This is a genomic window from Amycolatopsis acididurans (assembly GCF_012328925.1).
Classification (GTDB): Bacteria; Actinomycetota; Actinomycetes; order Mycobacteriales; family Pseudonocardiaceae; genus Amycolatopsis_E; species Amycolatopsis_E acididurans.
Window position 1 is genome coordinate 446412 of the sequence record NZ_JAAXLS010000001.1, and the last position, 57671, is coordinate 504082.

51 protein-coding genes (1 of these 51 only partly in view) are annotated in these 57671 nt (G+C 70.8%); 42 read left to right on the forward strand and 9 right to left on the reverse strand.

Annotated elements, in window-relative coordinates; translation table 11 throughout:
• Positions 1-298: 298 nt before the first annotated feature.
• The 7 genes from HFP15_RS02280 (at position 299) to HFP15_RS02310 (ending at position 10647) form a co-directional block, all read left to right on the forward strand.
• Positions 299-1606, forward strand: coding sequence for an MFS transporter (locus tag HFP15_RS02280; RefSeq protein ID WP_168510804.1), 1308 nt, complete (start codon positions 299-301; stop codon positions 1604-1606).
• On the forward strand, positions 1603-2583 hold the full coding sequence (locus HFP15_RS02285; RefSeq protein WP_168510806.1) for an LLM class flavin-dependent oxidoreductase: 981 nt from the start codon (positions 1603-1605) through the stop codon (positions 2581-2583). Before HFP15_RS02280 ends, HFP15_RS02285 begins: the two co-directional genes overlap by 4 nt.
• Positions 2576-3019, forward strand: a complete 444-nt coding sequence (locus tag HFP15_RS02290; protein ID WP_168510808.1) for a (2Fe-2S)-binding protein — start codon at positions 2576-2578, stop codon at positions 3017-3019. The genes HFP15_RS02285 and HFP15_RS02290 overlap by 8 nt, the downstream gene beginning before the upstream one ends.
• Positions 3016-6444, forward strand: coding sequence for a molybdopterin cofactor-binding domain-containing protein (locus HFP15_RS02295; RefSeq protein ID WP_168510810.1), 3429 nt, complete (start codon positions 3016-3018; stop codon positions 6442-6444). The genes HFP15_RS02290 and HFP15_RS02295 overlap by 4 nt, the downstream gene beginning before the upstream one ends.
• A gap of 281 nt (positions 6445-6725) precedes the next feature.
• Positions 6726-7541 carry an IclR family transcriptional regulator gene (locus HFP15_RS02300; RefSeq protein ID WP_168510812.1) on the forward strand — a complete coding sequence of 272 codons (816 nt, stop codon included), beginning with the start codon at positions 6726-6728 and terminating at the stop codon, positions 7539-7541.
• 89 nt (positions 7542-7630) lie between these two features.
• Positions 7631-9865, forward strand: a complete 2235-nt coding sequence (locus tag HFP15_RS02305; RefSeq protein WP_168510813.1) for a CaiB/BaiF CoA-transferase family protein — start codon at positions 7631-7633, stop codon at positions 9863-9865.
• Positions 9862-10647 carry an enoyl-CoA hydratase/isomerase family protein gene (locus tag HFP15_RS02310; RefSeq protein ID WP_168510815.1) on the forward strand — a complete coding sequence of 262 codons (786 nt, stop codon included), beginning with the start codon at positions 9862-9864 and terminating at the stop codon, positions 10645-10647. The genes HFP15_RS02305 and HFP15_RS02310 overlap by 4 nt, the downstream gene beginning before the upstream one ends.
• Positions 10648-10693: 46 nt before the next feature.
• Here the strand turns inward: HFP15_RS02310 and HFP15_RS02315 are convergent, their stop codons facing one another.
• Complete coding sequence (locus HFP15_RS02315; RefSeq protein WP_312871438.1) at positions 10694-11026, reverse strand: ferredoxin family protein; 333 nt, start codon at positions 11024-11026, stop codon at positions 10694-10696.
• Positions 11027-11045: 19 nt separating this feature from the next.
• The gene (locus HFP15_RS02320; protein WP_168510819.1) at positions 11046-12020 is read right to left on the reverse strand and encodes an NAD(P)/FAD-dependent oxidoreductase; all 975 of its coding nucleotides are present in this window, start codon (positions 12018-12020) and stop codon (positions 11046-11048) included.
• Between the two features lie 213 nt (positions 12021-12233).
• Here HFP15_RS02320 and HFP15_RS02325 point away from each other — a divergent pair, with 213 nt between their 5' ends.
• The 14 genes from HFP15_RS02325 to HFP15_RS02390 all read left to right on the forward strand — a co-directional run bounded on the left by HFP15_RS02325 (position 12234) and on the right by HFP15_RS02390 (position 28367).
• On the forward strand, positions 12234-13475 hold the full coding sequence (locus HFP15_RS02325) for a Rieske 2Fe-2S domain-containing protein (RefSeq protein WP_168510821.1): 1242 nt from the start codon (positions 12234-12236) through the stop codon (positions 13473-13475).
• 4 nt (positions 13476-13479) lie between these two features.
• Entirely contained in the window at positions 13480-14424 is a 945-nt protein-coding gene (locus HFP15_RS02330) for a DODA-type extradiol aromatic ring-opening family dioxygenase (protein WP_168510823.1), read from the forward strand.
• Positions 14421-15704, forward strand: coding sequence for a M20 family metallopeptidase (locus HFP15_RS02335; protein WP_168510825.1), 1284 nt, complete (start codon positions 14421-14423; stop codon positions 15702-15704). The genes HFP15_RS02330 and HFP15_RS02335 overlap by 4 nt, the downstream gene beginning before the upstream one ends.
• Positions 15701-16549 (forward strand): alpha/beta fold hydrolase, encoded by an 849-nt coding sequence (locus tag HFP15_RS02340; RefSeq protein WP_168510827.1) that lies wholly within the window; start codon positions 15701-15703, stop codon positions 16547-16549. Before HFP15_RS02335 ends, HFP15_RS02340 begins: the two co-directional genes overlap by 4 nt.
• A 128-nt stretch (positions 16550-16677) precedes the next feature.
• The gene (locus tag HFP15_RS02345) at positions 16678-17532 is read left to right on the forward strand and encodes an alpha/beta fold hydrolase (RefSeq protein WP_168510829.1); all 855 of its coding nucleotides are present in this window, start codon (positions 16678-16680) and stop codon (positions 17530-17532) included.
• The gene (locus HFP15_RS02350; protein WP_168510831.1) at positions 17532-18461 is read left to right on the forward strand and encodes an alcohol dehydrogenase catalytic domain-containing protein; all 930 of its coding nucleotides are present in this window, start codon (positions 17532-17534) and stop codon (positions 18459-18461) included. Before HFP15_RS02345 ends, HFP15_RS02350 begins: the two co-directional genes overlap by 1 nt.
• Positions 18458-19234 carry an IclR family transcriptional regulator gene (locus HFP15_RS02355; protein ID WP_168510833.1) on the forward strand — a complete coding sequence of 259 codons (777 nt, stop codon included), beginning with the start codon at positions 18458-18460 and terminating at the stop codon, positions 19232-19234. The genes HFP15_RS02350 and HFP15_RS02355 overlap by 4 nt, the downstream gene beginning before the upstream one ends.
• 212 nt (positions 19235-19446) lie before the next feature.
• Positions 19447-21330, forward strand: a complete 1884-nt coding sequence (locus tag HFP15_RS02360) for an FAD-dependent oxidoreductase (protein WP_210716619.1) — start codon at positions 19447-19449, stop codon at positions 21328-21330.
• A 17-nt stretch (positions 21331-21347) separates the two neighbouring features.
• Positions 21348-22769, forward strand: a complete 1422-nt coding sequence (locus HFP15_RS02365; protein WP_168510837.1) for a purine-cytosine permease family protein — start codon at positions 21348-21350, stop codon at positions 22767-22769.
• Complete coding sequence (locus tag HFP15_RS02370; protein WP_168510839.1) at positions 22762-23565, forward strand: alpha/beta fold hydrolase; 804 nt, start codon at positions 22762-22764, stop codon at positions 23563-23565. Before HFP15_RS02365 ends, HFP15_RS02370 begins: the two co-directional genes overlap by 8 nt.
• 13 nt (positions 23566-23578) lie before the next feature.
• A complete protein-coding gene (locus HFP15_RS02375) occupies positions 23579-24694 on the forward strand; it encodes an acyl-CoA dehydrogenase family protein (protein ID WP_168510841.1) in 1116 nt (371 codons plus the stop codon).
• Between the two features lie 7 nt (positions 24695-24701).
• Positions 24702-26174, forward strand: a complete 1473-nt coding sequence (locus tag HFP15_RS02380) for an aldehyde dehydrogenase family protein (RefSeq protein ID WP_168510843.1) — start codon at positions 24702-24704, stop codon at positions 26172-26174.
• 67 nt (positions 26175-26241) lie between these two features.
• The gene (locus tag HFP15_RS02385) at positions 26242-27711 is read left to right on the forward strand and encodes an AMP-binding protein (protein WP_168510845.1); all 1470 of its coding nucleotides are present in this window, start codon (positions 26242-26244) and stop codon (positions 27709-27711) included.
• A complete protein-coding gene (locus HFP15_RS02390) occupies positions 27708-28367 on the forward strand; it encodes an isochorismatase family protein (RefSeq protein ID WP_168510847.1) in 660 nt (219 codons plus the stop codon). Before HFP15_RS02385 ends, HFP15_RS02390 begins: the two co-directional genes overlap by 4 nt.
• A gap of 41 nt (positions 28368-28408) precedes the next feature.
• Here the strand turns inward: HFP15_RS02390 and HFP15_RS02395 are convergent, their stop codons facing one another.
• Positions 28409-29365 carry a cyclase family protein gene (locus HFP15_RS02395; protein ID WP_246271253.1) on the reverse strand — a complete coding sequence of 319 codons (957 nt, stop codon included), beginning with the start codon at positions 29363-29365 and terminating at the stop codon, positions 28409-28411.
• Between the two features lie 200 nt (positions 29366-29565).
• Here HFP15_RS02395 and HFP15_RS02400 point away from each other — a divergent pair, with 200 nt between their 5' ends.
• From HFP15_RS02400 to HFP15_RS02430, 7 genes are all read left to right on the forward strand, one after another.
• On the forward strand, positions 29566-30264 hold the full coding sequence (locus HFP15_RS02400; RefSeq protein ID WP_168510849.1) for a FadR/GntR family transcriptional regulator: 699 nt from the start codon (positions 29566-29568) through the stop codon (positions 30262-30264).
• A 66-nt stretch (positions 30265-30330) separates the two neighbouring features.
• Positions 30331-31179: an NAD(P)-dependent oxidoreductase gene (locus HFP15_RS02405; RefSeq protein WP_168510851.1), complete on the forward strand. Its 849-nt coding sequence runs from the start codon at positions 30331-30333 to the stop codon at positions 31177-31179.
• 18 nt (positions 31180-31197) lie between these two features.
• The gene (locus HFP15_RS02410) at positions 31198-32505 is read left to right on the forward strand and encodes an MFS transporter (protein ID WP_168510852.1); all 1308 of its coding nucleotides are present in this window, start codon (positions 31198-31200) and stop codon (positions 32503-32505) included.
• Between the two features lie 17 nt (positions 32506-32522).
• Positions 32523-33389 carry a transketolase gene (locus tag HFP15_RS02415; protein WP_168510854.1) on the forward strand — a complete coding sequence of 289 codons (867 nt, stop codon included), beginning with the start codon at positions 32523-32525 and terminating at the stop codon, positions 33387-33389.
• Positions 33386-34375 carry a transketolase family protein gene (locus HFP15_RS02420; RefSeq protein WP_168510856.1) on the forward strand — a complete coding sequence of 330 codons (990 nt, stop codon included), beginning with the start codon at positions 33386-33388 and terminating at the stop codon, positions 34373-34375. Before HFP15_RS02415 ends, HFP15_RS02420 begins: the two co-directional genes overlap by 4 nt.
• Positions 34376-34498: 123 nt before the next feature.
• Positions 34499-35446 (forward strand): zinc-binding dehydrogenase, encoded by a 948-nt coding sequence (locus tag HFP15_RS02425; protein ID WP_168510858.1) that lies wholly within the window; start codon positions 34499-34501, stop codon positions 35444-35446.
• Positions 35447-35463: 17 nt separating this feature from the next.
• Entirely contained in the window at positions 35464-35877 is a 414-nt protein-coding gene (locus HFP15_RS02430; protein WP_168510860.1) for a CBS domain-containing protein, read from the forward strand.
• 45 nt (positions 35878-35922) lie between these two features.
• Here HFP15_RS02430 and HFP15_RS02435 read toward each other — a convergent pair whose 3' ends face one another.
• Positions 35923-37059 (reverse strand): glutathione-independent formaldehyde dehydrogenase, encoded by a 1137-nt coding sequence (locus tag HFP15_RS02435; protein WP_168510862.1) that lies wholly within the window; start codon positions 37057-37059, stop codon positions 35923-35925.
• Positions 37060-37195: 136 nt separating this feature from the next.
• Between HFP15_RS02435 and denD the strand changes: the two genes are divergently transcribed.
• Together denD and HFP15_RS02445 are read left to right on the forward strand one after the other, a co-directional pair.
• A complete protein-coding gene (gene denD, locus HFP15_RS02440; RefSeq protein WP_168510864.1) occupies positions 37196-38185 on the forward strand; it encodes a D-erythronate dehydrogenase in 990 nt (329 codons plus the stop codon).
• A 32-nt stretch (positions 38186-38217) separates the two neighbouring features.
• On the forward strand, positions 38218-39393 hold the full coding sequence (locus HFP15_RS02445; protein ID WP_168510866.1) for a 4-hydroxybenzoate 3-monooxygenase: 1176 nt from the start codon (positions 38218-38220) through the stop codon (positions 39391-39393).
• A gap of 5 nt (positions 39394-39398) precedes the next feature.
• Here HFP15_RS02445 and HFP15_RS02450 read toward each other — a convergent pair whose 3' ends face one another.
• Together HFP15_RS02450 and HFP15_RS02455 are read right to left on the reverse strand one after the other, a co-directional pair.
• Entirely contained in the window at positions 39399-40742 is a 1344-nt protein-coding gene (locus HFP15_RS02450) for a GntP family permease (RefSeq protein WP_168510868.1), read from the reverse strand.
• Complete coding sequence (locus HFP15_RS02455) at positions 40739-42028, reverse strand: homoserine dehydrogenase (RefSeq protein WP_210716620.1); 1290 nt, start codon at positions 42026-42028, stop codon at positions 40739-40741. Before HFP15_RS02455 ends, HFP15_RS02450 begins: the two co-directional genes overlap by 4 nt.
• A gap of 105 nt (positions 42029-42133) precedes the next feature.
• Between HFP15_RS02455 and otnK the strand changes: the two genes are divergently transcribed.
• The 5 genes from otnK (at position 42134) to msrA (ending at position 45944) form a co-directional block, all read left to right on the forward strand.
• A complete protein-coding gene (gene otnK / locus HFP15_RS02460; protein WP_168510872.1) occupies positions 42134-43348 on the forward strand; it encodes a 3-oxo-tetronate kinase in 1215 nt (404 codons plus the stop codon).
• Positions 43345-43983, forward strand: a complete 639-nt coding sequence (locus HFP15_RS02465; RefSeq protein WP_168510874.1) for a class II aldolase/adducin family protein — start codon at positions 43345-43347, stop codon at positions 43981-43983. The genes otnK and HFP15_RS02465 overlap by 4 nt, the downstream gene beginning before the upstream one ends.
• 24 nt (positions 43984-44007) lie before the next feature.
• A complete protein-coding gene (locus tag HFP15_RS02470) occupies positions 44008-44817 on the forward strand; it encodes a DeoR/GlpR family DNA-binding transcription regulator (protein WP_168510876.1) in 810 nt (269 codons plus the stop codon).
• Positions 44818-44826: 9 nt separating this feature from the next.
• Positions 44827-45351 (forward strand): 2'-5' RNA ligase family protein, encoded by a 525-nt coding sequence (locus HFP15_RS02475; RefSeq protein ID WP_168510878.1) that lies wholly within the window; start codon positions 44827-44829, stop codon positions 45349-45351.
• A 65-nt stretch (positions 45352-45416) separates the two neighbouring features.
• Positions 45417-45944, forward strand: a complete 528-nt coding sequence (gene msrA / locus HFP15_RS02480) for a peptide-methionine (S)-S-oxide reductase MsrA (protein WP_168510880.1) — start codon at positions 45417-45419, stop codon at positions 45942-45944.
• Here msrA and HFP15_RS02485 read toward each other — a convergent pair whose 3' ends face one another.
• Positions 45945-46592, reverse strand: coding sequence for a LysE family translocator (locus HFP15_RS02485; protein WP_168510881.1), 648 nt, complete (start codon positions 46590-46592; stop codon positions 45945-45947). It lies immediately after the preceding gene.
• A 110-nt stretch (positions 46593-46702) separates the two neighbouring features.
• On the opposite strand from HFP15_RS02485, the gene HFP15_RS02490 reads away from it, so the two are divergent.
• A complete protein-coding gene (locus HFP15_RS02490; RefSeq protein WP_168510883.1) occupies positions 46703-48340 on the forward strand; it encodes an ABC-F family ATP-binding cassette domain-containing protein in 1638 nt (545 codons plus the stop codon).
• Between the two features lie 49 nt (positions 48341-48389).
• On the opposite strand, the gene HFP15_RS02495 is transcribed toward HFP15_RS02490, so the two are convergent.
• Entirely contained in the window at positions 48390-49370 is a 981-nt protein-coding gene (locus HFP15_RS02495) for an Asp23/Gls24 family envelope stress response protein (protein ID WP_168510885.1), read from the reverse strand.
• 298 nt (positions 49371-49668) lie between these two features.
• Between HFP15_RS02495 and HFP15_RS02500 the strand changes: the two genes are divergently transcribed.
• Positions 49669-51870, forward strand: coding sequence for an FUSC family protein (locus HFP15_RS02500; RefSeq protein WP_168510887.1), 2202 nt, complete (start codon positions 49669-49671; stop codon positions 51868-51870).
• Between the two features lie 126 nt (positions 51871-51996).
• On the opposite strand, the gene HFP15_RS02505 is transcribed toward HFP15_RS02500, so the two are convergent.
• Complete coding sequence (locus HFP15_RS02505) at positions 51997-52653, reverse strand: DUF4232 domain-containing protein (RefSeq protein WP_168510889.1); 657 nt, start codon at positions 52651-52653, stop codon at positions 51997-51999.
• A 342-nt stretch (positions 52654-52995) separates the two neighbouring features.
• Here HFP15_RS02505 and HFP15_RS02510 point away from each other — a divergent pair, with 342 nt between their 5' ends.
• The 5 genes in view from HFP15_RS02510 to HFP15_RS02530 are tightly spaced (at most 41 nt apart) and all read left to right on the forward strand, a layout consistent with a single transcriptional unit that may run on beyond the window.
• Entirely contained in the window at positions 52996-53370 is a 375-nt protein-coding gene (locus HFP15_RS02510; protein ID WP_168510891.1) for a cupin domain-containing protein, read from the forward strand.
• Positions 53367-54230: an MBL fold metallo-hydrolase gene (locus HFP15_RS02515; protein ID WP_168510893.1), complete on the forward strand. Its 864-nt coding sequence runs from the start codon at positions 53367-53369 to the stop codon at positions 54228-54230. The genes HFP15_RS02510 and HFP15_RS02515 overlap by 4 nt, the downstream gene beginning before the upstream one ends.
• Positions 54231-54259: 29 nt before the next feature.
• Positions 54260-55399, forward strand: a complete 1140-nt coding sequence (locus HFP15_RS02520) for a sugar ABC transporter substrate-binding protein (protein WP_168510895.1) — start codon at positions 54260-54262, stop codon at positions 55397-55399.
• Positions 55399-56934, forward strand: coding sequence for a sugar ABC transporter ATP-binding protein (locus HFP15_RS02525; RefSeq protein ID WP_168510897.1), 1536 nt, complete (start codon positions 55399-55401; stop codon positions 56932-56934). The genes HFP15_RS02520 and HFP15_RS02525 overlap by 1 nt, the downstream gene beginning before the upstream one ends.
• 41 nt (positions 56935-56975) lie before the next feature.
• A protein-coding gene (locus tag HFP15_RS02530) for an ABC transporter permease (RefSeq protein ID WP_168510899.1) crosses the window boundary here: on the forward strand, positions 56976-57671 show its 5' portion. It continues 324 nt past the right edge of the window; the window shows 696 of its 1020 coding nt (coding positions 1-696); the start codon lies at positions 56976-56978; its stop codon lies off the right edge, out of view.

Below are 57671 nucleotides of genomic sequence, written 5' to 3' on the forward strand. Positions count from 1 at the left end.
GCCCCGGGAAGCGCCGATGCCCAGTGCGCGACCCCCGGGAGAGCGCCGATGCCCGGTGCGGTCGTGGCATCGCCGACGTGGCCCGCGCGCGGGCGCCGGTCTGCTCGGCGGTGGCCGCCGGATCGCGCCCACATGCTCGGCACACGCCCCCGGAAGCCATACGTCGCCGGCAGGGTCCGCTGACCGAACCGGGCGTTTGGCGGCCGACCTCCGGCCGCCGATAGTCGGCGGACGCGACGACCGCCGGGCTTCTCCCGTACCCGGCGGAGCGCGCCCCGCCCGAGTTCAGGAGGCTCCCATGACGGCCCCCGCACGACCACACAGCCAGCCCGCCCGCGCGACGTTCGCCGGCTGGCTCGGCACGGCCATCGAGTACTACGACTTCGCGATCTACGGGTCCGCGGCGTCGGTATTGTTCACCAAGATCTTCTTCCCGGCGACCGATCCGGTCGTCGGCACGCTCGTCTCCCTGTCGAGTTTCGGCGTCGGCTACGTCGCCCGCCCGCTCGGCGGCCTGCTCTTCGGCCACCTCGGCGACCGGATCGGCCGCAAGTCGATCCTGGTCACCACGTTGACGATGATGGGTATCTCGACCGTGCTGATCGGCCTGCTGCCGACCTACGCCACGATCGGCATCGCCGCCCCCATCCTGCTCGTGATCCTGCGCATCGTGCAGGGTGTGTCGCTCGGCGGTGAGTACAGCGGCGCCGCGCTGATGACCGTCGAACACGCCGGGCGGCAACGGCGCGGGTTGTTCAGCGGTCTGATGAACACCGGCACCGCGGCGGGCATGATTCTCGCCAACGCGATCTTCCTGCTGATCACCCGGCTGCCCGAGGACCAGCTGCTGTCCTGGGGCTGGCGCATCCCGTTCCTGTTCAGCGCCCTGCTCGTCGGGGTCGGCATGCTCATCCGGCTCACCCTGCAGGAGAGCCCGGAGTTCGCCGACGTCAAGGACGAGGGCGAGGTCCGCAGGCTCCCGCTGGTCGAGGTGCTGCGCGCCTGCGGCGGCCGGGTGCTGCTGGTGACGCTCGGGACCGTCGGCGCCGGGATCGTGTTCACCATGGCCACGGTCTTCTCGCTCACCTACGGCAAGACCGAACTGCACATGAGCACCTCCGCGATGCTCGGCGTGCTGCTGCCCGCCGCGGTGGCGATCATCGTGACCATCCCGTTGTACGGGCGGCTCTCCGACCGCATCGGCGAGCGGCCGCTGTTCCTCGCCGGCGCCGCGTCGATGATCGTCACCCCGTTCGTCTGGTTCGCGTTGCTGAGCACCGGAAACTACGGCCTGATGGTGCTCGGCTTCGTGCTCCTGTTCGTCGGATACGCCGCGAACTACGCGGTGTTCCCGGTGTTCTTCTCCCAGGTCTTCCCGATTTCGCTGCGCTTCAGCGGAATGTCGATCGGCTTCACCGTCGGCACGATCGCCGGCAACGCGTTCGCACCGACGATCGGCGCGGCGCTGCTCGACGCCACCGGCGGCTGGACCATGATCGCGGTCTACATGGCGGGCGCCGCGCTGATCAGCCTGATCGCCGGGTTCTTCCTGCGGGAGAACGCGCCGGTGCGCGGCGGGGTCGTGGCCTCGGAGGTCGCGGCATGAGAATCGGTCTGCGGGTGCCGCCGTGCGCACCGCTGCCCGAACTCGCCGAGTTCGTCCGGGAGGTGGAGGCCGCGGGTTTCGACGAAGCGTGGTTTCCCGACTCCCAGCTGTTGTGGCGGGACGTGTTCGCGGTCGCGGCGACCGCGGGCATGGCCACTTCGCACCTCACCATCGGCACCGCGGTCACGAACGTCGTGACCCGGCATCCCGCCGTCGTCGCCTCGGCCGCCCGTACGGTGGCCGAGGCGGCACCCGGCCGGTTCGTGCTCGGGGTCGGGGTGGGCAACAGCTCGGTCGGGCCGGTGGGGCTGGCGCCATCGAAGCAGGCCGGGCTGCGCTCCGGGATCGCAGTCGTCCGGGAGCTTCTCGACGGGCACAAGGTCGATTTCGCCGGGGTGAAGGCGAAACTGCGGGACCCGGTGGCGGTTCCGGTGCACATCGCGGCGAGCGGGCCGCGCAATCTCCGCCTCGCCGGGGAGATCGCCGACGGGGTCATCCTGCTGTCCGGGATTTCCCCCGGACCACTCGCCGCGGCCCTGGCCGCAGTGCAGTCCGGTGTGGACAGCGCGGGCCGGGCGCCCGTTCCGGCCACCGTATCGGCGTTCTGCCGGGTGACCGACGACATCGAGCGTGATGCCAGGGACCTCAAGCCGATCTGCCTCACCATCGCGGGCAACGGTGGCGCGGCGTTCTTCGCGAAGGCCGGCATCCACGTCGAGGTGCCGGACCGGTTGCCCGAGGTGTACCCGGATCTGGTGCACGCCGAGTCCTGGCCCGCCGCCGTCGAGGCCTGCGATCCCTACGTCGGCGACGAAGCGGTCGTCGCCTTCGCGCGGCAGTTCTGCCTGTTCGGCACCCTCGGGGAAATCTCGGCGCGGCTCAAGGAAGTGGCCGACGCCGGTGTGGCGTCGGTACTGCTGCAGCACGTCGGCTCCTACGACCTCCCACGCGATCTCCTGGAAGTCGCCCATGGGTGAGCACCGTCTGGTGGTGAACGGCGAGACGGTCTCCGTCGACGTGCGAGGCTTGCGGTCGCTGGCTGACGTGCTGCGGAACGACCTGGGCCTGACCGCGAACAAGATCGCGTGCGGGCGCGGGGAATGCGGCGCGTGCACCGTGCTGATCGGCGGCGAGCCGAGGATGGCATGCACGACCCCGGCCGTCCTGGTGCGCGAGGAAGTGGAGACCAGCGAGGGGCTGGCGCAGGAGAGCGCGGACCTGCGCCGGTCCTTCGCCGACCACGGCGCGTTCCAATGTGGATTCTGCACGCCCGGGCAGGTCGTGCACGCCGTCGCGCTGCTGCGCGGGGGGATCCGGGACGCCGGGCAGGTGCGGCACGCGTTGTCCGGCAACATCTGCCGCTGCACCGGATATCAGGCCATTGTGGACTGTGTACTGGAGCAACAGTCATGAGCGTTGGCCGTCGTACTCGCCCGATCGACTGGGAGCCCCGCAGTCTCGGTCTTGTCCGCTACACCGCCGACCTTCCCGGCGAGCACCTGCACGGCGTGATCCTGCGCTCGCCGCACCCGTATGCCGAGCTCCGCGCGCTGGACACCGGCGCCGCCGAGGCGATGCCCGGCGTCCACGCCGTGATCACCGCGGCGGATTTCGCGCCGGGTATCCGCTACCTGCATCGTGGCGGCCCACTGTCGGACCGGCCACCGCTCGCGGACGGCGTCGTCCGTCACGCCGGCCAGGAAGTCGCCGCGGTGGCCGCGGAAACACCCGACGAGGCGCTGGCCGCGATCCGTGCGATCAAGGTGCGCTACCGCCCGCTGCGGGCGCCGCTGACCGTGTCGGAGTCCCGGCGGGCCGGCGCGCGGGAGCTGCATCGCAGGACATCGGGTGAACGCAACGTGTCGATGCTGCTGCGCACGAGTTGGGGCGATCCCGGCCGCGGCCGGTCGGCGGCGGCGCACGCCGTCGAAGGACGGTTCGTGTACCCGAGCGTCTCGCACGCGTGCATGGAACCGAACACGACACTCGCGGCGTGGCACGAGGACGCCGGGCTGATGGAGCTGTGGACCTCGACGCAGGCGCCCTGGTTCATCGTCAAGGAGGTTTCGCATCTGCTCGGCCTGCGGCACGACCAGGTCGTCTGCCGTGAGGTCGGGGTCGGTGGCGGATTCGGCAGCAAGTCCAAGGCCTCCGAACACGAGGTGCTCGCCGCCGCGCTCGCGCGCAAGGCCGGGCGTCCGGTGCTGGTCGCGTTGAGCCGCGAGGAGGAGTTCGGCTCCAACAAACCACGCCACCGCTTCGAAACCTGGCTCCGCAGCTCCGCGGACTCCGATGGGGTGCTGCGTGCGCTCGAAGCCGATATCGCGGTGGACAACGGCTCCTACAACCACATGGGCACCTCGGTGATGCGGGTCGGCGTGATCACCCTCGGCTCGATGTACCGGCCCGACGGCGTGGATTTCACCGCGCGGCTGGTGGACACCGCGACGCAGCCGGGTGGCCAGTTCCGCGGCTACGGCACGCCGCAGGTGTCGCTGGCGATGGAGTCCCAGATGGACGAACTGGCCGAGCGGCTCGGCGTCGATCCGATCGAACTGCGGATGCGGAACCTCGCGCTGCCCGACACGACGGCACTCTGCGGCTACGAGGTCGGGTCGAACCGGCTCGGTGACTGTCTGGTGGCTGTGCGCGAGGGGCTGGACTGGGACCGGGCGCGGACCGCGCGGCCGGCCGGCGACGTCGCACGTGGCTGGGGTGTCGCGGCGGGTACGCACGGCAGCGGCGCTTACGCCTACGAGCACGCGAACCGCAGTGACGCCGCGCTGGACCTGTTCGCCGACGGGCACGTACGGGTCCGGCACGGCAGCGGCGACGCGGGAACGGGGCAGAACACCATCCTCGCGCAGATCGCCGCGCACGAACTCGGCGTCGAGGACGCCGACGTCGAGGTGCTGTCGATGGACAGTGAGAAAACCCCGTTCGAGCTGGGCGCCTGGTCCTCGCGCGGCACGCACATGACCGGTTCGTCGGTCGGCAAGGCGGCGCGGGAACTCGCGGACCGGCTGCGCGCGCTCGCGGCGGAGAAACTCGGTGTCGCGGCCGGGCAGGTCACCCTCGCCGGCGGGCAGGCGGTGAGCGGGGACGACGCGATCGATCTCGGCGATCTGGTGGCGTTCGCCGACGAGGCCGTCGACGGGGTGCTCGGCCACGAGACGAGCTACGTGCTGGAAGGCACCGAACCGCTCAGTCCCGACAAGGACACCGCGAACCTGTCGCCGAGCTACGCCTTCGCCGCGCACGGAGCGGTGGTCGACGTGGACCGGCGGACCGGGACGGTGCGCGTGGCCGACTACGTGGCCGCGCACGACGTCGGCACCGCCATCAACCCCACCGCCGTCGAAGGGCAGATCATCGGGGGCGCCGCGATGGGGCTCGGCGCCGCGCTCGGCGAGGAGCTGATCCGCGAGGGTGGGCGGGTCGTCAACAACACCTACCTGCACTACGCGGTGCCGCGCAACGCCGATCTGCCCTCGATCCGCGCGGTGATCGTGAACGGGCACGACGAGGCCGGACCGTACGGGGCGAAAAGCGTCGGCGAGATGTCGATCATCCCGCCGGGAGCCGCTGTCGCCAACGCCGTGTACGACGCGATCGGCGTGCGGATCCGGGAACTGCCGATCACCCCGGACAAGGTGCTGACGGCGCTGGCCGAACGCGACGGCCGCGTCCGGCGGCACCGGTTGTGGCGGCGGCCCGGCCGGTGGTGGATCGCCGCGATCCGCCGGGCCTATCCGCTGGGCCTGCATTGGCTGTTGGACAGGTTCGGCACGCGGCTCGGCGCGGCCTACCGGGCGCGGCGCCGCCCGCCGGCACCGGATCCGGACGTGCGCGTGCCCGAGACGGTGCCCGAGGCGACGCGGTTGCTGGCGGCTCCGGGGACCGCGGTGCTGGCCGGGGCCACGGACCTGCCCGTCGAGCGGAAGCGCCAGGCGCGGCCCGCGCGGACCCTCGTGGCCGTTTCCGAGGTGCCGGGGCTGCGTGGAATCGAGCGGATGGCGGGCGGGCTGCGCATCGGGGCCGCGACGACGTTGAGTGAACTCGCGGCACATCCGGGCGTACCCGCGGTGATCGCGAGCGCGGTCGAGACGATCGCGTCGCCGCCGATCCGCAATGCCGCGACGGTCGGCGGGAACCTCGTGCAGGACAAGCGCTGCTGGTTCTTCCGCAACGGCTTCGACTGCTACAAGCGCAACGGGGCGACCAGTCCGTGCTACGCGGTGCTGGGTGACCACCGCTTTCAGCACGCCGTCGTGGACGGTCACCGGTGCCAGGCGGTGACTCCGTCGGATCTCGCGACGGTGCTGCTCGCCTGCGACGCCACCGTGGAGCTGCCCGGCCGCTCCGTGCCGATCGCGCAGTTCTACACCGGACCAGGCGAAACGGTACTGCGCCCCGGCGATCTGATAACCGCCATAACGATCCCACCCCGCGAGTCCGGCGTTGCCAGAGCCCGAGTCGAGGGTTCCGTGCGCGCGAGTTCTGCGTCGGCCGGTAACCGGACGGGTGCGTTCCGCAAACTCGCCCTGTACACGGGAGATTTCGCGACGGCGTCCGCGGCGATCACCGCGGACATCGGCGACGACGGACGGTGGCGCGACATCCGCCTCGTGCTGGGTGCGGTGGCGCCGACCCCGTGGCGGCTCACCGAGGCCGAGCAGGCGCTCAACGGCACGGTGGTCACGCCCACGCGGGCGCGGGCGGCGGTCGACGAGGTGCTCGACCGGCACGCGCATCCCCTGCCCGGCAACGCGTGGAAGCTCGACGCCGCGGCCGGGCTCGTCGAGCAGGCCGTGGAGCAGCTGAACCAGCAACGGTGAGCGGCGGCTCGCCGCTGAGCGACCGGCGCAGGCCCAGGTCAGGACCGCTTCCGAAACGGCGCAACCCCACCGGTCCGCTGAGTGGACCGCTGATGGTGTGCTGGTGCCCACTTGTCGCCGATACTGTGAGCTTGTCACAACGGCGTGAAACGGAGAAGGTGATTCCGGTGGGTGCACGACTGGTTCGGTCACGCGATGTTTACCTGGTCGCCGTTGCCTGAAACGTCGCGCTGTTGGACTGACCGATGTGGGACGGGGGCTGAGGTTGAAGGAGGCTGTTCGTGACTTCCGGTGTGTTCGTGGAATCGCCTTCGGTGGACGGGGATGAACTCGGCTGCCCGAACTCGGTGCTGGGCAAGGCACAACTGCTGCTCGGCGCCTTCCAGTCCGGCGCGTACCGGCTGCGGCTGTCGGAACTGAGCAGGCGTTCGGGAGTTCCGAAAGCGTCCGCGTACCGGCTGGCGCAGGAACTCGTCCAATGGGGACTGCTCGATCGCAGCGGTGACGCCTACCAGCTCGGCCTGCGGATTTTCGAACTGGGCCAGCGGGTGCCCGTCTCGGCGGTGTTGCGCTCGGTGGCGCGGCCGTTGCTCACCGACCTGTTCACCGTCACCAAGGCCACCATCCACCTCGCCGTGCTGGACGGCACGCACGTGATGTACCTGGAAAAGGTCGGCGGCAAGGCCAGTGTGCACACCCATTCCCAGGTCGGCGGGCGGCTTCCCGCGGCGTCCACGGCCACCGGCAAGGTCCTGCTCGCGCATTCGTCCAATATGGACGAACTGCTGGCCGGAATCGAACGCGCCGGGCTGACCAGGATGACCTCGCGCACCGTCGGTTCCATCGACGAGCTGCGGGCACAGCTGGTCACCGCACGGGAACGCGGTTACGCGCTGGAGCAGGAGGAGACCGCGCCGGGGCTGAGCAGCGTCGCGGTGCCGCTGATCGGGGCCGACGAAACGATCTACGGGTCGGTTTCGGCGACCGCCGCGCTCGCCCGCACCGACCCGCGGCGCGTGGTACCGGTCCTGCTGGCGACCTCGGCCACGATCGTGCGGACCCTGGAGCAGCGCCTGCTCGTGTCGGCCGACGTGTAGCGGCCGGTCCGTTCACCGGACCGGCGCGCACGACGCGGTGGCGCGGGAGTCCTACCGTCGGGTGGTCGCCCACGGACAGGGAGAACCACGTGCCTGAACACGAGACCGCGCCGCTGCGTGTCCTCGACCTCACCGACGTACTCGCCTTCCAGGGAGCCCGGCTGCTGACCGGGCTCGGCGCCGACGTCGTGCGTGTCGATGTCCCGCACGGGCTCACCGAGGCGGAGAACCTGCACTGGCACGCGGGAAAACGGCTCGCTCCGGAGTCCGCTTTGGACGAACTGGCGGCCGGTGCGGACATCGTGCTGGAGAGCGGCCCGGTGGCGCGCCTGCGCGGCGTGCGCGCGGACGGGTCCTCGCGGTGGCCCGACGCGGTGCACGTGGTCGTCACGCCCTTCGGGCTGACCGGGCCGCGCAGGCAGTGGACCGGCGACGACCTGATCGTCGCCTCGGCGGGCGGGATGACCTGGCTCGGCGGACGACCGGACGCGCAACCGAAACCGCCGCCGCGGCAGCAGGCGGTTCAGCTCGCCGGGGCGCACGCCGCGATCGGTGCCCTGCTGGGCTTGATGTCCGGCACCGGGCAGCTGGTGGACATCTCCGCGCAGGAGGCGGTCGCGGCGACACTGGAAACCGGTGCGATCGCCTGGATTCACGGCGGGCACTACCCGGTGCGCAACGGCGGCGTGTACGAGCACGTCGCGCACCGGATCTTCGCCGCGTCCGACGGATACGTGGCCGGCGGCTACTCCGGCAGCGATCGCATGTGGACGGACCTGCTCGCCTGGCTGCTGGAGGAAGGCGAGGCGGGTGACCTCGCCGACGAACGATGGTCCGACGCGGTGACCCGCTGGCGCGAACGCCCGCACGTGGACGAGATCGTGCAGCGGTTCGTGGCCAAGCGCACGGCACGGGAGATCGCCGAGCAGGGCAGGGCCCGGGCCCTGCCCTGGGCGGAAGTCGTGGACCCGGCACAGCTCGCGGACAACCCGCAGCTCAACGCCCGCGGCTTCTTCGTCGACACCGGCGGAGTGCGCGATGTCGGATTCCCGTGGCCCGCACCGTCGGTCCTGCCGCCGATGTCCGGCACCGGCACGTGGCGAACCGCGGAGCGGCGGGTGAGGCGGCCGGGGGTGGCCGGTGGGGCGCTGTCGGGCCTGCGGGTGCTCGACCTGACCTGGGTGCTCGCCGGACCGTACGTGACCAAGACCCTGGGTGAGCACGGGGCGGACATCGTCAAGATCGAGTCGAAACACCGGCAGGACCCGACCCGGTTCGCGCCGTCGATGCGGTTGCGCCCCGGCGCCGGGCCCGATGACGCGGGCTATTTCCTGAACTTCAACCGGAACAAGCGCAGCGTGGCACTGAACCTGCGCACGCCGCAGGGGCAGCGCGTGCTGCGGGACCTGGTGCCGCACTGCGACGTGATCGTGGAGAACTTCAGCCCCGGCGTGCTCGCGAAATGGGGCATGGACCACGACTCGCTCACCAGGCTGAATCCCGGGGTCATCCTGGTGTCGATGGCCGGGGTCGGGCAGACCGGGCCGTGGCGGGACGCGGTCACCTTCGCCGACACGCTCGCCGCGATGTCCGGTCTGTCCAGCGAAACCCGCGATCCCAGCGGCCCGCCGCAGGGACTGACGTTCGGGCTCGGCGACATGGTGGCCGCGAACGCCGCCGTGCTCGCGACCCTGAATCTGTTGCTGCGCGGTGAAGGCGGGCACGTCGATCTGTCGCAATTGGAGGCGATGGCGGCGACGATGGGGCCCGCGCTGCTGGAGGCGCGACTCGGCGCGCCACACGACGGGCGGACGGCGGATTATCCGAACCGGAGCGCCAATGCCGTGCCACACGGGGTGTATCCCGCCGCGGGGGAGGACCGCTGGGTCGCGATCGCCGCGCTGGACGAGGTGCAGTGGGAGGCCCTGCGTGGCCTGGCGGGGCTGCCCGATCCCGCCGACCGGCGCGCCGGTGAGGACGAGATCGACACGGCACTGGCGGCCTGGACGAGGCGCCGGCCCGCCGAGCACACGGCCGCGTTGCTGCAGGACGCCGGCGTGGCGGCGGCCGTGGTCGCGACCGGCCAGGACCTCGTGGACCGCGACGACCACCTGGCGGCGCGTGGTTTCTACCCGGAACTGGAGCATCCGCTGGCCGGTCGGGTCCGGCACGAGGGGATCGTCGCGCGGCTGTCGCGCACACCCGGCGCGCTGACCGCGCCCGCGCCGCTGCTCGGGCAGCACACCGCGGAGGTGCTGGGGGAGTTGCTGGGACTGAGCGAGCGGCGGCTCGCGGAACTGAAGGCCGAGGGGGTCACGGAATGAACGAGGAGGCAGGCGTGCCGGTGCTGGACGTGACACGGGACGGTGCGGTGGCGACGATCCGGATCGACCGGCCACCGGCGAACGCGGTCGATCCGGCGATGATCGAGGAGTTCCTGACCGTGCTGGCGCCGCTGACCGAGGACCCCGCCGTGCGCTGTGTGGTGATCACCGGCACCGGCCGGTTCTTCGTCGCCGGCGCCGACATCGCGGTGATGCGGGACCTGTCCGACGTGAACCAGGCGAAGATGCGGCGCTGGATCGACGTGCAGCGGCTGATCGAGCTGGCGCCGAAACCGGTGATGGCGGCGATGAACGGGCATGCCCTGGGCGGCGGGGCGGAGCTGTCGCTGGCTTGTGACCTGCGGATACTCGCCGAGGAGGCGAGCTTCGGATTCCCCGAGATGGCGCTCGGCCTGTTCCCCGGAGCGGGCGGAAGCCAGCGGCTGCCCCGGCTGGCCGGCCCGCACCTGGCGAAACGGCTGATGATCGACGGCTCGCGTCTGGCGGCGCGCGAGGCGCTGGCGCTCGGTCTGGTGGATCTCGTTGTGCCGCAGGCGGACTTCGCGGACGTGGTGGCCGAGAGGGCTCGCGAGCTGGCGGCGAAACCGACCGCGGCGATCGGCCTGCTCAAGCGTGTCGTCGACGAAGGCTACGGACTGCCCATCGAAGAAGCGCTGGCGCGCGAGGAAAAAGGAGTCCAGGAGCTGACCCGCAGCGCCGATGCCGCCGAAGGTTTGCAGGCGTTCCTGGACAAGCGGCCGCCGAAGTTCACCGGACGTTGAACCAGCGGCGGGGTACGGGTGGTTTCCCGTACCCCGCCGTCTTTTCTCAGCCCTGGTAGGTCGCGACGAACTCGGTGTCCACACCCACCTCGCCCACGGTCGCGGCACCCCCGGGGTCACCGAGCGGGGCGTCGCGGCCGGGAAGCGACTCGGTGAAGAAGGCGATCGAGTCGGTGAGGAACACGGTCCTGTCGTCGTCGCCGCGTGCCTTGCGGTCCACGAAGATCGCGTCCACCGGGCATTCCGGTTCGCACGCGCCGCAGTCGATGCACTCGCTGGCGTTGATGTAGCTCTTGCGCTCGCCGACGTAGATGCAGTCGACCGGGCACACGTCCAGGCACGCGCGGTCGGTGACGTCGATGCAGTTCGCGCCGATCACGTAGGACAATGCAGACTCCTCAGACTGTCTCGGTGGAATGTCCTGGGAACAGGGAAAGCCCGGGGTCGAGTGCGACCGCCGCGTTGTTCACCGCGGTCGCGACCTCGCCGAAGCCGACGGACATGAGCCGGACCTTGCCGTCGTACTCGGTGATGTCACCCGCGGCGTAGACCCGTTCGAGATTGGTGCGCATCCGGGTGTCGACCAGCACCGACCGGCGGCGAAGCGCCAGACCCCAGTCCGCGAGCGGGCCGAGGTTGCCGACGAAACCCAGTGCCGCGACCACGCTGTCGACCTTGACGATCTCCAGCGCGCCGCCGACGCGGATATGGGCCTCCTCCACGGTGTCGGTGCCGTGGAGGGCTTCGACCTCGGCCCCGGTGAGGATGCGGGCACCGCATTCCTCGACCGCGGTGACGCCGGCGGCGTGGGCACGGAACCGCTCGCGCCGGTGCACCAGCGTCACCGACTTCGCCAGCGGCCGCAGGGTCAGCGCCCAGTCGACGGCGCTGTCCCCGCCGCCGACGACGAGCACGTCGTGGTCGGCGTGCGCGGCCGGATCGGGCACGAAATAGCTCAGCCCGCGCCCGAGGAACTCCTCGCCCGCGGGCAACGGCCTCGGGGTGAAGGTTCCGATGCCCGCGGTGAGTACCACGGCACCGGCGTCGACGACCCGGCCGCTCGCGAGCGTGACCTGTGGCCGCTCGCCGTCGTAGGACAGGCTCCTGGCTTGCTCGCCGAGCAGGTATTCCGGGCCGAACTGTGCCGCCTGCGTGCGCAGGCCGTCGATGAGCTCGCGGCCGCGAACGCCCGGGATCCCGGCCACGTCACGGATTTCCTTCTCCGGGTAGAGCGCGCCGACCTGACCGCCCGGCTGCGGCAGGGCATCCACGACGGTCGTGCGCAGGCCACGGAAACCCGCGCAGTAAGCCCCGTAGAGCCCGGCCGGGCCGGCTCCGACGATGAGAATGTCGGTCGTAGAGACAGGCGGCATGCGGTTCTCCCCTGAGCGTCGAATGTGGACAGCGGCCAACACTAGGGATTCGCGGCCCCGCTGCCATGGAATGTGGACCGCTGAACGGAACACGCACCGGGCGGGTCCGCAACGCGGACCGGGTCCGGTGAGCGGACCGGTCGTGTTGGCCGGGCGCGGCGCCGGTGGTGGACTCGGCCTCGTCAGGCTTTCGAGAAGGTGAAGGAGCGCCTCATGACTGCAGAGGTCGGGACGCCCGCGAACGGGCAGGCCGCCCAGGCGCGGCGCCGCCGGTCCCGGCTGGGCCGGCTGCCCGGCCGCCAGGACTGGTCGAGCTGGCCCCACTACGAGGCGGCCGCGGCGGGGTTCCGCGGCTACTGGTACCCCGTGGCCTACAGCTCGCACATCGGCGGCAAGCCGAAGCAGATCACGCTTCTCGGCGAGAAGATCGTCCTGGTCCGCGACGGTGGTCGGGGCGGCTCCGTGTACGCGCTGAAGGACCGCTGCCCGCACCGCGGCGTTCCGCTGTCGGAGGGCAACCAGCAGTTCCCCGGCACGATCTCCTGCCCCTACCACGGCTGGACCTTCGACCTGGCGACCGGCGATCTGAAGGCCGCGATCACCGACGGCCCGGCCTCGCCCATCTGCGGCAAGGTCACCCAGCCCACCTACGAGGTCGCCGAGCGGCTCGGGATGGTGTGGGTGTTCGTCGGCGACGGCGAGGACGCGCCGCCGATCGATGAGCAACTGCCGGAGGAACTGGTCTCCAACGCCGCCGTGGTCGGCTCGCGGATCCAGCCGCGCATCGGCAACTGGCGCTTCGCGTGCGAGAACGGCTACGACGAGGGCCACGCGAAATACCTGCACCGCACGTCGTTGTGGCGCATGTTCAAGGCGATGCCGGTGTGGAACGAGACCCGCATCGTGCAGCGCGGGCGCTGGATCTACCGGGTGCAGGACAAGCAGTACTGGGACGCCGACTTCCCCGGGCTCGGCACGTGGAGCAACCAGGCCTGGTACAAGCTCAAGCCGCCGAAGAAGGTCACCAACATCGGCAACACCGGCGGCCACCGCGAGGTCAACCCGGTGATCGCGGCACAGGAGTTCCCGGGTTTCGCGTCGGTGAGCATGCCCGGGGTGTTGCGCATCGCCTACCCGACGTTCATCCACTACGAGTTCTACGTGCCGGTGGACGCGGACAACCACCTCTACGTCGGGGTGATGGCCGAATTCCGCAAGGGCCGCAAGGTGCTGCCGTTCTACGCGAAGTACCTCGGCTTCGTGCGCTGGCTGTTCCACGGCGAGTTCTCCGCACAGGACAAGTGGATGGTCGAGGTCACCGACGCGCCACCGGAGAAGCTGTACCGCCCGGACGACTCGCTGCTGAAGTGGCGCAAGCTCGCCGAGGACACCACCGAGCAACGCGTGGGCCGCCTTGCCGGCCAGGGAATCCAACCCATCGCGGCGAAGGAGTAGCGCAGTGGCGGACTTCGTCGTCGGCGTCGGGGCGTCGCACTCCACGTTGATGAACACACACTGGGACAAGGTCGTGCACACCGGCCGCGCGGAACGGTTCCGTGACGCGCTCGGCGAGGCACGCGACGCGATCGCGGCGGCCCGCCCGGACGTCGCGATCATCATCGGCTCCAACCACTTCCGCGGGTTCTGGCTGGACATGATCCCGCCGTTCACGCTCGGGGTGGGCGAGGTACTCGGCGCGGGCGAGGCGAAGACCCCGTCTGGTCCACAAAGGACGGATTCGGAGTTCGCGCGGTCGCTGGCGCAGGAGCTGATCGAGCACGGCACCGAGGTGGCGATCTCGGCACGGCTGCAGATCGACCACGGGCAGACGCACGCGATCCAGTACCTGCTCACGGACCTGCCGGTTCCGGTGGTGCCACTGGTGATCAACGTGTTCGCCGCGCCGCTGCCGCGCCTGGACCGCTGCGCCGAACTGGGCCGCAACATCGCCCAGGCGGTGCGGGCCGTCGGCGGGGACCGGCGCGTCGCCGTGATCGCCTCCGGCGGGCTCTCGCACCAGCTGCCGTGGCCCGCCGACTGGCGGGACCCGCACGGCGATGACGAGGAATTCCTCGTCGAGGCGTGGCTGAACGGCCGCGGTGATTGGGAACGCTACGACAAACGCCGCCGCGAGATCATCACGGCCGCCCGGCCGGTGCTGTTCCCGGAGTTCGACGAGCGGTTCCTCGCCGACCTGGAGAAGGGCGACCTCGCGCGCTACCTGACGTTCTCCAGCGAGGAGCTGGAAAAGGCCGCGGGCAATGGCGGGCAGGAACTGCGCACCTGGCTGACGATGGCCGCCGCGCTCGGCTTCGCGCCCGGGCGCAGCCTCGCCTACTCGCCGATGCCGGAATGGCTCACCGGGATGGGCGTGGCCGTGATCGAACCGGTGGGCGTGTCATGAACGTGCTCGACGCAGTGCTGGCCGAAATCACCGAGGAGCGGCTACGCGAGGCGGCGCACGCGGTGACGAACATCCCGAGCCCGACCGGGCGGGAGGCGCCGCTCGCGCACCTGCTCGCCGACCGGCTCACCGCCGCGGGCTGGGCCGCGACCGCGCAGCACCTCGACGAGCAGCAGGCGAACGCGGTCGGCAGGCTGCGAGGCTCCGGCGGCGGCGAGGACATCATGCTGTACGCGCCGATCGATACGTTCACCACCGGGCAAGGCGATATCGACCTGCCGTGGATCGGGCCCGAACTGCGCCGCGACATGCTCGCCCAGGCACGCGACGAGGGACCGTTCGTGTCCGGGCTCGGCGCCAGCAACCCGAAGGGGCACGCGGCATGCATCCTCGTGCTCGCCGAAGCGCTCGGCCGGGTCCGGCCCGCACTCGACGGTGACGTCGTGGCCGCGTTCGGCGCCGGCGGGATGCCCACGAACGCCGTCGAAGCGCCCGGCTATCCCGCCCGCGCCAACACCGGCCAGGGCGCGGGATGCTCGTTCCTGCTCGAACGCGGCTGGCACACCGACCACGCGGTGATCGCCAAGCCCGGTGACTTCGTCGCGCACGAGGAGGTCGGGCTGTGCTGGTTCGAGATCACCGTGCCCGGCATCCACACCTACGCGGGCAGCAGGCACCGGCTGCCCTACCGCAACCCGATCGTCACGGCCGCCGACGTGGTGACGCGGCTGGAGCGATGGCTGGCCGGGTATCCGGCGCGGCACCGCACGGAAACCGCGCTGCCACAGGGAATCATCGGTTCGATCGCGGGTGGCTGGGAACGGCTGCTGGCCGCCACACCCGCCGCCTGCCGGATCCGGCTCGACATCAGGATCGTGCCCGGGATGACGCCGCTGGCGCTGAAACGGGAACTGGCCGGGTTCCTGGCCCGCTTGTCGTCCGAACTGGACACCGAACTCGGCGTGGAGATGGTGCTCGCGATCCCCGGCACGCACACCCCGCCGGACGCGCCGATCGTGCGCACCGCGATCGGCGCATGGGAAGCGACCACCGGCCGCACCCACGAACCGGTGCCGGACAACAGCGGTGCCACCGACGCCAACATCCTGCGCGCCCGCGGCATCCCCACGGCACGCGTCGGGATGCCGAAGGTCACCAGCGAGGACTTCGACGTCGACTTCTCGCGGGGCATGAACACCGTCGACGTCCGCGCGATGCGCACGCTGTGCGAGGTACTGGCCCGCACCGCGCTCACGATCACGACGAAGGGAGCGGCATGACCCCACCACCGGAAAGCCACTACGCGGACGGCGCCGGAATCCGCTACCACTACCACGACCTCGGCAGCGGGCCGGACACGGTGTTCCTGCACGGTGGCGGTCCCGGCTGCACGGCGTGGTCCGATTTCGGCCCGGTGGCGCCGTTGTTCGCCGCCGACCGGCGCTGCCTGCTGGTGGACATCCACCAGTACGGCAAGTCGGAGAAGTCGCGGATCAAGGGCCCGATGTGGGACCACCACGCGGAGAAGACCGTCGGCCTGCTCGACACGCTCGGCGTGGCCAGGGCCGACTTCGTGTGCAACTCCTGGGGCGGCACCATCGCGCTGAACCTCGCCGCCAAGTACCCCGGCCGCGTGCGTTCGCTCGTGGTGACGGGCAGCATGCCGGTGTTCTACGGCCCGCTCGCGCCGTTGCCCGAACGCGGGCACCGTGGCCGCGCCGCCCGCGACGCCTACTACGGCGGTGAGGGTCCGACTCGCGAGAAGATGCGCAAGCTGATCACCAGCCTGGAATGGTACGACGCCGACGCGCTGCCCGAGGAAACCCTCGACATGCGCTACCTGCAGAGCCTCGACGAGGGTGAGCGCGAACTGGCCGCGATGTCGGACTCGCCCCGCGGCGAGTGGCAGGACCTCACCGGCGAACTCGGCAGGATCGAGGCGCCGACGCTGTTCATGTGGGGCATGCACGACGCGTTCCTCACCCCCGACTATCCGCTGATGCTGGCCCGGATGCTCAAGCGGGGCAACCTGCACGTGATGGACCAGGCTTCGCACCACCTGCAGGAAGAGCGGCCCCGGGAGTTCCACTCCGTGGTGACCGGATTCCTGAACTCGCCGGCATGAGGAGACCGACCATGAAGAAGATCATCGCCGTGCTCGCGGCCGCCGCGGCCGCCGTCGGGCTGCGCGAACTGGCACGCCGGAGCAACACCCAGGTCCACCTGATCAACCAACGCTGAAAGAGAGTCCCCGTGACCATCTGGACCGAACTGAGCCCGATCGCCTACCGGGTCGAGTACGTCGACGCGGCCGGGGTGCCCACCCGCACCCTGCGTGCCGGCGACCCGTCCGCGGCCGCCGTCGTGTTCCTGCACGGCACCAGCGGGCATCTGGAGGCGTTCAGCCGCAACATCGTCGCGCACGCCGAGTACGACCTGCACGCCATCGACATGCTCGGGCACGGCTACACCGGCAAGCCGGACCGTCCCTACGAGATCGCCGACTACGTCAAGCATCTGCTCGACTATTTCGACGCCACCGGGATCGAAAAGGCGCACATCGTCGGCGAGTCGCTCGGCGGCTGGGTCGGGGCACGCGCCGCGATCGACCACCCCGGCCGCGTGCTGAGCCTGCAACTGCTGTGCGCGGGCGGCACCGTGGCCAATCCCGAGGTGATGAACCGGATCCGCACGAGCACCAAGGACGCCGTCGCGACCGACGACATCGAGCTGACCCGCAAGCGGCTGCGGCTGCTGATGGCCGCCGAGGAGGACGCCACCGAGGAACTGGTCCAGGTGCGGCATGCGATCTACCACCAGCCCGAGTTCGTGGCCAATGTGGACAACCTGCTGTCCTTGCAGGACATGAAACGCAGGCAGCGCAACCTGTTGCGCCCGGAGGACCTGGGCCGGATCACCCAGCCCACGCTGGTGGTGTGGGGACGGCAGAACCCGTTCGGCGAGGTGCCCGAAGCCAACCGGATGCACGAAGCGATCCCCGGGTCGCGACTGGAACTGTTCGAGGACTGCGGGCACTGGCCGCAGCACGAGAAGGCGGAGCTGTACAACCCGATCAGCCTCGAATTCCTGCGCAAGGCCGGCGTGTGATGCGCGCCGCACGGTTTCACGGCTGGGGCATCGCCCCGGTCGTGGACGAAGTGCCCGAACCCGTCGCCGGTGACGGGGACGTGCTCGTGGAGATCCAGGCCGCCGCCGTCGCGCACCTCGACGTGACCGTGGCGAGCGGGACCTTCGGGCTGCAGCCGCCGCTGCCCTACATCGGGGGCGTGGAAGGTGCCGGCGTCGTGGTGGGAGGCGAGCTGGCGCCGGGCACGCCGGTGATGCTGCGTGGCGGCGGGCTGGGCATGAAACGCGACGGCACGTGGACCGAACGCGTCGCCGTGCCCCGCAAGGCGGTCATGCCGCTGGATCCCGCGCTGCCACCCGAGGTCGCCGCGACGTTCTTCGTCCCGGCCACGACCGGGTACGTCGCCGTGCACGACATCGGCCGGGTCGGGCCCGAGGACCACGTGATCGTCACCGGCGCCGCCGGAGCGGTCGGCGCGATGGTCGCGCAGCAGGCGGCGGCGACGGGTGCGCACGTCGTCGGCATCGTGTCGACAGAGGACAGTCTCGCGCGAATTCCGGCCGGTGTGCAGGGCCGGACGGCCGCCGGGTACGCCGGTGAGGACCGCGCGGCGTCGGTGCTGATCGACACCGTGGGCGGCCCCGAGCTGCCACGGCGGGTGAAGTGGGTGCGGCCGGGCGGCCGGGCCGTGCTGATCGGCTACGTGCACGGGTCGAAGGTCGAGCTGGACCTGTCGTCGTGGTTGCTCGACGACGTGGCGCTGCTTCCGGTCAACATGATCCGCAAGGAGCGGCGTGCCCGGGAGATCGCCGGTGGCCTGCTCGAACAGCTCGCGAACGGGACGCTGCGCGTCGAGACGCAGGCGTTCGAGCTCGGCGACATCGCGGGCGCAGTGGAGCAGTTGCGCGCGGGCAAGGTGCGGGGCCGGGCGGTGGTGACCCCCCGGTGAGCGCGCCGGTGCCGTTGCCGCTCACCGAGACGGCCGGGGACGCCAACAGCGTGCTCGGCAAGGTCCAGCGCATTCTCGAGGCGTTCGGACCGGATGACGAGCATCTGAGCCTCTCGGAGCTCGCGCGCCGGTCCGGGGTGGCGAAGGCCTCGGTGCACCGGCTGGCGCAGGAACTGCTGCGGTGGGGTGTGCTGGAGCGGCGCGGGTCCGACTACTGGCTGGGCATGCGGCTGTTCGAGATCGGGCAGCGCGTGCCCCGCCAGCGGATCCTGCGCGACGCCGCGCGACCGTACATGGAGGATCTCTACCACGCCACCGGCGAGACGGTGCACCTCGCCGTGCTCGACGGGCTCGAGGTGCTCTACCTGGAGAAGGTGTCCGGGCACCGTCAGGTGACGAAGCCCTCGCGGGTCGCCGGCCGGATGCCGCTGCACTGCACCGCGACCGGAAAAGTCCTGCTCGCCTTCGGTTCGCGCGCGCTCGTCGACGAGGTGGTGTCGGCTCCCCTGGAGCGCGTGACCTCGCGGACGGTGGCGACCCCGGGACTCTTGCTGCAGGAACTGGCACGGGCGCGGGAGCTGGGGCACGCCGCCGAGCACGAGCAGACGCGCGTGGGATATCTGAGCGTCGCGGTGCCGTTGCTGGGCTCGACCGGCACCACGATGGGCGCGTTGTCGGTGACCGCGCCGCTGGTGCGCGGCGACGTGCCGAAGTACGCGGGACTGCTCGGCATGGTCGCCCGCCGGATCACCGCGACGCTGACCAGCGAGTGACGCGTGCAGGCCCCCAGCGTGCCGCTGAAATGCCCGCGACACCGAGGAAACCGGTCTGCTGAGCGGACCGGCGCGCCCCGCCGGGCGTGGGGTTTCGCTCACCGGACCGTGCCGTTGTCCGTGTGCCGCTTTCCGGGAACCGTCCCCGGTGACCGGCCCGCTGGAAGGGGACCACCGTGAGAGATGGCGACATCGCAAGGACACTTTCGGCCGTGTGCGACGCTTTCCTGCCTTCGCTGTCGCCACCGCCGGGCGCGGACGAGGCGCTCGCGGACTTCTACCGCGACGGTGCGCTCGCCCGCGGTATCGACCAGACCGTCCAGGACGGCCTCCCGGGGTTGTCCGCGAGCCTGCGCGACGCCGTCGACGCCGCGCTGGAACACCTGGCCTCGCTCGGATTCGCCGACGCCGGGGACCCGGTGCGGCTGCTCGCCGAGGCCGCCGAGCGGAATCCCCAGCTGCGCCTGGGAATCCGGCAGCTGCGGTCGATGACCTTCGGCACGTTCGTCGGCGCCGTGGACGACGGCGGCCGCAATCCCGCGTGGCCCGTGATCGGCTACCCGGGACCGCCCACGGTGGACATCGGCGAAACCCCGGGGCGCATCGCCGTGACCGAGCCGGGGGAGACGCTGGCGGCGGACGTGTGCGTGATCGGTTCGGGTGCTGGGGGAGCGGTCATCGCGGCCCGCGCGGCGCAGGCCGGGCATTCCGTGGTGATCGTCGAGGCGGGTGCCCGGCGCGACGAGTCCGACTTCGACCAGATCGACTCGCACGCGAGCCGGATGTTCCTGCGCGGCGGCGCGTTGTTCTCCGACAGCGGCAGCGTCGGGGTGCTCGCCGGTTCGGTGCTCGGCGGCGGCACACTGATCAACTCGATGGTCTGCCTGCGCACGCCCGCCGCGATCCGCGCACTGTGGGCCACCGAGGGTCTGTCCGATGTGGATGGTCCGGAGTTCGACAAGTACACCGATCTGGTGTGGGAACGGCTGGGCGTCAACACCGACGCGACCGTCCACAACGCCAACACCCGCGCCATGATCGCCGGTCTCGCCGCGCACGGCTATGCGCACGAACCGTTGCCGCGTAACGCGAAACGGTCCGATCAGCCGGAGTACTGCGGCTTCTGCAACGCCGGCTGCCGTCGCGGGTCGAAGCTGTCCGTGCTGCACACCTACCTGCGGGACGCGGTCGAGGCTGGGGCGCGGATCGTCACGGACTGCACAGTCGAGCGGATCACCACGAGCCAGGGCCGTGCGACCGGGGTCGTCGCCGACCGCAACGGCAGGCCGCTGCGCATCGACGCACCGACGGTGGTGGTCGCGGCCGGTGGCGTCGAGTCGCCCGCCGTCCTGCTGCGGTCCGGGATCGGCGGGCCGGCCACCGGCAAGAACCTGCGCCTGCATCCCGCGTGGATCGTCACCGGCGTCTACGACCAGCCGATCGAGGCCTGGAGCGGGCAGATCCAGTCCGCGGTGAGCTTCGACCTCGCGCACTGCGAGGACGGGACCGGATTCCTCGTCGAGAGCCTGACGCTGAACCCGCTGACCTGGGCGGGACAGACCCCGTTCCGGGACGCGGCCGCACACCGGCGGATGCTGCGGAAGCTGCCCTACTTCGCCACGTGGCACGGCGTCGCGCACGATCACGGCGGCGGCGAGGTCTACCTCGACCGCGACGGCAAGGCCGCGATCCGCTGGGATCTCGACGACGAGATCGACCTTCGCGTCGCCCGCCGCGCCCACGTCGAACTCGCCCGGATGCACCGCGCCGCCGGGGCGAAGGAGATCTTCACGTTCCACTGGAACGACCACAGCTGGCGCCGCGGCGAGGACTTCGACGCCTACCTGACCCGTCTCACGACCGCACCCGCGGGCGAGCACACCGCGTTTTCCGCGCACCAGATGGGGTCATGCCGTCTGGGCGCCGACCCGTCGACCTCGGTCGCGGACGGCCGGGGCCGGCTGCACGACACGGCCGGGGTGTGGATCGGGGACGCCTCGGCGCTGCCGACCGCGCCCGGCGTCAACCCGATGATCACGATCATGGCGCTCGCCGAGCGCACCGCCGCCGCTCTCGTGGCCTCCCTGCACGCTTAGCCCCCGGAGGAATCGCCTTGCTGGAACGGACAACGTCGGAGCCCCAGGAAGACGGGGTCCGGCACACGATCGACGACAACTCGCTCACCCCGGTCCCCGAACACGAACGCAAGTCCGGCTGGTACCTGTCCTGGCTTCCGGCGGGCGTGGCCACCTCGCTGCTGCAACTGACGCTCGCCGGCACCATCACCGCGCTCGTCGGCTCGATACTGGGCCTGCTCGCCGGGGTGCTCGCGGCGGTGTTCGTGCTCACGATCGGCTGGCTGTTCGGCAACATCGCCCGGGTGGAGGGCCTGTCCGGGACCGTACTGCCCCGCTTCTACGGGCTCGGCCTGCGCGGGTCGGCGATCTCCTCGCTCGCGTTCGCCATCATGATCATCGGGTTCTGCGCGAGCGAAAACGTGTTGCTGTACAACGGAACCCTGTTCGCGCTGGGCTGGCAGGACACCACCGGCGCGCGGGTGCTGATCTACGGCGTGCTCACCGTGCTGTGGGTGGCGCTGTCGATGTTCGGCATCAAGGTCGTCACCCGCACCTCCTCGGCGCTGGTGATCGTCTTCCTGCTGCTGCTCGCGTACATGGTGTTCCGCATCTACGACACCTCCGACGTGACGCTGAACGAGGCGTTCACCCGGGCCGCGACCGTGGCCACCGGTTCCGGTGCGTCCCGGTTCTTCGAGGTCGTCGGCATCCTCGGCGGGCAGGGCGCCGCGCTGATCCTGGTCAACGCCGACTACACGCGCTACGCCCGCAGCCGGTCCTCGGTCGGCGGGGTGAACCTGGTCGGCGTGATCATGCTCGACATCGTCGGCATCGCGCTCGGCATCCTGGTGCTGACCGGCGGCAGCACCCTGGCGGGCGACTACCTCGTGGCGCACGGGCAGGCCACGCCCGCCACCGCGGCCGCCGACGCGGCGGTGCTGGCGACCACCAACACCGGCGCCTACTTCGTCATCGTGTCCGGCATGGTCGGCTTCGCCCTGATGTACGTGGCACAGGCCAAGGTCCAGGTGCTCAACGTCTACTCCGGATCGCTGGCGCTGTCGAACCTGTGGCACGTGCTCACCGGCCGCCACCCCAACCGGTTCGTGATGATCCTGCTCGCCAACGCGGTGTGCCTGCTGCTGATCGCGGCCGGGGTGTTCAACCACCTGTCCGGCTTCATCAGCGTGCTCGGCATGATCATGATGGGCATCATCGCGACCGCCATCGCCGACTACTACCTGGTGTCCACACGGGAGCCACGCGATCCCGGCGCGGTCGAACCGGTCAACTGGGCGGGTGTGGTGACGGTGGCCGTGTCGTCGGTCGTGGCGTACGTGCTGTCGGAGACCGGGGCGTTCCCGTTCGGTTTCCTCAGCGCCACCGTGCTGTGCCTGATCCTGTATCCGATCGTGCGGACGTCCGTGCTCAAGCCGAGGGCGGTGGCGCATGCCTGAGGTCCGCAAGGCCTACGCCGACACCTCGCTGGGCCAGGTGCACTACGCGGAAGCGGGCACCGGGCCGGCGATCCTGCTGCTGCACCAGACTCCGCGTTCGCACGACGAGTTCCGCGAGGTGCAGCCCCTGCTGGCCGAAGCGCACCGGGCCATCGCGGTGGACATGCCGGGCTTCGGCCAGAGCGTCCGGTTGCCGGCGCCGCAGACCATCGAGATGTTCGCGCGCGGCGTGCTCGCCTTCCTCGACGCGCTCGGACTGGACGATGCGGCCGTCCTCGGCCACCACACGGGCGGTGCGGTCGGGATCGAACTCGCCGCGATCGCACCGGAACGCGTGCGGGCGCTGATGCTGTCCTCGACGCCGTGGACGGGACCGGACTACCGCGCCGCCCACGCCGGCCGCACGACCGTCGACGAGGTCGAACCCACCGGCGACGGGCAGCACCTGGTCGAGATGTGGGGCATCCGCCGCCCGTACTACCCGGCCGGCCGGCCCGACCTGCGTGACCGTTTCCTGCACGACGCGCTCGCGCACGGGGTCGATCCGGCCGAGGGACATCGGGCCTGCGTGCGCTACCGGATGGAGGACCGGATCGGGCTGGTGACGGCGCCGGTGCTGCTGATCGGCGCGGAGGCCGACCCGTTCGCCTTCCCCGACGTGCCCAAGCTGGAGCGGCAACTGGTGAACGCGAAGCGCCTGGCGGTGGCGAGCATCCCCGGCGGCATGGTCCCGTTGATGGAGCAATGCCCGCGGGAGGTGGCCGCCGCCGTGCTGTCCTTCCTCGGCGGGGACTGAACGAGGAGGGGCCATGGGACTGTTCGAAGACGTGCTCGCCGAACTGGCCGAGCGCAGGCAGGAGTTCCGCGAGCAGCGGTACGTGCCACGCGATTTCGTGGACAAGCTCAAACCGCTCGGCATCTATCGTGCCTCGACACCGGCCCGGTTCGGCGGCCGGCCACTGCCGCCCGCCGAGTTCCTGCGCATGATCGAGCGGATTTCCACGGTGGACGGATCGGCAGGCTGGGTCGCGAGTTTCGGCTCCCAGCTGGTCTATCTGGGCTCGCTGCCGCTGGACACGCAGGCGAAGATGTTCGCGGACGGGCCGGACGTCGTGTTCGCCGGGGCGCTGTTCCCGGTGCAGGAGGCGGTGCCTACGGAGCGCGGGTTCCGGGTCAGCGGCCGGTGGAAGTTCGCCAGCGGCTGCATGGCCGCCGACATCGTCTGCGTCGGCATCCCCGGCGACGACGCCTCCGCCGGCAAACCCCGCGGCGCGCTGCTGCGGCCACAGGACGTCGAGATCGTGCGCGAGTGGAACGTCGAGGGCATGCGTGGCACCGGCTCGTTCGACCTCGTCGTGAACGATGTCGAGGTCGGCAGGGAGTGGACGTTCGTGCGTGGCGGCGAGCCCGTCGTCGACGAGCCGCTCTACCAGTACCCGGCGATCACCTACGCGGCGCAGTCGCTGTCGGTGGTGTCGGCCGGGGTCGCCCGCGCCGTGCTCGACTTCGCCGAAGACGTCGGCAGCGGGCGCGCCGGCATCACCGGCGCGCCGAAGCTCGCCGACCGCGCCTACTACCGCTCCGCCCTCGCCGAAGCGGAGGCCGCGCTGCGCTCGGCCCGCGCCTACTTCTACGAGGCCGCGGACGAAGCGTGGCAGGGCATCCTGGACGGCGACGGCGTGAGCGACCGCCGCAACGCCCACCTGAGGCTGTCGGCAGCGCACCTGGCGCGCACCGCGTCGGAGGTGGTCGATCGTGTCATGTCCGTCTCCGGCACCGGCGTGATCTTCAGCGACCATCCGCTGCGGCAGCTGGTGGCCGACGCGCAGGTGCCGCAGTCGCACGCTTTCCTGAGCCTGGCGATGTTTGACGCGGCAGGCGCCGTCTTCATGGGGCAACCGCCGACCGTTCCCGCTTTCCGTTAGGAGCCGCATGCCCGTCCACACCAGATTCGAGCCCGCGGGCGACTACCGGCTGTTCCTCGGCGGGCAGTGGCGGCAGCCGGCCGGTGCGTTCGAGGCGATCGACCCGAGCACGGGCAAACCGTGGGCGGTGCTCGGGCAGGCCTCGGCCGAGCAGGCCGGCGAGGCGGTCGCGGCGGCGCGCACCGCCCTGCGGACCTGGCGGCGCAGCACCGTCGCGAACCGGCAGCGGATCCTGTGGCAGATCGCCGACCGCATCGAGGCCGATCCCGATCGCTGGGCGCGGCTGCTCGCGACCGAGAACGGCCGCCCGATCCGCGAGGCCTCCGTCGCCGACGTACCCGACAGCGCGGCGATCTTCCGGTTCTTCTCCGGCCTGACCCGCGACCTGCGGGGAGACCAGGTACCGGTCGAGGACCCGCACTCGCTGGTCTACTCGACCCGCGAGCCGCTGGGCGTCGTCGCGGCCGTGCTGCCGTGGAACTCGCCGCTGATCACGCTGGCCAACAAGATCGCGCCCGCCCTCGCCGCGGGCAACACGGTGGTGGTGAAGCCGTCCGAGTTCGCCACCGCGAGCGTGCTCGAATTCTGCGCGCTGGTGGAGGATCTGCTGCCGCCGGGCGTGCTGAACGTGGTCAGCGGCGGTCCGGAGACCGGCGCGGCCCTGGTTTCGCATCCCGATGTCGCGCTGGTGACGCTCACCGGCGGCGGGCCGACCGCGCGCCGGATCATGGCGGGCGCCGCGAGCGCGCTGACCCCGTCTCTGATGGAACTCGGCGGCAAGGGCGCGCTGATCGTCGCGCACGACGCCGACCTCGACAGGGCCGTCACCGACGCGGTGAACGGCATCTACCTCGCCAACGGGGAGGCGTGCGTGGCGGCGTCGCGGTTGCTGCTGCACGAGAGCATCGCCGAGGAGTTCCTCGGCAGGTTCGCGGCGATCGCCGACTCGATCCGGGTCGGCGACGCGCTGGACGAGTCGACCCAGCTGGGGCCGCTGGTGTCGCGGCAGCACCACGAACGCGTGCTCGCCCATCTCGCGCGCGCCCGCACCGAAGGGGTGCGGGTGCTCACCGGGGACGCGCCGGTCGGCTCGGACGGGTTCTTCGTGCGGCCGACGCTGCTGCACGACACCAGCGGGGGAGCGTCGGTGTTGTCGGAGGAGATCTTCGGGCCGGTCACCGTCGCCGAGACGTTCACCGGCTACGACGACGCGGTAGCGCGCGCGAACAACACGCCCTACGGGCTCGCGGCCGGGGTGTGGACGGCCGACCTGACGCGGGCGCACCTGATCGCGCGCGAACTGGACGCCGGGATCGTGTGGGTCAACAAGTGGTTCGACCTGCCGGCGGGCGTGCCGATGGGCGGCGTGAAGGCCAGCGGGTTCGGCCGCGAGCTGTGCTGGGAGACCCTGTTGCAGTACAGCGCCGCCAAGGTGGTGAACATCGGCCTCGGCGCGCAGCGGGTGTCGCTGTGGGGTTGATCGCAGGCGGTCCGGTGACCGAGAAGGCCCGTTGCCGGGGTGTGCCCGCGCGGGGGAGCGTGCGGCTATGACGCCGGTCCGTTCGTTCGCCGAGGCCGTGCTCGCCCGTGCCGAGACGGCGCCCGGCGACGAGGTGATCCGGCCGGCGGGCGAACCCGGCTGGACCGCGGCCCGGCTGGCCGAGCGGGCGACCGCGATCGCGCGGGGACTGACCCGCCTGGCAGGCCCCGGTGATCTCGTCGCGACGGCGGTGCGCAACGGGCCCGAGGCGGTCGCGCTCACCACGGCGCTGTCGATGCTGGGCGCGGTCGAACTGCCGCTGCCCGCCGAGCTCGATGCCGGCTGGGCGCGACAGCTCGCGAAATCCGGGGGCTGCGTGGCGACGATCGCCGATTCCGCGCGGTTGGGCGGAGAACCGCATCTCGCCGGGCTGGCGGAGTCCACTGTGGTCATCGGCGACCTGGGTGGTGACGGGCCGCTGCCGCGATTCGTCCCCGAGCTGAGCACACCCGCGTTGGTGATGACGACCTCCGGAACCACGGGAAGGCCGAAGGGCGCCGTGTTGCCGAACGGGGCGGGGCTCGGCCAGGCGCGGCGCGTGCAACGGGCGATGCGCTACGACTCCTCGGACGTGCTGTACAACTTCTTTCCCTGGCAGCACATCAACGCCCGGCATGCCGCCTTCCTGCCCGCACTGCTGGGTGGCTCGGTGCTGGTGGTGGGCCGCCGGTTCTCCGCGAGCCGCTTCTGGGACATGGCGCGGGCGGAGGGTGTCACGGCGTTCAACTTCATGGGTGCGGTGTGCGTGATGCTGCTGCGGCAGCACGAGCGGGATCGCTCGCACCCGGTCCGGCGTGCCTACGGCGGCCCGGCCCCGGCCTGGCTGGTGCACGAGATGGCCGAACGGTTCGGCGTGCGGTTGCTGCAGGCCTACGCCTGCACGGAACTCGGGGACGTGGCGACGACCCCGGTGGACGAACTGTGTCCCGGCGCGGCGGGCCGGCCCGTGCCCGAATACGAGGTGCGGGTCTCCGACGGCGAACTGCTTGTCCGTCCACAGTGTCCAGACCTCACCTTCACCGGATACCTCGGCGATCCTGACGCGACGGAGGCGGCCTGGCGCGACGGCTGGTTCCGCACGGGCGACCAGGCGAGGATCGAGGACGGCTGGCTGTACTTCGAGGGCCGCTCCGCCGACGTGATCCGGAGGCGGGGCATCAACATCAGCGCGGTCAGCGTGGAAGAGGCGGCGGCGTCGATGCCGGGGGTGGCGGCGGCCGCCGCGGTCGGGGTCGCGTCGGAACTCACCGAGGACGAGGTCCTGCTGGTGGTGGTGCCCGCGCCGGGGGAGACCCTCGATCCGGCCGCCGTGCGCGCCCACTGCGCCGCGCGGCTGCCGCGGCATTCCGTGCCGAGGTACGTGAGCGTCGAAAAAGACCTGCCGCGCAACGGAAGTCTCAAGGTCGTCCGCGCGCCGTTGCGGGACCGGGGGCTGCCGCCCACAGTGTGGGACGCGGAAGAAGGAGGAACACGATGACCGAGCACGTGCTGGCGATGACCGACCGGGAAGTGCCGTTCCATCCGCAGAAGGCGGCGCTGCTGGTGATCGACATGACGAACGACTTCCTGCGCGAAGGCGCGCCGTACGAATGCGCCGACGGGCGGGCGTTGATCCCGCGGATCAACCGGCTCATCGGGCTGGCGCGGGGTCGCGGGCTGCCGGTAGTGTGCACGACGCAGGTGCACCACCGCGACGGCGCCGACCTCGGCATGGTGCGCTACCTGCATCCGCTGACCGGTTCCGGCAAGGCACTGGTGGAAGGCACGCCCGGGGTCGAGCTGCACCCGGACATCGACTTCGACCCGGCGACCGACGAGTTCCTCGTCAAGCGGCGGTACTCGGCGTTCTACGGCACGGACCTGGAGAACTTCCTGCGCCGGCGCGGCATCGACTCGGTGATCATCACGGGCGTGGCCACCCACTCCTGCTGTGAGGCCACCGCCCGCGACGCGCTGTTCCGGGATTTCGCCGTCTACTTCGTCTCCGACGCGACCGCCACCGTCGGGCTCTCCGATGCCGGGTGGGGCTCCTACAGCGCCGAGGAGGTACACCGCTTCGCGCTGACCGACATCGCCCACTTCCTCGGCCGCGTCGGCACGACGGAGGAGCTCGCGGGGCTGCTGGCGGGGTAGGCAGCGACGGACGCCGGCCTGACCGCGGCCGGGTCCCGCGGTCAGAAGGTGGCGATCGGGTTGACCGGGCTGCCGGACGTACCGGCGAAGCGGACCGGCGCGACCGCGAGGTGGAAGTCCCACTGGCCGAGCCCGGCGGCCGTCGTGGCGCACGCCTCCAGGTCGCAGTTGTCGAGCAGCCACAGACCCATCGCGACGAGGCTCACGGCGTGCACCGGCATCAGCACGTCTTCGTACCCCGAGGGCTGAACGTCCTGCGGGGTGTCAGCGCCGATCAGCGCGACCTGGCGTTCGTGCAGCCACGGCAGGCAGGACGCGTGCCAGCCGGCTTGCGTGAAACCGCCGGCCGGACCGGCCTCGTGCCGGGCGCGGCCGTAGCCGGTCCGCAGGAGTACCGCGTCGCCGGGTCGCACCCGCACACCCTGACGGCGCTCGGCCTCCTCGAGATCCTCGGGAAACACGCCCTCGCCCGGTTCCAGCCACGGCACATCGCGGACCTTCGCGACGTCCAGCAGGACACCCCGCGTCATGATCCCGTTCGCGGCCGCCGTGACTGTCGCCCACGCCGATCCCGTCGCGGCGTCGACCATCGAGTGCGACCGCCCGTTGTACATCGTGCCGTCCCAGAAGATGTGGCACGGCGAGTCGAGGTGGGTGATGGTGTTGCCGTGGAACATGATGCCGAGCCGCTCGTTGGAGAAGCCCCAGCGGCGGTCGTTGCGGAACCCGGGCGCCGGCATGTGCTCGGCACCGGGCATGTCGGCGGCGCACGGGCACGCCGTCGTCGACCGCTCCATCTCCTCCGGCACGGCGACCTCCCACGCGCACGACACGCTCCTGCCGTGGCGCACGGCCCGCGCCGCCGCCAGCCGGACGTCGTCGGTGATGTGGTTCAGGGTGCCGAGCTCGTCGTCGTCGCCCCACCGTCCCCAGTTCGACAGCGTGTCGAAGTAACCGAGCACGTCGTCCTGTGTGGGCATGCCTCGCCCTGCCGTCATTTCAGCATCGACTCCTCCGGTCACGCGGTTCGAGCCCCCAAGGCCCCCTGATCTGGCACGACACTAGAGGTGCACGCCCCGTAACACCCACAGCTTCGCTTTGGTTAAACCAATCTCGCCGCATGCCTTGACTCTTCTCCTCACCGACGGCTAACCTTCCGTCATTGGTCAAACCAATGCGGACATGGAGGTAGGCGCTGGTGGGAGTCGACCTGTCGTTCCTCGTGCGCAGCCTCGCCGCGCAGGCGACAGCCGAGGAAGGTAGCGATTTGCTACGGCTGCCTACCGAGCGTGACCTGGTGGAGTCGCTCGACATCAGCCGCGGGGCGCTGCGCGAACAGCTGTCCATGCTGGAGATGCTCGGATTCCTGGTCCGCGTCCAGGGCCGCGGCTCCTTCCTGCGGGTGCCCGACTCCAGCTTCATCCAGCTCTACTTCGACCTGTCCAGCCAGCTCGGCCACCTGTCCGGCACGCAGTTCCGCACCGCCCGCGAGATGCTCGAACTGACCGTCGCCGAGTCGGCCGCGCGGCTGGCCACCGCCGATGACGTGGACACCCTGCGCGCGCTCGTCGACGAGATGGTCGCGGCCAGTACCGCCGGCGACGACGCCCGTGCCCTCGAAGCCGACCTGGAGTTCCACCGCAAGCTCTTCCTCGTCGTCCAGAACCCGATCTTCACGCTGCTCTACGACGGGCTCGCGCACGTCCTGCGGGACGAGGTGGTCGAGCGCCGCCGGGCCGCGGTCGACCGGGAACCGCTGGCGAACGGGGCGACCCGCATCATCGACACCGTCCACTATGGAATCGTCGACGCGGTCGGTGCCCGCGACGGCGAGGAGGCGCGGGTCGCGATGCGCCGCCACTTCGAGGTGTGGTCCTCGCTGACCGGCGAACACTGAAAACTTCCCGTGAAAACCACGCGTCCCGTAGCGGGCGCCGGATTGTGCTGCCAAGAAAGGTTCCCCATGAGCGAACCCGAGGTCGTGTTCGTCGGCATCGGCGCGATCGGCCGCCACATGGCCCGCCGCCTCACAACCGGCGGCTTCCCCGTGACGGCCGTCGACCCGTTCCCGGCCGCCCGCGAATGGGCCGCGGGCGAAGGCATCGCCGCGGTCGCGTCGATCAGCGCGGCGCCGCGCGCCCGTTTCGTCGTCGTCATGGTCGCGACGCCGGACCAGCTCGACACCCTCGTGACCGAGGCACTCGCGGGCCGGGTATCCGGCCAGACGTGGATCGTGATGAGCACCGTCGGCCCGGAATCCGTGCGACAGCAAGGAGAACGCCTCGCCGCCGCCGGTGCGGGCGTACTCGACGTGCCGGTCACCGGCGGCACCGCGCGGGCCAAGACGGGCGAGCTGACCCTGTTCGCGTCCGGCACCGGCATCGACACCGTCCGGCCGATCCTGGAGCGCTTCGGCACCGTGCGCGAGGTCGGCGCCGACATCGGCGCGGGACAGGCGATCAAGGTCGTGAACCAGCACCTGTGCTCGGTGCACATCGTCGCCGCCGCCGAAGCGCTCGCGCTGGCCGGACGGCTCGGCCTGGACCAGCACCGGGTCCTCTCCCTCGTCGAGCAGGGCGCCGGCGGTTCGTGGATGCTCTCCGACCGCGGCCCGCGCATGCTCCAGGGCACCGACGTCGAGGTCACCAGCACCATCGGCATCTTCGTCAAGGACAGCGGGCTCGTCGCCGACGCCGCCCGCGCCTCCGGGGCGGACACGCCCCTGCTCGACCTCGCGCGCCGGCGCTACCGGCAAGCGGCCGACGCCGGGCTCGCCACCCGCGACGACTCCCGCGTCATCGAGACCTACTGAGCAATGAAGGAGCAGGCAATGTCGTCTGTGTCCGGCGGGCGCGACAACCCGCTGACCGTGTCGGTCGCCTCCATGATCGGCACCGCCGTGGAGAGCTACGACTTCTTCATCTACGGCACCGCCGCGGCCGCCTATTTCGGCTCGGTGTTCTTCCACACCGGCAACGAACTGATCGGCGTGCTCGCCTCGTTCGCCACACTGGCGGTCGGGTTCTTCTTCCGCCCGCTCGGCGGGTACCTCGCCGGGCACTTCGGCGACCGGCTCGGACGCAAGAAGGTGCTCATCTGGTCGCTGATGCTGATGGGCATCGGCACGATCCTGATCGGCGTGCTGCCCACCTACGGCCAGGTCGGTATCGCCGCCCCGATTCTGCTGATCCTGCTGCGCATCGTGCAGGGCATCGGGTTCGGCGCGGAGTGGGGCGGTGCCGTGCTCATGTCGATCGAGCACGCACCGGCGAAGCGGCGCGGCTTCTTCGGAGCCGTGCCGCAGATCGGCATCCCGGCAGGCCTGCTGCTCGCGAACGGCGCGTTCCTGGCCTCCGAGGCGATCTTCCACGGCGACTGGGTGTGGCGCGCGCCGTTCCTGTTCTCCCTCGTCATGATCGCCACCGGCATGTTCATCCGGATGAACGTCGGCGAATCGCCCGAGTTCACCGAGATGCAGCGCAACAACGAGGTGCGTAAGGCGCCCGCTCTGGAGGTGCTGCGCCGGGACTGGCGGGTGATCGGCAAGATCATCGCGTTGCGCATGGCCGAGACCGGCGGCTACTACGTGACGACGAGCTTCCTGCTGTCCTATGTGGTGCTCGCGTCGCTGGCGAGCAAACAGGACGTCCTCGTCGGCACCATCATCGGCTCGGCGCTGGGGCTGGTCTCGCACCTGGCTTTCGGCGCGCTGTCCGACCGGATCGGCCGCAAGCCGGTGTTCCTGCTGGGCGCGGTGTTCACGATGGCGTTCGGCTTCCCGATGTTCCTGCTCGTCAACACCGGCGTGGCCGCCATGGTCATGCTCGCGGTGGTGCTCGGGCTGCTGTTCAGCCACGACCCGATCTTCGCGGTGGAGTCCTCGTGGTTCTCCGAGCAGTTCCCGCGTGAGGTGCGCTCGTCCGGGATCTCGCTGGGCTACAACGGCGCCTCGGTCGTCGCCGGGCTGCTGCCGTTCCTGGCCACCGCGCTCTACGGCTGGCTGGGCTGGACCGGTCCCGCCGTCCTGTTCGTCCTGCTCGGGGTGATCTCGACCGCGGTCGCGGCGCTCACCTGCGAGACGGCGCCCGTCAAGCGGGCGGAAACGCACGCCGGCCAGCCGGACTCGGCGCTGGCCTGAAGGGAAGTGAGAAGCCGATGACCACAGTGGACGCCCCGCCGGAGACCAGGGCCGCAAAGGTGCGTGCCGCGGCCCACCGGATGCGCCACCACATCCTGAACATGGGCGAGGTGCAGGGCCAGGGTTACGTCGGCCAGGCGCTCGGTGTCGCCGACATGCTCAGCGTGACCTACACCGACCAGCTGCGGTTGCGCCCGCAGGACCCGCACTGGGCCGGGCGCGACCGGTTCCTGCTCTCCACCGGCCACTACGCCATCGCGCTGTACGCGGCGCTGGCCGAGGCGGGTGTCGTGCCCGTCGAGGAGCTGGAGACCTACGGCTCGGACGGCTCGCGGCTGCCCATGTCCGGCATGGCCTCCTACACGCCGGGCATGGAGATCTCGGGCGGTTCGCTCGGACACGGCCTGACCGTCGCCGTCGGCATGGCGCTGGGCCTGCGGGCGCAGGGATCGTCCTCGCGGGTGTTCAACTTCCTCTCCGACGGCGAACTGGACGAGGGCTCCACGTGGGAGGCCGCGATGGGCGCTGCGCACCACCGGCTCGGCTCGATCACGGCGATGGTCGACATGAACGCGCTGCAGGCCGACGGCACGACTTCGAGCGTGCTGAGCATCGAGCCCGCCGAGGAGAAGTGGGAAGCGGCGGGCTGGTTCACCCAGCGCGTCGACGGCAACGACGTGGACGCCCTGCTCGCGGCGTTCGATGCGGCCGCCGAGCGGGCGCGGCCGGACGAGCAGCCGTCGGTGATCCTGTGCGACACCCGGATCGGCCGCGGTGTCCCGTTGCTGGAAACCCGCGAGAAGGCGCACTTCATGCGCATCGACGAGCACGAATGGCAGCTGTGCCGCGAACAGCTGACCGAGGGCTACGAGGGAGCACGATGAGCACCGCCACCAAACGCCTCACCACATCGGCGATGATCGCGTCCTTCGCCGACCCCGGCCAGAAGACGGCGAGCGCGCCGTTCGGGCACGCGCTGGCCGCGCTCGCCGAACGCGACGAGCGCGTTGTCGGGCTGACCGCCGACCTGGGCAAGTACACCGACATGCACATCTTCGCCCAGGCGCATCCCGGCCGGTTCTACCAGATGGGCATGGCCGAGCAGCTGCTGTTCGGCGCCGCAGCCGGGATGGCCGAGGTCGGCCTGGTGCCGTTCGCGTCCACCTACTCGGTGTTCGCGGCGCGCCGGGCGTATGACTTCCTGTGCCTGGACATCGCCGAGCCGAACCTCAACGTCAACATCGTCGGCGGCCTGCCCGGCCTGACCACCGGTTACGGGCCCAGTCACCAGGCCACCGAGGACATCGCGATCTTCCGCGGCATGCCCAATCTGACCATTGTGGACCCGTGCGACTCGGTCGACATCGAGCAGGCCGTGCCGCAGCTGGCGGCCTCGGACGGGCCGACCTACCTCCGCCTGCTGCGCGGCAAGGTCCCGACCGTGCTCGACGAGTACGACTACGAGTTCAAGCTCGGCAAGGCCGCGGTGCTGCGCGGCGGCAACGACGTCGTGTTCGTCTCGAGTGGACTGATGACGATGCGTGCCCTGCAGGCCGCCGAAGATCTCGCGAAGCACAACGTCGACGTGGCGGTCGTGCACACGCCCACGATCAAGCCGTTCGACACCGAGACGGTGCTGGCCGAGGTCGGCACCGACCGGCTGGTCGTGACGCTGGAGAACCACACCGTGGTCGGCGGGCTGTTCGAGACGCTGGCTTCGGCCGTGGTCAGCGCGGGCCTTGGCAAGCGGATCGTGCCGATCTCGCTGCCCGACGAGTTCCTGGCCGCCGGTGCGCTGCCCACACTGCACGAGCGCTACGGCCTTTCCCGTTCGGCGATCACCCAGAAGGTGCTCGGCGAACTCGGGTAATCCCGCGAGGGTGGAGGGCCCGACCGGTCCTCCGCTCTCGTCGTCCGGCCGCGGGCGATTTGTCATGCCTTCAGTGTCCATGACCAGGCGTTTGACCCGCTCGGTCACGGGTAGGCCGTGGCCATGGCTACCAGAGCGGTACTGATCGAACGATTCGGTGGTCCGGAGGTCCTCGACCTGCGCGAGGTCGACAAGCCCACACCTGGGCCGGGGGAGCTGCTCGTCCGGGTGCTCGCCTCGGGGACCAATCCGGTGGAGGCCAAGATCCGTCAGGGCGTGGTGATGCCCGATCTGCCGCTGCCCGCGGTGCTGGGCGGCGACGTGTCCGGCGTGGTCGAGGCCGCCGGGGCCGGGGTGTCCGAGTTCGCCGCGGGTGACGAGGTGTTCTACACCCCCGAGCTGACGCAAGCCGGGAGCTACGCGGACTACAACGTGGTCGCGGCATCGATCGTGGCACCGAAACCACGCGCGCTCAGCCACGTCGAGGCCGCCGCCGTGCCGCTGGCCGGGGGAACCGCGTGGGAGGCCATCGTGCGGCGGCTGGCGGTCCGCCCGGGGGAGACCGTCCTCGTGCACGCCGGGGCCGGTGGTGTCGGCTCGTTCGCGGTGCAGTTCGCCGTCGCCGCCGGGGCGCTCGTGCTCGCCACGGCCGGCCCGGACAGCCAGGACCTGCTGCGCGAGCTGGGCGCGGTGCCCATCGACTACCACGACGACGACCCGGTCCAGATCACGCTCGACCACACCGGCGGCGTGGGCGCCGATGCGGTGCTGGACCTGGTCGGCGGCGAGAACCTGGTGAAGAGTTCCGCCGCGGCACGGCCGTTCGGGCGGATCGCGACCGTGCTGCCGCCCGCCGGGCAGCTCACCCGCTTGTACCAGCAGAACCAGCAGCTGCACGGAATCATGCTGACCCGCGAACGCCGCCGCCTCGAGGAACTCACCCCGCTGTTCGACCGCGGCCAGGTACGGCCCGTCGTGCGGGACGTGCTGCCCCTCGACCAGGTCCGGCAGGCACACGAACGCCTCGATTCGGGACACGCCAGGGGAAAGACGGTACTGAGCCTCACCTGAGGCCGGAAGGAGTCACTATGACGAAGGCACGGGACATCATGTCCACCGACACCGCGTGCGTGCGCACGAGCGAGATGGTCCTCGACGCGGCCAAGCGGATGGCCGAACTCGACGTCGGCGCGCTGCCGGTCTGCGGCGAGGACAACCGGCTCAAGGGCATGCTCACCGACCGCGACATCGTGGTGAAGGTGCTCGCGGAAGGCAAGGACCCGCGGGCGATCCCTGCCGGTGACCTCGCCCAGGGCGAGGCGGTCACGATCGGCGCGGACGACGACGCCGACGAGATCTTCCGCACCATGAGCCGGTACAAGGTGCGCCGCCTGCCGGTGATCGACGGGCACGACCTCGTCGGCATGGTCGCGCAGGCCGACGTCGCCCGCGCGCTCGACGATCCCCAGGTCGGCGATCTGGTCGAAGCCATTTCGAGCTGACCATGAAAAGAGCCTGGTCCCGGCGTGCCGGGACCAGGCCTTTTTCTACGGCCGCAACAGAACCTTGGTCCAGCCGTTTTCGCGGTTGTCGAACCGCTCGTAGCCCTCGGCCGCCTGGTCGAGGCCGAGTTCGTGCGAGACGAGGAACGACGGCGTGGCCCGCCCGGCGATGATCAGGTCACGCAAGTGCCGGTTGTAGCGCTTGACCGGGCACTGCCCGGTGCCCATGTGCTGGCCCTTGCTGAAGAACGTGCCGTACTCGAAGGGGATCCGGCCCTGCTGCGCCTGTTCGGTGACCGCACCCGGGTCCTGCGGCAGGTACACGCCGACCACGCCGATCCCTCCGGTGGAGCGCACGGACTCGACGAGCTTGTCCAGCACCAGTTCCGGATGCTCCTCGCCGGCGGGGTCGTGTGCCTGGTAACCCACGGCCTCGACCCCGCAGTCGGCGCCGCGGCCACCGGTCGCGTCCATGATCTGCTGCGCCGGATCGCCCTTGGCGAAGTCGACGGGTCGCGCGCCGATCTTCCCGGCGAGCGCGAGCCGGTCCGGCTCCTTGTCCACCACGAGCACCTCGGCCGCGCCGCGGAGCATCGCGCTGTGCGCGGCCATCAGCCCGACCGGGCCCGCGCCGAACACCGCCACCGTGTCGCCGGGCCGCTGACCGGCGAGTTCGGTGCCGTGCCAGCCGGTGGGGAAGATGTCCGACAGCATCGTGAAGTCGTTCTCGTGCTCGTCACCGGGCGGGAGTTCGAGCAGGTTGAAATCCGCGTAGGGCACGCGGAGGAACTCCGCCTGGCCGCCGTCGTAGGGGCCCATGCTGGCGTAGCCGTAGGCCGCGCCGTCCATGCCCTCGACCGGATTCGTGCGCAGGCAGTAGGAGGTCCAGCCGCTTTCGCAGTTGACGCAGGCTCCGCAGCCGATGTTGAACGGCACCGAGACCCGGTCACCGGCCTTGATCCGGCCGACCGCGCTGCCGACCTCCTCGACGATGCCCATGTTCTCGTGGCCGAGGATCTTGCCGTCCTCGACGTTGGTGCGGCCCTCGTACATGTGCAGGTCGGAGCCGCAGATGTTGGTGGTCGTGATCCGGACGATCGCGTCCGTGGGTTGCTGGATCTCGGGATCGGGTACCTGCTCGACGGTCACCTCGCGCGGTCCCCGGTACACCACAGCTCTCATGACTCCTCCTTGTCGGTTCGCTCTTCGCGACCTACCCGGTGACCCGATACGGAAACCCCCGCCGCACGTGGCAGCCGTTATCGTCGCGGCGTCGGTGGTGCGCACCACGAACCCGGACCGACCGGCTGGAGGCGGTATGAGCAGGCGGATCCTCATCACCGGAGGCGCGGGATTCCTCGGCTCCCTGCTGGCCAGGGAGCTGCTGGCGGGACCGGTCGCGCTGGGTGGCTCGGCTCCCGGGGAGATCGGCGAGCTGGTACTGGCCGATCTCGCCGAGCCACCCGCCGACCTGCGTGCGGACCCGCGAGTGCGGCCGGTCGTCGGCGAGCTGGCGGGCGCGGTCGGCGGGCTCGGCGAGGTGGACGCGGTGTTCCATCTCGCCGGAGTGGTCAGCGGCGCGGCCGAGGCGGATTTCGATCTCGGGATGCGCACCAACGTCGACGGCACCCGCGCCGTCCTGGAGTACGCCAGGCGGCACCGGACCCCGCCGGTGCTGGTGTTCTCCAGTTCGCTCGCGGTGTTCGGCAACGACCCGGCACTGCCGCCGCTGGGCGTGGTCGGCGACGACACGCTGCCGCGCCCGCAGTCGAGCTACGGCATCCAGAAGTTCATCGGCGAACAGCTCGTGGCGGACTACACCCGCAAAGGATTCGTCCGCGGCCGTTCGGTGCGGCTGATGACCGTGTCGGTGCGGCCCGGCAAGCCGAACGCGGCCGCGTCCAGCTTCCTGTCGGGCATCGTCCGGGAACCACTCGCCGGACAACGCGCGGTCTGCCCGGTACCGCCGGACACCGCCGTCGCACTGTCCTCGCCGCGCCGCACCCTGGACGGGCTCGCGCGGGCCGCGGAGGTGGACGACGCGACGTGGGGCAGCCGTACCGCGACGAACCTGCCCGCCCTCACCACGACGCCACGGGAGATGGCCGCGGCGCTCGACCGTGTCACCGGGTCCGCCACGAGCGAGCTGATCGACTGGACCGAGGACCCGGCCATCGGCGCGATCGTGCGCAGCTGGCCCGCCGTGTTCGACACACCGCGGGCGCACGCGCTCGGCCTCACCGCCGAACCGTCCTTCGACGACATCGTGCGGGCCTACCAGAATTCCGTTCAATGGAAGACAGGCTAGGCTAATCGGGCGTGAGAACGCAGACTTTCGCCATGCGTACTCAGGTCGCCATCGTCGGTGCCGGCCCCGCCGGGCTTCTGCTGTCCCATCTGCTCGACAACGCGGGCATCGAGTCCGTGATCGTCGAAACCCGTTCGCGCGACTACGTCGAGGCGCGGATCCGCGCCGGGATCCTCGAACAGTCCACTGTGGACCTGCTGCGCGAGGCCGGGCTGGGGGAGCGGCTCGGGCGCGAGGGCGACGAGCACCGCGGTATCTACCTGCAGTGGCCGCACGAGCGCCACCACCTCGACTTCGTCGACCTGATCGGCCGCAGCGTCACGGTGTACGGGCAGACCGAGGTCACCAAGGACCTCGGCAAGGCCCGCGCGGCCGCCGGCCAGGAGATCCGCTACGAGGTCACCGGCACGGCGGTGCACGATCTGGAGACCGACCAGCCCTACGTCACCTTCACCGGACCCGATGGCAGGGCCGAGCGCCTCGACGCCGACGTCGTGGTCGGCTGTGACGGCTCGTTCGGCCCGTGCCGGGCGGCGGTGCCCGACGCGGTGTGCCAGACCTGGGAACGCACCTATCCCTACTCCTGGCTGGGCGTGCTCGCCGACGTCGCGCCCTCGACCGACGAGCTGATCTACGCCTGGCATCCAGACGGTTTCGCGCTGCACTCGATGCGCTCGGCGACGGTGAGCCGGCTCTACCTGCAGGTGCCCAACGGCACGGACATCGGCACCTGGTCCGACGACCGGATCTGGGACGCGCTGGCCACCCGGCTCGGGCACGGGCAGGACGGGTGGACGCTCACGCCGGGGCCGATCACCGAGAAGTCGGTGCTGCCGATGCGCAGCTTCGTGCAGCAGCCCATGCGGCACGGACGGCTCTTCCTCGCCGGGGACGCCGCGCACATCGTGCCGCCCACCGGCGCGAAGGGACTCAACCTCGCCGTCGCCGACGTCGCGCTGCTGGCCCCGGCGCTGGCCGCGTTCCTGTCCGAAAAGGACTCGTCCCTTGTGGACTCCTACTCGGACACCGCGCTGCGCCGCGTCTGGCGCTGCACCCACTTCTCCTGGTGGATGACCACGATGCTGCACCAGTCCGGCGATCCCTTCGACCAGCAGTTGCAGCTGTCACAACTGCGCTGGGTGGCGGCCAGCGAGGCCGGACGAACCGGCCTCGCGGAGAACTACGCCGGATTGCCGATCGGTTTCTAGCCGTCTCACACGAAGATCGACAGCACCAGTACGCCGGCCAGGCCGATCACCGACTGCAGGGAAAGCATCAGCGTCCAGGTGCGGAAGGTCTGTTTGACCGACAGCTGGAAGTACTCCTTGAACAGCCAGAACCCGGAATCGTTGACGTGCGAGAGCATCACCGCGCCTGAGGCCGTGGCCAGCACCAGCAGTTCCGCGGAGATCGACGGATCGGCCGCCGCGATCGGGGCGACGATCCCGGCCGCGGTGACGGTCGCGACCGTGGCCGAGCCGAGGCAGATCCGCAGCAGCGCCGCGATCACCCACGCCAGCACGAGCGCGGGGATGTGCCAGCCCTGGGCGAAGTCGACGATCACGTCGCTGACCCCGGTCTTGGCCAGCATCTCGGCGAGCCCGCCACCGGCACCGACGATCAGCAGCACCGGGCCGACGGTTTTGAGTCCGGACGCGGCGATGCTCTGCAGCGCACCGTCCCTGATCCCCGCGGTGCGGCCGAGTCCGATCATCGCGACGACGACCGACAGCAGCAGCGCGACGACCGGGTCGTCGCAGAACGAGAACACGGTGTGCGCGACGCTGCCTTCGCCGGTGTTGTCGACGCCGAACGCGCCGATCACGAGCAGCACCGGCGGCAGCAGCACCACACCCAGCGCGAGCCACAACGGCGGCTGGTGTTCGGTCTTGACCTCCGCGCCCGTCGCGGGACCCGCGTTCAGATCCGGGGTGGGACCGAACCAGCGGCCCGCCACCCGGGTCAGCAGGGGACCGCAGAGCAGGATCGTCGGGACCGCGACGAGCAGGCCGAAGGCCAGCGTCAGCCCGAAACTCGCGTGGTACGCGCTCACCGCGGCGGTCGGCGCGGGGTGCGGCGGCAGCAGCCCGTGCGCGGTGTAGAGGCCCGCGGCCAGCGGCATCCCGACGAACAGCAGGTGACTGTTCGTCCGCCGGGCGAGCGCGTACACCAGCGGCACCAGCATCACGAAGCTGACGTCGAAGATGTTGGGCAGCCCGATGATCAGCGCGGCGACCGCGATACTGATCGGGATCCACTTCGCGGGGCGGTTGCCGAGGAACGCGTCCGCGATCCGGTTCGCGCCGCCGGTGCCGGTGATGATCGCGCCCAGCAGCGAGCCGAGCCCGATCACCGGCGCGGTGTCGGACAGGGTGTCGCCGAAGCCGGATTCGAAGGCGCCGATCGTGCCGTCGACGCCGAGCCCGCTGGCGAAACCGAGCAGGACAGCGCCGAGCAGCAGCGCCAGGAACGGGTTCATCTTCAGCTTGGCGATGGCGACGACGACCAGCGCGATGGCGACGACGGCGAAGATCAGGTGCAGTTCGTTCGCGGTCATCGGGCCGCACCCCGGAACAGCTCGGTCGCGGTCTCGTCGAACCCGGTCACGTCGCCGAACTCCAGCACGTGGCCGGCCGGGACGTCGCGCACCAGGCGCGCGCCGCCGAGCAGGTAGAACGGCACTGTGTCGTCCGGTTTCGCCTGCCGGACAAGGGGATCGACCCCGTCCACCTCGTGGTGGTGGCCGTGCACGGCGAACTCGTCCCCGGCGCGAAACGCCCTGGCCGTGCGCCCGGCGAGGATCGAGTGCCGCGCCGGTGCGGGCACGCCGGGGCCGTGCACCGCCGCCGTGATCGTCAGCGGCGTCTCGACGCCCATCAGGTGATACGGCCAGAACACGCACGCGTAGCGGCCGTCGCGGCTGACGACGTGGCCCTTGCCCGCCAGCATCCGCCACGTTTCCGGGTCGCCGGTGCGCACGACCGCGAACACGCCGCCCGCGAAACTCGCTTCGCCGGGCAGCCGCAGCGCCGAGAACACGTCGAGCGAGCGGGGATGTTCGATGACGCCACCGTGCTCGCGTTCGGCGTAGACGTCGGCCAGCTCGGCGGGCCGGGCGACCGGATAGTGCAGTTCCTCGTGGTCCGCGGGTGCCCCGGTGTACTGGGACACCACGGTCAGCTCGCAGTAGTCGGCGGCCGCGCGACGCTTGAGCGAGTCCACCAGCGCGGCTCGCCGGATCAGCGTCTCGCGCGGGTTTTCGCCCAGCCGCAGCAGATCCGACATGCCGGGGGCGTCGATCGTCGTGTCGAGCTGGGTGACGGTACCGGCCGCCGGATCGAAGACGAGGTCGTACTCGGCGGACTTGCCGAGCGCGACGACCTCCAGTCCGACGCGCTCGACCCAGGACAGCAGCCGGATCAGGTTCGCGGGCTGGTCACCGTCGCCGGGCAGGTACCGCACACCGGCCTCGGCGGCGGCGCGCGCGAGGCCCACCCCGGCGACGGTCTCGACCTCCTTGCTGACCATGACGACGTGGCAGCCGTGGTCGATGGCGGCGCGTGCGTAGCCGACGCCGGCTCCGACGCGGCCGGTGGCCTCGACCAGCACGTCCACATCGGACCAGTCGATCGCGGAGCCGTCCGCGGCGACCGGGATGCCGCAGAGGCCGAGCTCGGCGAGCATGCCGCCCACGCCGTCGACGTCCGGGTCGACGAGCACGGCCGGTGTCATGTCGCCGACGGCTTTGAGCTGGGCCAGCAGCGTGCGGCCGTAACCGCCGCACGCGCCGGTCAGGGCGACTCGGATGGGGTCGCCTCGATTGATTCTTTCGTGCTGGATCACCATCGGTCCTCGCAGTGCTAGCTGGATTCGATCACTGTAACATCAGATGTACAAATTCATCTAAGATGTTCACAGTTCATCACAACAGCCAGGTCAGGAGGGGAAGTGCCCAAGATCGGAGTCATTGCCGACGACTTCACCGGCGCGACCGACATCGCGACCGCCTACGCCTCCCGCGGCTACCGTCCGGTGGTGCTCACCGATCCGGCGGGGCAGGCGGGTGCGGGGGCCGACGTGGTGGTGGCCGCGCTGAAGAGCCGCACGGCACCGGTCGAGGAGGCCGTCGCGGCGTCGGTGACCGCCTATGACCGGCTGCGCGCCGCGGGTTGTGAGCGGTTCGTGTTCAAGTACTGCTCGACCTTCGACTCCACCGACCGCGGCAACATCGGCCCGGTGCTCGACGCGCTGGCCGACCGGACCGGCGCGCGGCACGTCGTGGTCGTGCCCGCGTTCCCCGCCAACGGCCGCACCGTCTACCTGGGGCACCTGTTCGTCGGCGACCAGTTGCTGGAGAACTCGCCGATGCGGCACCACCCGCTCACACCCATGACCCGCTCGCGGCTCGCGGAGATCCTGCGGCCACAGACCCGCTACGGCGTCGGGGAGATCCATCTCACCACCGTCCACTCCGGACGGCTCGCGCAGGCCGTCGCCGATGCCGCCGAACGCTACCTGGTTCTGGACGCCATCACCGACGACGACCTCGCCGCGATCGCCGCGGCCACGGCGGACGACGTGCTGGTCTCCGGTGGCGCCGGTCTCGCACTCGGCGCCCCGACGGGCGGCAGTGACCCGGCGCAGGCCTGGCAGGCGCGACCGGGCCGTCGCCTCGTGGTGTGCGGCAGCGCGTCGGCCCGCACACGGGAACAGATCGCCTACGCCACCGCGCACGGGCATCCGGCGCTGCGTCTCGACGTGGCCGGTCTGGCCGGCCGGCCCGGCGAGGTGATCCGGTCCACCATGGACTGGTTCGGCGAGCAGGACCCCGGCAGCGTGCCGGTGATCTACTCGGTCGGCGACCCCGGCGACGTCCAGTCCGGGCCGGAAACGGCCGCACGCACGGAAAACGCGCTGGCCACGATCGTCGCGACGGCGGTGGAGCGCGGCGTCACCCAGTGCATCGTCGCCGGTGGGGAGACCTCCGGCGCCGTCGTCGGCCGCCTCGGCGTCACCGCGTTGCGCATCGGCAGCCCCATCTCGCCGGGCGTGTGCTGGGCGGAAGGCACCACCGGCACCGGCGATCGCGTCGCGCTCGCGCTGAAATCCGGCAACTTCGGCACGCCCGAGATGTTCGCCACCGCGTGGGAGGCCCTGCGATGATCGACGAACTCGTCGCCGCGGGGCACCGGCTCGCCGCCGCCGGGATCAGTCCGGGCACGAGCGGGAACCTCAGCATGCGGGACGGCGACCGGATCCTCATCACCGGCACCGGCGCCGACCTCGGCAGGCTCCGCGCGGCGGACATCGCGGAGGTCGGCGCGGACGGCACCCACCGTGCCGGGCCGCGACCGTCCAAAGAGGTCGCCGTGCACCTGGCCATGTACGCCCGCAACCCCGGCCACACCGCGACCGTGCACGTCCACTCGCCACACGCGGTCGCCGTGGCGTGCCTGCCGCCGTGGTCCGAGGCGAGTGCGCTGCCGCCGCTGACCCCCTACTTCGTGATGCGCGTCGGGCAGACCCCGCTGATCCCGTACCGTGCGCCCGGCGACCCCGAACTGGGCACGCTCGTCGCCGGGCACCCGCTGGAGTTCCGTGCGGCCCTGCTCGCCAACCACGGGCAGGTCACCAGCGGCACGAGCCTCGACGACGCGCTCACCGCCGCGGTCGAGCTGGAGGAGACCTGCCGGATCGCGCTGCTCACCGACGGCAGGCGGCCCCGCACACTGGAAGCCGCCGCGATCGCCGAACTGACCGGGCGCAACGGCACCGCCTGGGACACACCCGCTCGATAGACTGACGCGACAAGGAGGTCGGAGATGGCAGAAGCACCGCCGCTCATCCCCGAGCAGCGGCGGGATCTCATCCTGGGGCAGCTGCGCCGCGACTCCGTGCTCAGCTACCGGCAGCTGGCGAAGCTCGTCGGGGTCAGCCACATGACGATCCGCCGCGATATCGCCGAACTCGAACGCCAGGGCAAGGTCGTGGCCACCCAGGGCGGCGCGAAGATCGTGGCCAGGGTGGCCACCGAACCGCCCCGCGTCGAGAAGGCGGCCGCCGACATCGCGCAGAAGGACGCCATGGCACGCCATGCCGCCGGGCTGGTCCGCGAGTCCATGACCATCTACCTCGACGCGGGCACCACGCTGCAGGCGATGCGGCCGTACCTGCAGGACTTCGAGGACCTGACCGTGGTGACCAACGATCTCGTGATCGCCTCGTCCTACCTCGACCACCCGTCGATCGAGATCATCACCCTCGGCGGCAGGGTCGAGAAGCGCAACCAGTCCACCGTCGGCCGTATCCCGGCGCTGACCCTGCGGGAGCTCTCGCTCGACATCGCGTTCCTGACCAGCCCCTCGTGGGATCTGCGGCGGGGCGTCACCATCCCGGCGGAGTCCAAGGTGGAACCGAAGAAGGCCGCCGTCGCGGCGGCCACCACCGCCGTGCTGGTCGCCGCGAGTTCGAAGTACGGCACGTTCGGCCGGTACCGGATCCTCGGCCTGGACGAACTGGACCTGGTCATCACCGACGACGGGCTGCCCGAAAGCGACGCGGCCGAGATCCGGGCGCGGTGCGGGATCACCGTGGAGCGGACCACCGTCGGCGCCGAAACGCTGGAGGCCTAACGTCGGGGTATGGCGCTCGCGGTCTGCCTGCTGTTCGACAACCGGACCGACCGTGCCCTGCGCGGCCTGTGGGACCGGGTCGAGGAGCGCGGTGTGCCCACGCTGCGCTCGCACACCCACGGCCTGCACCACCCGCACATGTCGCTGGCCGTGCTGCTGGACTGGGACCTCGGCAAGGTCCGTGCCGCCGTCGAGGCGCTGCCCGGCGGAGGCCCGTTCGAGGTGCACTTCGAGGCGGTCGGCGTGTTCCCGCGAGGCCGCGTGTCGCTCATCCCGGCGGCCCCGGTCGACCTGGTCGCGCGCCAGCAGGCCGTCGTCGAAGCGGTCCGCGGCACCGGTGCGCTGGTGCACAAGCACTACGAGACGGGCCGCTGGCTGCCGCACTGCTCGCTCGCCCCGCGCGCGTCCCTGCGTGAACTGCCCGCCGTGGCCGCGCTCGCCTACGACGTCTTCCCGCTCACCGCGAACGTGACCAGGGCGGCCGTCATCAACAGCGCCACCGGCGAGCAATGGCCGGTGCCCAACCTGCCGTGACCGGGTGGAATGAAAGCATTGCTGGTGAGGTTTGCACACGAACGCCGATCGGAAGGGGAGATGACATGCGGACTTTCGTGCTCGCGGGTGGGTGCTTCTGGTGCCTGGACGCGGTCTACCGCACGCTGCGCGGAGTGCAGGACGTGGTGTCCGGCTACACGGGTGGCGACGCGCCCGACCCGTCGTACGAGCTGGTGTGCACCGGGCGCACCGGGCACGCGGAAGCGGTGGAGGTGACCTTCGACGAGACCGTCATCCCGGCCGAGGTGATCCTCGACGTGTTCTTCACCCTGCACGATCCACGCCAGCTCAACCGGCAGGGCGCCGACGTCGGCACGCAGTATCGCTCCGCGATGTTCCACGCCGACGACGAGCAGCGCGCCGAGTTCGAGGCCGCTATCGAGCGCGCCGCGGGCTGGTGGGACGGCCAGATCGTCACCACCCTGGAGCCGCTGGGCACCTTCTACCGCGCCGAGGAGTACCACCAGGACTTCTTCGCGAAGAACCCCGGCCAGGGCTACTGCCTCGCCGTCGCACTGCCCAAGGTCAACAAGGTGCGCAAGTCGTTCGCGAAGTACGTGATCGAAGCCTGATCACGCCTGCGCCCTGGCCGGGACCTCGCGGGCGAGCAGCAGCGCCACGATGCCGAGCATCGTGCCGGTGATCCGGCGCTGCCACACCGCCAACGAGGGACGCCGCGCGATCAGGCTCGCGACGGTCCCGGCCGCGAGGATGAACATCGTGTTGACGGCCACGCTGACCGCGATCTGCACCGCGCCGAGCACGAACCCCTGTGCCGCGGTGCTGCCCAGCGCCGGGTCGATGAACTGCGGGATCAGCGCGAGGTAGATGATCGCGGCCTTCGGGTTGAGCAGGTTGGTGACCAGGCCCATCCGGAAGAGCTTGGTGGCCGAATCCCGTTGCAGCGCCTCAGGTTCGAACAGCCCGCGCCCGCCGGGCTTGAGGGCCTTCCACGCCAGATAGGTCAGATACGCCACGCCGGCGGCCTTGAAACCGACATAGAGCCAGGGCGCGGCCACGAACACGACGGAAAGGCCGACGTTGGCCATCGTCATGTACACGACGAAACCGGCCGCCGTGCCGCCGAGCGAGATCAGCCCGGCCACGCGCCCCTGACTGATGCTGCGCGAAACCAGGTACATCATGTTCGGCCCCGGCGTGAGCACCATGCCCAGCGCCGCCGCGGCCATGCCCGCCGCCGCCCCCATCGAGATCACCATGACGATCAGGATCGCCGGGCGCGGGCGGGCGCGTCGATAGCCAATCCGCGGAAACTGGCCGTGTACGCCCGGCGCAGGGCAGGCCCCGGTCATGGTCGACAATGGTGCGGGTGAGCGCGACTCTGACGGCGAAGGACCTCGCGGCCGGGCACGGCGACCGGGTGCTGTTCGCGGGGCTCGACATGGTCGTCGCACCCGGCGAGGTGGTCGGGCTGGTCGGCGTCAACGGCGCGGGCAAGTCCACGCTGCTGCGGATACTGGCCGGCTTGCACAAACCCGAGCAGGGTGTGGTGCGCCTCGATCCGCCGGGCGCGACCGTCGGGCATCTGCCGCAGGAGCCGGAACGCAGGCCGGGGGAGTCGGTGCGCGCCTTCCTGGCTCGCCGCACCGGAGTGGCACGGGCACAAGCCGAACTGGACGCGGTCACCGAAGCGCTGGCCGCCGGGGCCGAGGGCGCCGACGACCGCTACGCCACCGCACTCGATCACTGGCTCGCCCTCGGTGGCGCGGATCTCGACGAGCGGGCGGGGGAGGTCGCCGCGGACCTGGGGCTGACCGTCGACCTGGACCAGCCGATGACGGCCCTGTCGGGCGGGCAGGCCGCGCGCGCCGGGCTGGCGTCGTTGCTGCTGAGCCGGTACGACGTGTTCCTGCTCGACGAGCCCACCAACGACCTCGACCTGGACGGCCTGGCCACACTGGAACGGTTCGTCACCGGACTGCGGGCGGCGACCGTGCTGGTCAGCCACGACCGCGAGTTCCTCGCCCGCACCGTCGACGCCGTGCTGGAGCTCGATCTGCACCAGCGGCAGGTCAACCTCTACGGCGGCGGGTACGAGTCCTATTTGGAGGAACGTGCCTTCGCGCGGCGGCACGCGCGGGAGGACTACGAGGAGTACGCCAGGACCAGGGCCGCGCTGGAGACACGGGCGCGGACGCAGCGCAACTGGCTGGAAAAGGGTGTCCGCAACGCCCGGCGCAAATCCTCCGACAACGACAAGGTGGGCCGCAAATTCCGTGCCGAGGCAACGGAAAAGCAGGCCGCGAAGGCCCGGCAGACCGACCGTATGATCGAGCGGCTGGACGTCGTCGAGGAACCCCGCAAGGAATGGGAACTGCGGATGGAGATCGCCGCGGCGCCGAGGGCAGGCGCGATCGTGGCGACCCTGCGGGATGCCGTGGTGCGGCGTGACGGGTTCACGCTCGGGCCCGTCGATCTGCGGATCGACTGGGCGGACAAGGTCGCCATCACCGGGGCGAACGGTGCGGGGAAGTCGACGCTGCTGGCGGCTCTGCTCGGCCGGATTCCGCTGGACTCGGGTTCGGCGGCGCTCGGGCCCGGCGTGGTCGTCGGCGAGATCGATCAGGCGCGCGGACTGTTCCTGGGCGATCTGCCGCTGGTGCAGGCGTTCGCGCGGGAGGTTCCGGAGCTCGCCGACGCGGACGTGCGGACGCTGCTGGCGAAGTTCGGTCTCAAGGCCGCGCACGTGCTGCGCCCGGCGGCCACCCTGTCGCCGGGGGAGCGGACCCGTGCCGCGCTGGCGCTGCTGCAGGCGCGGGGCGTGAACCTGCTGGTGCTCGACGAGCCGACCAACCACCTGGACCTGCCCGCGATCGAACAACTCGAGTCCGCTTTGGACGGTTACCCCGGCACGCTGCTGCTGGTGACCCACGACCGTCGCATGCTCGAAGCGGTGCACGTGACCCGGCGCCTGGACGTGGTGGACGGCCAGGTCACCGAGAAGTGAGGCCGGGGAGCCCGGGTGCGGCGCATCCGGGCTCCCCGGCGTACTCGGATCAGGCGAGGTCCGGCACGTGGATGTCGGTGACGTCGACGTCCACTGTGGCGACGTCGAGCCCGAGGAAGTCCTCGACGGCCTCGACCACCTTGATCCGGATCTGCTCGGCGAGCGCCTTGACCGCGTGGCCGAACTCGATCACCAACGGCACCGCGATGGTGGCGACGCCGCCGACGACCTCGACAGTGATGCCTTCGTCGGCAAGGGCGTGCACCCCGTCGATCTTGCCGGCCACGACGGTGACCAGCTTGGTGACGACGCCGTCCCGGACGGTGGTGCTGCCGCGGCCACCGGCAGCCGGGCGAGCTCCGGTGTCGGCGGTCTCGGGAGTGATGGCTCCGGGGGTGGTGGTCTCGGCGGCGGTGGTGTCGGCTTCGGGGTCGGTGGTCTCGGTGGTCTCGGTGGTCTCGGCGGCGGGAGCGATGGGCTCGGCGGTGGTGTCGGTGGCTTCGGCTTCGAGGGTGGTGGCTTCGGCGGCGGCGGGCTCGGCCCGGGCGGTGTCCGGTTCGTCCGCGGCGGCGGCCGGGTCGGTGTCCTCGGCGTCCGTGGTGGCCGGTCCGGCCTCATCGGCCTCCGCCGGGTCCTCATCGGTCTCGGCGACGCCCGCTTCGTCCACGCTGCCGGTGGCTGCGCTCTCGATGGGCGCCTCGTCGGCGTCCTCGGCAACATCCTCGCCGGAAGCCGTGGCCTCATCGGCCTCCGCGGCCGCGTCCCCGGAATCCTCGGTGCCGGTGATCGCGACGGCCTCATCCGAATCCTCGGCAGGCGCCTCCCAGGCGCCGTCGTCCGCGGCCTCCTCGACGGCGGCCTCCCCAACACTCCCCTCGGGGGGAACGGCTTCGCTCTCGGGGGCTTCGTCGCCGGTGACTCGGTCGTCGGCCTCGATGACGACCTCCTTGATCGCGGCAGCCCCGGTCGCGGGGTAGCCGCCGGTGTGCGAAACGTCGGATTTGCCGCGGCCGAAGATACTGTTGATCACGTCGGACATGGTTCTGTTTCCCCTTTTCAGGCGCCGATGGGTTGGGGGAGGAGAGCGGACGGGCGCCATGATAGGGCCGCGCCGGTGATCCCGGTCACGTGCTTTCGGTTTCGAGATTTCGTTGTGTCCCAACAGGTATCGAGCCTGCGACAGACTCCGCACGGCTGCCCGCCGCCGAGTCTTCCCGCCCCGTTCGTCAAGAGTTCAACCCGGCACGGTGCGAGCCGACGGCGCCGCGCCCGCCGCCCGCATCGCGTGTTCGCTCGGCACGGCAGGAATCCGGTCCTATGCTCATCCGATGACCAGAGGTCCGGTAGTGCAAGCCCGGCCGTCACGGCTGCCCGCGCTGTCCTGGCGGCCGGTCTGGTCACCCGCCGCGGCGATGCGCGCCGTGCGGGCCACCGTGGTCGTGCCCGGCCTGTTCGCACTGGGGTACGCGGTCATCGGCGACCTGCAGATCGCCACCTTCGCCGCGTTCGGCGGCTTCGCCACGCTCGTGCTCGCCGCGTTCGGCGGACGGTGGCAGCACAAGGTACGCGCGCATCTCGGACTGGCGCTCGCGGGCAGCGTGCTCGTCGTGATCGGCACGGCGGTGAACTCCTCGGTCCTGCTGGCCTCGCTGCTCACCGTCCCGGTCGCCTTCGCGGTGCTCTTCGCCGGAGTGATCGGGCCGAACGCGGCCTCCGGCGCCACCGCCGCGTTGCTCGCCTACGTGCTGCCCGCGGCCTCGCCCGGCACGCTCGACATGATCCCCGCCCGGCTCGCGGGCTGGTGGCTGGCCTCGGTGGCGGGCACCCTCGCGGTCCTCGCCTTTTCGCCGCGCCCACGGGGTTTCGCCCTCCGCGACGCGGCGGCCCGCTGCGCACGGACACTGGCGGATCAGCTCGACGCGGCGCTGAGCGGCGGGCCCGCGAAGGACTGCCGCACCGCCTCGACCGAGGCCAAGCACGAACTGCTCACCACGTTCACCTCGACCCCGTACCGGCCCACCGGGCTGGAGACCGCGGACCAGGCCATCGACAGTCTCGTCGGGCTCCTCGAATGGTGCGCGGTCCTGATCGCCGACAGCCTCTCCGAGTACCGCGACCTCGCCACGATCCCCGACGTGGAGCGGAAACTGCTCGCCGAGACCGCGGTCGTGCTGCGCGACGTCGGTGCACTGCTCGACGGTGACGAGGTGGAGGTCGACCTCGAACCGCTGGAGCGCCGGCTCGCCGAAAGCGTCGGCTATCTGCGGCGGCTCAACAGTTCCGGCGACGGATACGCCGACGCCGTGCACCTGTCCTTCCACGCCAGGACCGCGGCGGTCGCGGCACACACGGCGATGACCGACGCGCTCATCGCCGCCGATCGCGCCGACCCGTCGACGGTGTCCGGCTCACGGCGGCGGTGGTACGGCGAGACCTTCGACGCCGAGGCGACCGGCCGGCGGCACCTGACCGGGCCGGCCGCCGCGGCGGCTGTCGTGTCGCGGCACGCGAGTCTGCGCTCGGTGTGGTTCCTCAACAGCATGCGCGGCGCGCTCGCGCTCGCGGCGGCGATCGCCGTCGCGGACCTCACCGGTGTCGAGCACGGATTCTGGGTCGTCCTCGGCACTTTGTCGGTGCTTCGGACCAGCGCCGCGGCTACGGGCGCGACGGCGTTGCGGGCACTGCTCGGCACCGCGATCGGGTTCGTGCTCGGTGCGGCGCTGTTGCTGGTGATCGGTACCGGCGCGGCCGCACTGTGGATCGCGCTGCCCGTTGCGGTGCTCGTGGCCGCCTACGCTCCGGGAGCGCTGCCGTTCGCGGCGGGACAGGCGGCGTTCACGGTCGTCGTCTCGGTGCTGTTCAACCTGCTCGTCCCGGCAGGCTGGGCGATCGGTGTGGTCCGGATCGAGGACGTGGCCCTCGGGTGCGCGGTCAGCCTTGTCGTCGGGATGGTGTTCTGGCCGCGTGGGGCGGCTTCGGTGGTCGCCGACGACATCGCCGACGCGTTGCGGGCGGGCGGGCGGTATCTGGCCGAGTCGGTGGACTGGGCGCTCGGGCTGCGCACCGCGGCGCCCCGGCCGGGCATGGCGATCGCCGCCGGGGTGCGCCTCGACGACGCGCTCCGTGGATTCCTCGCCGAGCAGGGCACCAAACGCATGCCGAAGGAAGACCTGTGGCGGCTCGTGTCCGGCACGCTGCGGGCGCGGCTGACCGCGTATTCCCTTGCGGGACTGCCGAATCCGGAGGCGGAGCCGGATCGGTTCCGCACCCAGCTCTCCGATCAGGCCGGGCAACTCGCCGCGTGGTACGACCATCTGGCGTCCCGCCTGGACCGTACCGATCACGGCGCGGTACCGATGCTGACGCCGCCGGAGTTCCGCGACCCACGCTCGGCCGGGGCGACCGAGGCGGACCTGTCCTGCGCGTTGTGGGTGGGCGAGCACCTGCGGCATCTGATGGAGCGGCTGCGGGAACTGGTGGGTCCGGCGACGCTCGTCGCCGAACTGCGGCACCGCCCGTGGTGGCGGTGACCCCGCACACGCCCCGGCACACAGGGGAGGAGCGCACGCGTTCCTCCGGTGCGGGACTCGGCTTGTCCGTCGTCCGGGCCGCGGTGCCGGCCCACGAGGGCGCGATCACCGCGACCGCCGGCCGTGTCAGGCCGGGTCGGCGAGGACTCCGTTGACGTAGCTGCCCGGGTGCGTGGCCGCGTCCTGGCGCAGCACCGTCAGGCCCGCGGGCCACTGCGCGGTCAGGGGCGTGGTCTGCCCGGGTGGGATGGTCTTGACCGTGGTCGGAACCCAGTTGGTGGATCCGTCGCTGCCGACCGATCCCGGGGTGTTGGTAAGGACGGTGATCGTGGCTGTGGCGGTCTTGCCCGGTGTGACCACGTTGTGCCGCACACCGTTGTCGATGCGCGTCAGGTGATACACGGGGCCGTTCGGGTCGTCGGGGCCGATGAGGTCGACGCCCGGTACGCCGTAGAGCCCGCAGTCGTGCGAAGACGTGTTGCGGAAGGTGAGCGGGACGTCGAACTGGCCGGGAGCCTGCCGAGACTCCACCGGCGCGCCGAGCGAGACCGCGAGATCGGCGGTGCCGCACCGTGGCGTGGCGTTGCCCGGCGCGGTCGTGCGCGTCTGCGCGGCGGCCGTCTGTGTCGGGGCGGCCTCACTCGCCGGGGTCACGGCGGTATTCGTACTCGCCTGCGCCGGTGCGGACGCGGCCCCGGTCGTGCTTCCGCACGCCCCGATGGCGGAGGCCGCGGCGATCGCCGCGGCGCCGATGGTGAGTCGCGCGATCCTGTTGCGTGCCATCAAAATTCCCCCTCGTTGATCGCCTGATGTAGACGCTCATGCCGGCCGGTTGTGGTCAACGTGATTGGTCTATACATCGTGAGACGGTCACGGGCGATCAAGGTGTACTCGCGGTGACTCAGGTCACAGGCCCCGCCAAATCGCCCCCGTCCGCCAACGTCCCACTGGATCCCCCAAAACTCCGCATATTTCCGGCCAGCCACGGCATTCGGCTCGATTGTGAAGGACCGGTTACGCCGCTCTGATAACTGTTGACAGTTGTCAGTGCCGCACCTTAGCGTGACCCGAGTCATAAGGACCGGACGCGCGGGCCGGCGGTGAAGCAAGGGAGCCGTGACATCAATGTGCAGCTACTGGGCCAGCTGGTCCGACCTTCCCGAACGAGAGGTGCTGGCGGGCAACTTCCGCACCGCCGTCACGGGCAAGGAGATGGGGCTCAACCGCATCCGGTGGGTGCATCCGACCGACCTGCCCGCGCACACCCATCCCGACGCCGAGCAGGCCATGGTCATCACGAGCGGCCGCATCTCCTTCACCGTCGCCGGTGAGAAAACCGTGCTGGAGGAGGGCGACGTCGTCGTGATCCCGCGTGGCGTGGAGCATTCGGGCCACAGCATCGAGGGCGAGGCGACCTTCATCGAGGTGTTCTCGCCCTCGCGGGTGGAGAACCTGGTCGGGTTCCTCGGCGGCCCGTCCATGCCGGCGGTGCAGGCATGACCGTGCGCCAGATCAGCCCGCACGTGCACGTCGAGACGGCGCACCTTGGCAGCAACAACTCGATCATCACCGGCAAACACGGGCTCGCGCTCGTGGACACCCCGCACCGGCCGACCGACGCGATCGCGTGGCGCAAGACCGCCGACCAGCTCGGCGACACGCGGTTCGTCGTCAACACCGATCACCATCCCGACCACACCATCGGCAACTACTGGATGGGCGGCGAAGTCGTGTCGCACCGTGGCACCCGGGAGCGGCTGCTGCACGACGCCCCCGACCACGACTACCTGGCGAAACTGTTCGCCCGCATCGATCCCGCCGCGGTGGCACTGCTCGACGAGTACCGGGTCCGGGTGCCCACCGTGGTCTTCAACGACCAGCTCGACCTGCACCTCGGCGACGTCCACCTGGAACTGACCTTCCAGCCCGGCCACACCGCGAACAGCCTGATCGCCTACCTGCCCGAGGACGGCGTCGTCTTCACCGGCGACATCGTCTGCGAGGCCGGGCTACCGTCCTTTCAGGACTGCCGGGTCGCCGACTGGTTCGACGCCATCGACAAGGTCGCCGGCTACGACTTCGAGTTCCTGGTGCCCGGACACGGCGAGGTAGCCGGCCGGGACGTCCTCGACCGCTACCGCGAGTGGGGACGTGACGTCGTGGGGCAGGTGGCCGAGGCCATCCGCCGCGGCGAGGACAGCGACCAGGCAAGCGCGGAAATCCGGTTCGTCGACAACATCCACGTCGACACCGACGACTACGTCGGCTACCCCGACGATCTCATCGAGATGTTCCAGCGGCGCTCCATCGCCCGCATCCACGCCGACCTCCTCGAGAGGCCGGACCTTTCTTCGCGATAACTGCGCCCGATACGGACACGGAGAAACTCATGCGCATCACCAAATTCGGCGTCGCGTTCACGGCGGCCGCCCTGACGCTCTGCGCGCTGACCGCCTGCAAGAGCGGTTCCGGCACCGCCGCGACCACCCCTGAGGGAACTCAGAAGGCACAGGCGGCACAACAGGTCGTGGACGCGGCCAAGGCCGTACCCGCCGCGGACAACCTCGGCGCCCCGATCGCCGTGGGATCGTTGCGCGGCAAGACGATCTACAGCATCCCGATCGACAGCAAGGCCGAGTTCTACCAGGCGGGCGAAGCCGCCATGAAGAACATCGCCGCCAAGGCCGGCGTCAACTACGTCACCTTCCCCTCCGACGGTACGCAGACCTCCTACCAGCAGGGCATCAGCCAGGCGATCAACGCCGGTGCGGGCGCGATCCTGCTGAACGGGCCGCTGCCCTCGACGCTCGGCCCGCAGATCGACGCCGCCACCAAGGCGGGCATCCCGGTCGTGCCGCTGCACATCTCCGACAAGGGCAGCCCGGTCAGCGCGGGCGTGAAGTACGAGGCGTTCGCACCGTTCAACGAGGCGGCCCGGCTGATGGCGCTCGCCGCGACCGGCGCGCAGAAGGGCGCACCGGTGCACGCGCTGGTGATCCAGTCCTCGGAGACCGGTCCGTCGAAGGGCATGGTCGACACCATTCAGAAAGCGCTGACCGACGAGGCACCTGCGGGCTCGGACGCGACCGTCATCAACGTCGCGGTTCCCCAGTGGTCCCAGCAGATCCAGGGACAGGTCCAGTCGGCGCTGCTGAAGAACCCCAACATCAACGCGGTACTGCCGATCTACGACTCGATGTCGCTCTACGCCGCGCCGGGCATCAAGCAGGCGGCGGCCAACCGCAACGTCCCCGTCTACACCTTCAACGGAACCCCGTCGATCCTGGCGATGGTGCAGAACGGCCAGGTCGCGATGGACGTCGCCGAGAACCCGGACTGGGTCGCCTACGTCAACCTCGACGTCACCTTCCGCGCGATGCTCGGTGCGCCGCCGGTGCCCGCCGAATCCGGTCCGGTCCGCGTCATCGACTCGTCCAACGTCGCCGACACCGGTAACCCGCCCGCGAGCGGCAAGGGTTTCGGTGACAAGTACGCCGGTGCCTTCCTGCAGCTGTGGGGCCTGGCCTGATGACCACGGACGCGCCACCGCTGCTGGCCGTGTCGGGGCTGGCCAAGGCGTTCAGCGGGGTGCCCGCGCTGCGCGGCGTCGACCTCGACGTGCGCGCGGGCGAGGTGCACGGCCTGCTCGGCGCGAACGGCAGCGGCAAGTCGACCCTGATCAAGATCCTCGCCGGATTCCACGAGGCCGACGCCGGCACGGTGACGGTCGGCGGGCGCACGGTGCGCAGCCCCTTCGGGCCCCGCGGGTTGCGCGATCACGGGCTCGGCTTCGTGCACCAGGACCTCGGCCTCGCCGGGGCGGGCACGGTGCTGGAGCACGTGGCGCTGGACTCCTGCGGCGGTGCCGCGGGCTGGCGGCGGGTCAACTGGCGCGCCGAGCGGCGCCGGGTCGGCGATCTGCTGGACCGGTTCGAGATCGAGGTCGACCCGGACGCCGCGATCGACACGCTCTCGCCGGTGCAGCGCGCCATGGTCGCGGTGGTGCGGGCGGTCGGGGCGCAGGAGCTGAGCTCGGACGGTTCGGGCCAGATCCTGATCCTCGACGAGCCGACCGTGTTCCTGCCGCGGCACGAGGTCGGGCTGCTGTTCGACCTGCTGCGCCGGTTGCGCGACCGCGGCGACGCGGTGCTGCTGGTCTCCCACGATCTCGACGAGATCCTCGAGGTGACCGACCGGGTCACGGTGTTCCGCAACGGAACCATGGCCGGCACCCGCACCACGGCCGGCTCGACGCGTGACGATCTGGTGCAGCTCATCCTCGGCACCCGCGACGAACACGTGCCGAAGGGCAGCGCGACGGTGCACCGGGACCGGCCCGCGGTGCTCGCCGCGCGCGGACTGCGCGGCAGCCGCGTGCGGGAGCTGGACCTCGACCTGTTCGAGGGCGAGGTGGTCGGGGTGACCGGGCTGGCAGGGTCCGGTTTCGAGGAACTGCCCGAACTGCTGTTCGGCGCCCGGCCCGCGGCGGCGGGCACGGTCGAGCACGGCGGGCGGGAAATGTCCCGGCCCAGCCCCGCGCGGTCGATGGCCAACGGGGTCGTGCTCATTCCCGCCGACCGCAAGGGACAGGGCGGCGCGCTGGAACTGAGCGTGCTGGAGAACATGTCGCTGCCGTTCCTCGCCGGGCGGGCACGCGGCCTGTCGGTCGACTGGCGTGGCCTGCGCCGCCGTACACAGGACACCTGCGACCGGCTCGGCGTGCTGCCCGCCAACCCGAGGGCGTTGTTCGGTCACCTCAGCGGCGGCAACCAGCAGAAAGCGCTGCTGGGCAAGTGGATGGACACCGAGCCGAAGGTGATGCTGCTCGCCGAGCCCACCCAGGGCGTCGACGTCGGCGCGCGGCGCGAGATCTTCACCCTCATCCGCTCCGCCGTGGCCAAGGGGATGGGCGTGCTGTGCGCCACCTCGGACTACGAGCAACTGGTCGAGATGGCCGACCGGGTCATCGTGCTCGACGGCGGCCGGATCAGCGCCGAGATCACCGGTGCCGACATCACCAAGGACGTGCTGGCGTCCGCCGTCTACGCGGAGGAAGCGTCGTGAGTGCTACCCAGAAAGAACGTACCGACAAGGAAAACGCGGCCGTGAGCACGCGTCCCGCCGACACGTCGCGGCGAGGCCGCCGCACCGGGAAGAAGCAGGCCGAACCCGAGCGTTTCGCGTTGCTCGGGGTGTGGGTCGTGCTGATCATCGCGTTCAGCCTCATCGTCCCGGACACGTTCCCGACGACGGCGAACGTGTCGAACATGCTGGCCTCACAGGTCGTGCTGCTGATATTGGCCATCGGGTTGCTGTATCCGCTGCGGGCGGGCGACTACGACCTGTCGGTGGCCTCCACCCTGAATCTGTCCACTGTGGTCGTCGCGGTGCTCAACGCACAGCACGGCTGGGGAATCTGGCTCGCGGTACTGGTCGCGATCCTGGCCAGTCTGGCGGTGGGATTCGTCAACGGCCTGATCGTGACGGTGTTCGAGATCAACCCGTTCATCGTGACGCTGGGCATGGGCACCGTCGTGCAGGGACTGATCTACCTGCTGTCGAACTCGGCGACGATCAGCGGCGTGGACCGCTCGCTGTCGGACGCGGTGCTCACCCAGCCGTTCCTGGCGATCCCGGTCGGGTTCTTCTACGCGCTCGCGTTGTGCGCGATCGCCTGGTACGTCTTCGACCACACCGCGTTCGGGCAGCGGTTGCTGTTCGTCGGCCAGAGCCACGACGTGGCCCGTCTCAACGGGGTCAACGTGGCGCGGCTGCGCTGGCGCGCGCTGATCATCTCCGCC

What these genes read in the sequence shown, in the direction of transcription:
- HFP15_RS02280 (WP_168510804.1), top strand. Translation starts at nt 299, where the DNA reads ATGACGGCCCCCGCACGACCACACAGCCAGCCCGCCCGCGCGACGTTC.
- HFP15_RS02285 (WP_168510806.1), top strand. Translation starts at nt 1,603, where the DNA reads ATGAGAATCGGTCTGCGGGTGCCGCCGTGCGCACCGCTGCCCGAACTC.
- HFP15_RS02290 (WP_168510808.1), top strand. Translation starts at nt 2,576, where the DNA reads ATGGGTGAGCACCGTCTGGTGGTGAACGGCGAGACGGTCTCCGTCGAC.
- HFP15_RS02295 (WP_168510810.1), top strand. Translation starts at nt 3,016, where the DNA reads ATGAGCGTTGGCCGTCGTACTCGCCCGATCGACTGGGAGCCCCGCAGT.
- HFP15_RS02310 (WP_168510815.1), top strand. Translation starts at nt 9,862, where the DNA reads ATGAACGAGGAGGCAGGCGTGCCGGTGCTGGACGTGACACGGGACGGT.
- HFP15_RS02320 (WP_168510819.1), bottom strand. Translation starts at nt 12,020, where the DNA reads ATGCCGCCTGTCTCTACGACCGACATTCTCATCGTCGGAGCCGGCCCG.
- HFP15_RS02325 (WP_168510821.1), top strand. Translation starts at nt 12,234, where the DNA reads ATGACTGCAGAGGTCGGGACGCCCGCGAACGGGCAGGCCGCCCAGGCG.
- HFP15_RS02335 (WP_168510825.1), top strand. Translation starts at nt 14,421, where the DNA reads ATGAACGTGCTCGACGCAGTGCTGGCCGAAATCACCGAGGAGCGGCTA.
- HFP15_RS02340 (WP_168510827.1), top strand. Translation starts at nt 15,701, where the DNA reads ATGACCCCACCACCGGAAAGCCACTACGCGGACGGCGCCGGAATCCGC.
- HFP15_RS02350 (WP_168510831.1), top strand. Translation starts at nt 17,532, where the DNA reads ATGCGCGCCGCACGGTTTCACGGCTGGGGCATCGCCCCGGTCGTGGAC.
- HFP15_RS02370 (WP_168510839.1), top strand. Translation starts at nt 22,762, where the DNA reads ATGCCTGAGGTCCGCAAGGCCTACGCCGACACCTCGCTGGGCCAGGTG.
- HFP15_RS02375 (WP_168510841.1), top strand. Translation starts at nt 23,579, where the DNA reads ATGGGACTGTTCGAAGACGTGCTCGCCGAACTGGCCGAGCGCAGGCAG.
- HFP15_RS02380 (WP_168510843.1), top strand. Translation starts at nt 24,702, where the DNA reads ATGCCCGTCCACACCAGATTCGAGCCCGCGGGCGACTACCGGCTGTTC.
- HFP15_RS02385 (WP_168510845.1), top strand. Translation starts at nt 26,242, where the DNA reads ATGACGCCGGTCCGTTCGTTCGCCGAGGCCGTGCTCGCCCGTGCCGAG.
- HFP15_RS02390 (WP_168510847.1), top strand. Translation starts at nt 27,708, where the DNA reads ATGACCGAGCACGTGCTGGCGATGACCGACCGGGAAGTGCCGTTCCAT.
- HFP15_RS02395 (WP_246271253.1), bottom strand. Translation starts at nt 29,365, where the DNA reads ATGACGGCAGGGCGAGGCATGCCCACACAGGACGACGTGCTCGGTTAC.
- HFP15_RS02405 (WP_168510851.1), top strand. Translation starts at nt 30,331, where the DNA reads ATGAGCGAACCCGAGGTCGTGTTCGTCGGCATCGGCGCGATCGGCCGC.
- HFP15_RS02410 (WP_168510852.1), top strand. Translation starts at nt 31,198, where the DNA reads ATGTCGTCTGTGTCCGGCGGGCGCGACAACCCGCTGACCGTGTCGGTC.
- HFP15_RS02415 (WP_168510854.1), top strand. Translation starts at nt 32,523, where the DNA reads ATGACCACAGTGGACGCCCCGCCGGAGACCAGGGCCGCAAAGGTGCGT.
- HFP15_RS02420 (WP_168510856.1), top strand. Translation starts at nt 33,386, where the DNA reads ATGAGCACCGCCACCAAACGCCTCACCACATCGGCGATGATCGCGTCC.
- HFP15_RS02425 (WP_168510858.1), top strand. Translation starts at nt 34,499, where the DNA reads ATGGCTACCAGAGCGGTACTGATCGAACGATTCGGTGGTCCGGAGGTC.
- HFP15_RS02430 (WP_168510860.1), top strand. Translation starts at nt 35,464, where the DNA reads ATGACGAAGGCACGGGACATCATGTCCACCGACACCGCGTGCGTGCGC.
- HFP15_RS02435 (WP_168510862.1), bottom strand. Translation starts at nt 37,059, where the DNA reads ATGAGAGCTGTGGTGTACCGGGGACCGCGCGAGGTGACCGTCGAGCAG.
- denD (WP_168510864.1), top strand. Translation starts at nt 37,196, where the DNA reads ATGAGCAGGCGGATCCTCATCACCGGAGGCGCGGGATTCCTCGGCTCC.
- HFP15_RS02445 (WP_168510866.1), top strand. Translation starts at nt 38,218, where the DNA reads ATGCGTACTCAGGTCGCCATCGTCGGTGCCGGCCCCGCCGGGCTTCTG.
- HFP15_RS02450 (WP_168510868.1), bottom strand. Translation starts at nt 40,742, where the DNA reads ATGACCGCGAACGAACTGCACCTGATCTTCGCCGTCGTCGCCATCGCG.
- HFP15_RS02465 (WP_168510874.1), top strand. Translation starts at nt 43,345, where the DNA reads ATGATCGACGAACTCGTCGCCGCGGGGCACCGGCTCGCCGCCGCCGGG.
- HFP15_RS02470 (WP_168510876.1), top strand. Translation starts at nt 44,008, where the DNA reads ATGGCAGAAGCACCGCCGCTCATCCCCGAGCAGCGGCGGGATCTCATC.
- HFP15_RS02475 (WP_168510878.1), top strand. Translation starts at nt 44,827, where the DNA reads ATGGCGCTCGCGGTCTGCCTGCTGTTCGACAACCGGACCGACCGTGCC.
- msrA (WP_168510880.1), top strand. Translation starts at nt 45,417, where the DNA reads ATGCGGACTTTCGTGCTCGCGGGTGGGTGCTTCTGGTGCCTGGACGCG.
- HFP15_RS02485 (WP_168510881.1), bottom strand. Translation starts at nt 46,592, where the DNA reads ATGGTGATCTCGATGGGGGCGGCGGCGGGCATGGCCGCGGCGGCGCTG.
- HFP15_RS02500 (WP_168510887.1), top strand. Translation starts at nt 49,669, where the DNA reads ATGACCAGAGGTCCGGTAGTGCAAGCCCGGCCGTCACGGCTGCCCGCG.
- HFP15_RS02505 (WP_168510889.1), bottom strand. Translation starts at nt 52,653, where the DNA reads ATGGCACGCAACAGGATCGCGCGACTCACCATCGGCGCCGCGGCGATC.
- HFP15_RS02510 (WP_168510891.1), top strand. Translation starts at nt 52,996, where the DNA reads ATGTGCAGCTACTGGGCCAGCTGGTCCGACCTTCCCGAACGAGAGGTG.
- HFP15_RS02515 (WP_168510893.1), top strand. Translation starts at nt 53,367, where the DNA reads ATGACCGTGCGCCAGATCAGCCCGCACGTGCACGTCGAGACGGCGCAC.
- HFP15_RS02520 (WP_168510895.1), top strand. Translation starts at nt 54,260, where the DNA reads ATGCGCATCACCAAATTCGGCGTCGCGTTCACGGCGGCCGCCCTGACG.
- HFP15_RS02525 (WP_168510897.1), top strand. Translation starts at nt 55,399, where the DNA reads ATGACCACGGACGCGCCACCGCTGCTGGCCGTGTCGGGGCTGGCCAAG.